Origin of the sequence: uncultured Pseudoalteromonas sp. (assembly GCF_963922945.1) — a bacterium.
Classification (GTDB): domain Bacteria; phylum Pseudomonadota; class Gammaproteobacteria; order Enterobacterales; family Alteromonadaceae; genus Pseudoalteromonas.
Window position 1 is genome coordinate 1 of the sequence record NZ_CAWUKC010000026.1, and the last position, 41,973, is coordinate 41,973.

A 41,973-nucleotide genomic window follows, 5' to 3' on the forward strand; every position below is an offset into this window, starting at 1 on the left:
AGGCTTTAATGCTTTAAGGCGTTTTTCATCAATTAAATGATGTGTTTTGTGCTCACCGGTTTTAATCAGCGGTACATGAAAGGTAACCGCATCTGCGCGCTCAAGTAGTTCGTCAAGCTCTACATGCTCGGCTAGTAAGCCTTGCTCATGTTTAATTGGGTCACATAATAAAACATCAACATTAAGTGCTTTTAGTTTTTGTGCTAAACAGCTGCCAATATTCCCTACCCCAACAATACCTATTGTTTGACCACGTAGAGGGACTGCGTTTTCTTGGCTTAAAGCAAACAAGCTACTTATTACATATTCAGCCACCGCAATTGCATTGCAGCCAGGGGCACTGCTAAAAGCAATGCCTTTCTCATTAAGTAACTGTGTATCGATATGATCAACACCAATAGTGGCGGTGCCTACAAAACTTAATTTATTAGCGTGAGCAAGCAGGTCACTGTTTACTTTAGTAACCGAGCGAGTAAGTAAAACGTCTACATCAATTAACGCATCAGGTGATAAGTTTCGTCCATCAAAGCGCGTTACCTCACCAAAGTCTGCAAAATACTGCTCAACTAAAGGCATGTTTTGATCGGCAAGAATCTTCATTGGGGAGTCCGTTTGGCAAAATGAGGCGCTATTGTAACGAACAACCGAGCCATTACACAAACTAAAAAGCCGAGCAATGCTCGGCTTTTAATCACTATAAAGAGAAAACGAATTAACCTTTATATTTACTCATAACTAATGTGGCGTTTGTACCACCAAAGCCAAAGCTATTAGACATAACCGTATTAAGTTGTGTATCGCGGCGCTCAGTGACAATATTAAGACCTTGTGCTTGCTCATCTAGCTCTTCAACGTTAATAGATGGCGCTACAAAGTCGTTTTCCATCATTAAAATTGAGAAAATAGCTTCGTGAACACCCGCAGCGCCCAGTGCGTGGCCCGTTAATGATTTAGTCGCACTAATAAGTGGCGAGTTACCACCAAACACTTCTTGAATTGCACCAAGCTCTTTAACATCGCCTACTGGCGTAGATGTACCGTGCGTGTTTAAATAATCAATTGGCGCATCAACGCCTTGCATTGCTTGGCGCATACAACGCGCCGCGCCCTCACCTGAAGGTGCTACCATGTCGTAGCCATCAGATGTCGCACCATAGCCTACAATTTCTGCGTAAATATGTGCGCCACGAGCAAGTGCATGCTCAAGCTCTTCTACTACAACAATACCGCCACCCGCAGAAATAACAAAACCATCACGGTTTGCATCGTACGTACGTGATGCCTTCTCTGGTGTTTCGTTATATTTGGTAGACAGTGCGCCCATTGCGTCAAATTCCATTGCAAGGGTCCAGTGTAGCTCTTCACCACCACCGGCAAAAATAACATCTTGCTTGCCTAATTGAATTTGCTCAACCGCGTGACCAATACAATGCGCAGATGTTGCACACGCAGAGCTTATAGAATAGTTAACACCTTTAATTTTAAATGGCGTTGCTAAACAGGCCGATGTGGTGCTCGCCATTGTACGTGGCACCATGTAAGGACCAACACGTTTTACGCCTTTTTCACGTAAAATGTCGGCCGCTTCTACTTGCCATTTTGAAGAGCCGCCACCAGAGCCAACTAATAAACCCGTGCGCTCATTCGATACCTGCTCATCAGATAAGCCCGCATCTTCAATGGCTTGCTTCATAGAAATATAAGAGTAAGCAGCAGCATCTCCCATAAAGCGCATTGCTTTACGGTCTACGTGCTCTTTAACATCAATATCAATTTTGCCAGACACATTACTACGTAAGTTGTAATCAGCAAATTCTTGGTTAAAAGCAATGCCGCTTTTACCCGCTTTTAGTGATTCTAATACTTCTTGTTTGTTATTACCGATGCTTGATACAACACCGATACCCGTAATTACGGCTCTTCTCATGGGTAATTCCCTTAGCTTGATACTAAATTACTGTGTATTTTACGCTGTTTTTAAGTGTTAAGTGGTCAGCTTTCTAGCGTACACCTGTACACTGAATTTAAAAGCTTATAAATAACGCCGGACTATTTCAAAGAAAACCCGTAAAATAATAAAAAAATTCTGTCTAAAAAATTAATAAGTCATGATAAAAAACGCCCAAATACACTTTAATGAAGTAGGCACACCGGTAGCCGATAACTTTGACGATGTTTATTTTTCTAATGACGATGGCCTTGCTGAATCGCATTACGTGTTTTATCAACAAAACAATATACAAGCGCGATTACAAAATCATGACCAAGCGCATTTTGTTATTGCCGAAACCGGTTTTGGTACTGGCTTAAACTTTTTAAATGCATGGCAGCACTTTAATGACCACCTTGCCAATCAACAAGTTCAAAATCAAGTAGGCAAACAGGTTAAGCGGTTGCATTTTATTTCGTTTGAAAAGTACCCGCTTTGTAGCACCGACCTAAAAAAAGCACTGCAAGCGTGGCCTACATTACACAAACTTAGTGAGCAGTTAGTAACACACTACCCTATAAATTTGGCGGGCTGCCATCGCCTAGAATTTAATAACGGCCAAGTTATTCTTGATTTGTATTTTGGCGACGTCCTTGATTCAATAAATGCAATGAGCTACCCGCAGTCGGGGGTGGTCGATGCATGGTTTTTAGATGGCTTTGCACCGAGTAAAAACCCCGACATGTGGCAACAAAGTGTGTTTAACGTCATGGTTGATATATCGCGCAAAGGGGCGACACTTGCCACATTTACCGCTGCGGGTTTTGTGCGCCGAGGCTTAATAGCCGCAGGTTTTAATATGCAAAAAGCAAAAGGATTTGGCCGCAAACGGGAAATGCTAATAGGCCAACTAGCAAACGCGAATAGTGCACAATCATCACCCCCTTACTTTGAACAACCCCCTGCCAAGCTAGAACATGTTGCTGTAATAGGCGGCGGAATTGCAAGTAGCTGTATTTTGCATAGCCTAGCTAAGCGAAGTATTAAAAGTACTTTATTTTGCCAAGATAAAAAACCAGCTATGGGCGCTTCACATAACGTACAAGGCGCGGTTTACCCGCACTTACAAGCTAAAAACTCACCTCACAGTGAATTATTTGCACATAGTTTTTTATACGCAAAACGTACTTACGAGCAGCTAATAAACAGCGGCTTTCATTTTGATCACGATTGGTGTGGTGTACTGCAGCATGCAGTAAAAAAACCACTGGCCGATAAACACCAAAACCTTGAGCAAAAACAACTTTGGCCTGAGCAGTTAATGCGCAATGTAACTGCCGAGCAAGGAGACAAAATAGCCGGAGTAACGACAGGTTATTCTGGTGTATTTTTTGAACAAGGAGGCTGGGTTAATCCACCACAACTAGTAGAGACAATGTTACATGCTGCTCACGCGTTGCATCCATTTAACAGCCACTTTGAAAGCCATGTTGAGCAGCTCAATAAAACACGCGATGGCTGGTTTTTAACCGCTAATAATATTGAGTACGGGCCTTTTAGTGATGTAATAATATGTGCAGGTGAGCATAGCGATGCATTTGAGCAAACAGCCACCTTACCTATTGTAGGAGTACGCGGACAAGTATCGCATATACAAGCCAGTGAACACTCTAAACACCTTAAAACTGTGTTGTGCCACAAGGGTTATTTTACTCCAGCCTATTTAGGTAAACATTGTATGGGCGCTACATTTGAAAAAAACACAAAAAGTCGCGCTGTTACAGAAAAAGACAACCAGCTAAACCATGAGCAACTACTTAGCTTTTACCAGCAAAGCGACTTTGCAACTACATTAGGTGATATAACGTGTGCTAAAGCAGCTGTGCGCTGTACGTTTATAGATCACTTACCAATGGCAGGACAATGGTGTGAGCAAAGCGATTATATTAACGCCTTTGCTAATTTACGCCTAGGTAAACGCTATCAATACTCGCCTTTGCAAAAGCCACACCAAGGCTTGCATATTTTTACCGGATTTGGCGCGCGCGCATTATGCAGTGCACCGCTGTTAAGCGAGCACTTTATTAGCACGTTAAATAATGAGCCACATCCACTCAGCGAGCGTGTAAGCCAAGCTATTCACCCAGCGCGTTTTATAGTGCGTGATTTAATACGCAATAAAATTTAAATGACATCATTCTTTTTTTGCGTAAAATAATACCTATAAAAGGAATTTATATTACCCATGCGCACCTTATTTACGAATGCGAATGGGTATAAATAAAAGGAAAACAATGAAAGCTTTAACCTGTGTTGCAGCATTACTCGCCGCTATATCGTTTAACACATATAGCCAAAACGTAACCGACATCCCCTTGCCTGAAGAATTCATAACCACCATGGATGTAACAGGCGAATACCCCAAGGTACGCACTGGGTATTTGGCAGCCTCTATCAATGATATTGCTAAATTTTATCAACACGCACTTGGTGAGCCTCTCAACATTAAAGGCGATAACAACTACCGCACCCTTTACTATAACTATCAAAGTCATGCCGTACGAATTAGCTTATACCATCATAATTATGTTACCGAAGTCAGCATAATGATCGAATAAACACGGCAAAAAGCGGCTAATTTTCATACTCAGTTCAGACTCAGTTTTTATTTACTCTTAAATTGTCACTTTGTAGAGAAAAAAGGCATTTTTCCCTTTAAAAACGCATGCCAACCCCAAGGTCTATTTATAACAAACACCTTTACACTAAATTGAGAAGGAATTGATTATGAGTAAGACCCTTATTATTGGCGCTAGCGGACAAATTGGTAAAATGGCAACCGAGCTGCTTTTAAAAAACGAGCAAAACGTATCTGCACTAGTACGCGATAAAAGTAAGCTAAGTGATTTAGATAGCCCGTTTTTAACTATTGTGGAGCAAGATCTCGAAGGCGATTTTTCTGCTGCGTTAAAAGATTGCGACCAAGTGATTTTTACAGCAGGTTCTGGTGGAAATACAGGCACAGATAAAACCATGCTAATTGATTTATGGGCAGCCACCAAAGCAGCAACATACGCTAAAGAGCACGGCGTAAAACATTTTATTATGATTAGCTCGATTGGTGCAGATGATCCAGACGCCATAGAAAGCGACTTAAAACCTTATTTAGTTGCCAAACACATGGCCGATGAGCACCTTATAAACAGTGGCTTAAACTACACCATAGTGCGCCCAGGTACTTTAACCAACGAAAGCGCTACTATGCAAGTAACCACCGAGCGCCCAAGCGATCGTTCTAAAGCTAAAATTAGTCGCGAAAACGTTGCCAATGCCTTATTACACATTGCAACCAACGCATTTAATGGCAACCGCGTTTTTGAGTTGTTTGATGGTGAAACGCCTATTAAAGCAGCTGTTAAATAAATTAGGTCTTGTTGCCCTTTGCAACCTCATGCAAAGGGCACTCTACTTAGGTGCAACAGATCCCCCATGCACCGCCTTCCCTTTAAATTTTTAAATGTAAACAACACTTTTAATAATTCAGCCCAATCGTTCCCAATAAAACAACAAACAAAACAATCACTTCCACCAAAACTGCCATAAAACAATGCGTTAAAAATCAAATCGAACAAATTTTATTCAGGCTTTTTTACTAGTTTAAAGGGGCAAAATACTAGAAACCCCTTATTTTATCTGGTAAATTAACAGCGTGTTAAAACAATAATAAAAATTCCTCAATGGAAGTTGCACGAATAAGGACATAGCGTGAGCGCCTCATTTAAAATTATTTTTAATGGTCAGTTACACCAAAATGCTGACATTAGTACCGTACAAGAGCAGCTTTGCCAGTTTTTAAAAATTCCCCATAATGTCGCTGTAAAATTATTCGATGGCCGTGCCTACGCACTCGTCAAAGACCTATCGAGTATTGATGCAGTTAAAACAGAATCTAAACTAAAAAGTTTTGGTTTAATCACCAAAGTAGAGCCACATGCAAGTGTAAGGGCCCCTCAAAGCGCCACAGGTACTAAATTGATTGTTGCAACTAGCGATCCAGCGGTTAAAAACATAGCCAATACAATAACCAGCGTTAAAAAATCCGGCATAAATAGCCCTGCCGCCTTGCCCAAATTAGCGCTGCAAAGCGCATTATTTTTTTGTTATAGCTTATTATTCATCTGTCTTATTGGCTCAGCAGTAATAAGCTTTAACACATTTAAAATGAGTATGATTGACAGCTCATCAGCTTCACACTCAACAACATTAAATTACGTTAATTACAAGCAGTACTTAGCAAATCAAAAAAAGCACCCAGAAGTCACCTTGCCTAACACCCACAGCACAGATGAGCTTAACCAAGTGGCGCAGCAAAAAATTGATAGCTATTTTGCTCGCTTTTCAACGCACATAAACAGTTACGCAAAAATTTTGAAGCAACCAAATATAAACAGCATGGGCGCAGAAAGGTTAAAGCAGCACTTACAGGAAATAGACGCGCTAGGCACTGAACACGTATTTTGGGAGCAATTAATTAACCTTGCTAAATCGCTCAACAACGACGCTCTTGTAATGAGCAAGCTTGCTAATGATAACCCAGATAAAATTCAATGGATCAACGCCGTTGACTGGATAAGCCAAAGCTACATTAGGCAACAACAAAATAAGCCTGACGCTTTGCCGGCCTCCCCTACAAACACACAACTCGCCAAGTCACCCATATTAGATTTAACGCTACTAATTAGCTTAATGTCGTTTTTAACGCTGATTATTATTAGTATTAAAATGAAAGTAAGGTCGTTAAAAATGAAGCTAGCCGCTATAAGCACAGAATAAATTAGACCCATAAAAAAACCGCCAACTTGATTGCTCAAATTGGCGGTTTTTTATGGTTTTTAAATAAACGAATTTAAAAACCGTTATTGGTGGAGCTGGGGGGATTTGAACCCCCGTCCGAAAAGCCTCGACCGTTGGTACTACATGTTTAGTATTGTCATTTAGTTAACCTTTAAATCCCGGACAAACACGGTAGATAAAGGCGAGGCCGCTTAGTTTTAACGCTTCAACCCCGGCCAGGGTTTCCGTCGCGATCAGGTGTTAGGGTGACACTCCAAAATCCAGTCCACAAGAATACATGGAAGGAGCGCTAGCCAGCCTAAGCTGCTAGAGAGTAGTTATCGTCGTTTGCGATTACTTTAAATTGCGGCTTTTTTACGAGGCAAACCGCACCTCGACATGCACCTCAGGCTTCTTGAATTCCGTCGAATCCTAATCAGCCCCTGAAATATGTATTTCTTTCAGTGAGAGCAGTATAACTGAGTAAACGACTGATACTCAAGGGGTGTGACACTTTTATTTTAACTAACTAAGTCAACTGAACAGTAAACAAGCACAAGCTTATAAAAAAGCAAACAATTACTGAACATTTACTTAACATGTCGATTAAGTTGTGCTCAAATAAGGAGTTAATTTTTACACAAAGCCCTGAGCTTTAGTCGTAAAAGTAATAATCATAATAACAGGCATATTACGTAGGGAATTTATAAATGTCGGTTTTTTTATTTAATGAACACAGGGGTGAATTGGCGTTATCTGCACACCCTATTGATAATGGATTTCCTGTAACAAGTGCTCAACTTATAGAGTTACTTGAACAATCGGAATATTGCGAGTTTGAAGTCCTCTCGGGCAATATCGGCAAGCTATTTTCACCAAGTAAAGATTATCAGCAAGAATCATTAGTAGTTGCCAAAGCCACGGACGCAAGCCTTGTTATTAATGTTGATGAAAAAAACATGGTTGCAGAGGCAACGCTTACTACAGCCAGAGGGGGTGCTTTACTTTCAATGGAGGCAGCTCAAGCCGCTTTGGCTGAAGCTGGCGTGAAAAAAGGCATTAGCCCTCGTGCACTTGATACGTTTTTAGGACAGCAGTTTTCCCACCCTGCAGGTACATCATATAGCGCTATTGTGGCCCATGGCCGAAACCCTAAAGAAGGTAGCGATGCGAGGTTTGTTCGCCTTTGCTCTACTGCACAAGACCGCGTACTTAGCCCCCAAGCAAAAGAAGGTGGCAAGGTGGATATGAAAGACCTCGGCGCAATTATTACTGTAAAACCCGGGACCCCTTTAATGCAGCGTGTGGCCGCTACATCAGGCGAAGATGGGTATACGGTTTTTGGCGATTTGATTAAGGCTACGCCTGGTAAAGAGCATCAGTTGCAGCCCTTTGAAGGCACAAAAATAGATCCTGATAATCCAAATATGCTCATCGCCGATTGTAAGGGGGTGCCTGTTGCATTACCCAGAGGTATGCGGGTTGACGACGTTTTATGTTTTCACCATGTAGATGTAAGTACAGGCCACGTTGATTTTGATGGCAGTGTAATTATCTCTGGTGATGTAAAAGATGGTATGCGTGTTAAAGCTAATGGCGATATTACTGTATTAGGCTTTGTTGAATCTGGCACGATTGAAAGCCAAAGCGCGGTCACTATTATGCTGGGCGCTATTGGCCGTAAGCGTGAAAATGACGAGGCATTTACTTGTCAAATATCAGCCAAACGCACTATTTCTATTGGCTATGCCCAATACTGTGATATTAAAAGTACGCAGGACTTATTTATAGAACGCCAAGCATTACATTGTAATTTAAGTGCGAGGCGCTTAATACGAGTAGGTAAAGCAGGCAACCCTCGGGGTAAAATAGTTGGTGGGAGTATTTTAGATGCAATGCGCATTGAAACCGGTGAGCTTGGCGCTCCCGCAGGCACTAAAACGCGTGTGTTTTTAGCTCAAAACTGGCATGAACTGCGCTCAAAACAATCTCAGATCACTGACTTTGAAAAAGTCCTAGCAAGCAAAACGTCGGCGCTTAAACAAGCTAAAGAAAAAGCGATAAAAATTCCTGTTGCAGCTCAGCGCAAACAGCTGCTAAATAAAATTGCTGCTAACGAGCAACATATAAAAACACGCGCTTTGCACGTTCAACGTCAAAAAAGATTGGTGAAGCAAAAAATTTCTCAGCTATTAGCCACTAGCCGCTTAAAAATAAATGAAATTATGCACCCGGGTGTGGAGCTTAAAATAGCAAAAGACACAAAACAGTTTTCGCGTATTTACCCACCCCACTTAGTAAAGCTGTCTGAGGGGAAAATCACTCAGTCGTTTTAGTATCTTCTTGAGTGTTTTCAGTGTCTTGGGCGTCACTTTCAGGGTGTGGCGCTAACGGCCAGCCCCCCAACTCTTGCCAACGATTTACTATTAAACAATACAGTTCGGCGGTACGCTCTGTATCGTAAAGTGCAGAGTGTGCTTGGCTGTTATCAAACTCAATACCCGCGGCTCTACACGCTTTAGCCAATACCGTTTGGCCAAGCGCAAGCCCTGCAAGCGAGGTGGTATCAAAACTTACAAATGGATGAAATGGCGTGCGCTTGATATTGTTACGCTCAATAGCTGCATTTAAAAAGCCATGATCAAACGCGGCATTATGTGCAACTACAACTGTGCGTTGGCACCCTGCGGCTTTTTGCGCTTTGCGTACGACTTTACAAATTTCTTTAATTGCTTCTTCTTCAGGAACTGCACCACGCAACGGACTAAACGGGTCTATGCCGTTAAACTCAATGGCAGCTTGTTCTATATTAGCGCCCTCAAAAGGCTCTACATGAAAATGAACAGTATGATCTATACTAAGTAACCCTTCGTCATCCATTTTTAAAATAGATACGGCAATTTCAAGTAAAGCGTCGGTTTCTTTATTAAAGCCGGCAGTTTCTACATCAATTACAACAGGAAAAAAGCCGCGAAAGCGTTGTGCGAAAAGTGTTTGCTCAGTATTTGCCATAGTCTTCTTGGTTTGTGAGTTTAAGCTCACTATTATGTCAAAATTGGCACCTGCTCGGCTAGGGCTTTGTAAATTATTTAATTAATATATTGTAGGCATGCTATTTGCTTTTACATAATCGCTACCTGTTTTGGCTATAAATTAAGCCGAGTATTAGTAGCGCGCCAAACTATTGGCTTTTTAGATTAACCGGAGCGTTTTATGAAATGTAAGTTGTTTTTTGTTAGCGTAAGCCTTAGCACCGCCTTGATGAGCTTTTCATCACAAGCGGCTATGCGTCAATATAGCGCAAATCAAGATAACTCTAATTGGGAAGTTATAAAAACAACACGCTTGCAGTGTCAATTAAACCACGAAGTGCCCTACTACGGTGAGGCTATATTTAAGGCATCGGCAAGTAAAAACAAAGACCTGACATTTAATCTAGATATGGTTGTGCGCCCTGAAAACTACGATATTGCGGGTTTAAAAGCAGTGCCACCTACTTGGCGGGCTGGGTTACCTGCGCGAGACATTGCCACGATGAAGTTACTCAAAAAGTTTGATGGTGAACTTGGTAACAAAACCGCATGGGAGATGCTTAGCGAACTTGAAAAAGGGTTTCATCCTACCTTTTACTACCAAGACTGGCAAAATAGTGCCGACAAAATTGCCGTAGGTATTTCTAGCGTTAACTTTAAACAAGCTTATTGGGCGTTTTTGCAGTGCCGAGATGAGCTTTTACCTTACAGCTTTGAAGATATTTCATTTACCGTAATGAACTACCAATCAAATAGCAGTAAGCTCACTAAAGAATCACAAAAGCGCCTAGACAAAATTGCTGAGTACTTAAAAAATGATACCAGTATTGAGTCTATCAGTATTGATTCGTATACCGACAGCTACGGTGGGCGCTGGAATAACTTAGATTTATCGCGTAAACGTGCCAAATCCATAAAAGATTATATGGTCAGCCTAGGTGTTGATGAGGGCAAAGTACAAACCACAGGCCTTGGTGAAAAACGCTTTGTTGATACGAACGAAAACATTTTAGGGCGAAATAAAAACCGTCGTTTAATCATCAAAATTGCAAAAATGTAGCCTTGTAGACTGCTAGCTTTCGCTTAACCGTTTTATGAGCTTATCGCCAAACTGAAAAAGCGTTAAGCTCATACATATTATTATGGCTCCTATAATCAGCTCGCGGCTTAATGGTTCATTATTTAGCAGTGCGCCAAGCGCTAGAGCAAAACTTGGTGTGATTAAACTACTTAAAGCAACAGTACTTGCGTTTAACTTTTGTAATACATGAAAATATGCCAAAGCCCCTACTATTGAACCAAAAACCCCTAAATAGGCAATGCTCCATAATGAACGCGCACTCCAATGAATGATGCTTATGTGCCCATCTACTAGCCACCATAACAGCGCAAATAAAGGTGTAACAAAAACCAGCGCACCGAAAGTGGTTGCCATAGGATGGATAGCAATTTTTACTCGTTTGATCATCACCCCACTTAAGCTAAATAACGTTACTGCTAATAACACATATATAAGCCCGATCCCCTGAGTTTGTGAGGTTTGTAGTTGGTTATAGCTTACAAAGTAAAGACCTATTAATGCGCTGCTCAGCGCAATTAATTTAACAAGACTAAATTTAGGCTCATTGAGTAACCTTTGCGCTAAAAAACCAGAGAGAATAGGTGCAAGGCCAAAGACTAGCGAAATAATACCAGAAGGCACGGTTGTAGCAGCCATGTAACTTAACGACATCCCACCAAAAATACCCAAGCTTGAGTATGCGTATAATGTACACGCCTTTTTGCTCCAAGGGATACGAATATTGGCTATGGCAACAATTAGGCCAGCGACAAATAAGCCTATGATCATACGCATTAAAACAGCTAAGGTAGGAGCAACCGTTTCGCTACTCCATACAATACCTAATGGTGTAGTGCACCAAATAACCACAAGCAATAAATAAGATAGTTTAACTGGCACACGCCATTCCTTTGCACTGAGAAAGTAAAAGCCTTATTGAGATAAATTATACGCTCCAAAGTGACATACAGTACATATATAAACACCTAAATACAGCTGTAAATTGATAGTTACATTATTATTTGCCTGCAATTATTACAAAACTATTTATGTTTTAAGTAACTAGTTATATCTTGAGTGCCTCTCACACATTTTAGGAAAGTTAAGTGCTTAAAAATAAAACAATAGGCAGCATGTTAATTGTTGCAGGCACCACCATAGGCGCAGGTATGCTGGCATTGCCAATTGCCTCTGCAGGGCTTGGGTTTAATACTGCTTTAGCGCTCATAATTGCCAGCTGGCTACTGATGACGTACACCGCTTTATTAACGTTAGAGCTGCATCAATACGCCCCTAGAGAGGCAACATTAAACACCTTAGCAAAACGGTGGCTAGGAAAACGCGGCCAGTACATTGCTAACTTTTCGATGGTATTTTTATTTTATGCGCTGTGCGCAGCCTATATTGCCGGTGGTGGTGCGCAATTGCAGTCACGTATTAGTAGTGATTTGAGCATAAACATAGCACCACAAATTGCCTCTATCGTTTTAGCTATTGTAATAGGCAGTGTGGTTACTTTAGGCACCAGTAAGGTAGATAAACTTAACCGCGTGTTATTTACGATTAAAATTTTAGTACTAGGCAGCTTGTTTTATATGCTTACGCCCTACGTACAAGGTAAACACTTACTTGAAATGCCCGTTGAGCAAGGGCTGATTTTATCTGCCTTACCGGTTATTTTTACCTCGTTTGGTTTTCATGGTTCTATTCCGTCAATTGTTAAGTATGTGGGGCTAGAAACAAAAGTATTGCGTAAGGTAATGATTGCAGGGGCTGCTTTACCTTTAGTGATTTATATCTTTTGGCAACTGCTAAGCCAAGGCATTATGCAGCAAAGTGATTTACTTAATAGTAATGGCTTAACAGGCTTTGTAGAAAGTGTGGCAAGTATTGCACATAACCCGCAGGTGACAAGCGCTGTTACACTGTTTGCCGACTTAGCATTGGCCACCTCTTTTTTAGGTGTTAGCTTAGGTTTGTTTGATTTTTTTGCTGATGCATTTAACAAAGGCGATACTAAATCAGAAAGAATAAAAACCGCATTAATTACCTTTACTCCTCCTTTAGGGTTTGCGTTGTTTTACCCGCAAGGGTTTATATTGGCGCTAGGCTATGCAGCCATCGCCCTTGTGGTATTAGCCATATTTTTACCGGTTTCTATGGTGTATAAGCAGCGTAAATCGGGCCCTCAAACGGGATACAAAGTACGAAGTGGTAATGTTGGTTTAGCCCTTGCTGGGCTGTGCGGCGTTGTAATTATTTTAGCCCAATTTATGCAAATGTTAGGACTAGTACCCGCTATTGGTTGATGCAGTTAAGGCTAACCCCTTTAGCTTAAAGGGGTTAGTTAAAATTGTTAAAATACCCGAGACTCACCACGGCCTGTGGCCTGAGACGCCGCTTGTAGTTCACCGTTTTTATTTACAATAACCTGTAAGTCACCAAAGTTTCGTTTATCAAGCGTATAGCCCATTTTTATAAGCTCCGCTTGTGTGTTTTCACTAAGCCCTGCATGCGTTCTGATGACATTTTTAGGCCACAACTGATGATGAAACCGCGTGCTGTTAACAATATCCTCAGCGCTCATATTAAATTCAACCGCATTTAAAATAGACTGATACACCGAGCTAATAATTGTGGTGCCCCCAGGCGAGCCTGTAACCATTTTAACCCTATTGCTTTTAAGCAGTATGGTGGGCGACATGGAGCTTAGCATACGCTTTTTTGGTTGAATCTCGTTCGCTTTACCGCCAAGCGCACCAAATGCGTTCATTACGCCCGGCTTGGCGCTAAAGTCATCCATTTCGTCATTTAATATAAAACCGGCACCTTCAACCACAACGCCGCTCCCAAAGCTTAAGTTAATCGTTGTGGTGTTGGCCACTGCATTGCCCATTTTATCAATAATAGAAAAATGCGTGGTTTGTTCACTTTCTTTAAGGCCTGGTTTAATGTTTTCGGTATTTGAGATGGTAGTTAAAGAAATATCGTTACTGCGCGCTTTTAAGTAATCAATATCAGTAAGCTCAGTAGCAGGTACGTCAAAAAAGTCCGGATCGCCTAAATACTCGGCTCTATCGGCAAACACACGTTTGCCTATTTCAGCAAGTAAATGTATGTATTGAGTTGAATTATGTACCAGTCCCATTTCGCTTTTTTTAAGCTCAAACATTTTTAGCCACTGTAAAATAGCAATCCCACCAGAGCTGGGTGGTGGTGAGGTTAATACCTCGTAACCGTTCCAGTTTGCCTTAATAGGCATACGCGACACAGCAGTGTAACTAGCAAGGTCTTCCTCATTAATTATCCCTGCGTGTTTCTGCATAAATTTGGCGATAATGCGTGCTGTTTCGCCCTTGTAAAATCCATCTTGGCCGTTATCTCTTATGCGCTTTAAAGTAGCGGCCAGCTCCGGCTGTTTAAAAATTTGATTTGCTTTTATATCTTTAAAATAATTTTTGAAATTTACGTTTATATTTTGTTCTTCTAAATGAGTGATATAGTTAGCAACCCCTTGCGCCAATTTGGGCGGCACTTTGAAGCCTTGCTCTGCTAGAGTAACCGCAGGCTGTACTAATGTTTGCCATTTTAAGGTGCCGTGTTTTTGATGAGCCAGCCACATACCGGCCACGCTCCCCGGTACACCACTTGCGTGAATGCCATAAATTGACTTATTTTTAATTACATCGCCCTTGGCATCTAAATACATATCTCTGTGCGCTGCTTGGGGAGCAGTTTCGCGATAGTCTATAAAGTCGCCTTTTCCCTCTTTTTGTATCAGCATAAAGCCTCCGCCACCAATATTTCCAGCTTCTGGAAGCGTTACCGCTAATACAAATTGCGCGGCAATAGCCGCATCAACGGCGTTGCCACCTTGCTCTAAAATAGCCTGTGCTGTATCTGCACTAAACGAGTCTGGCATGGCCACTGCACTTTTAGCTGCTTGCTCTGCCTGCACGCTAAATATACAAAACTGTGCAATCAGCACACTCTTAACAATGAGCCGACTTGGTCGAAAAAATAATCCCATAAAACATCCTTACTTTATTATTCGAATTGCGCTTGGCTCATTTATGCATATCATAGAATGCTAGGTCAATGTTTATACAAGTAATTCTTTGTAGGCTATAACGCCTTTGCGTATAAAACGGCATCCAAATCGCCTTGCTCATCAGTGTGTATATAGTTTTTAACCCAGGTAAATCCCAGCTATTGCATGACGCTAATTGACGCTTTATTATCGGCCAGTGCCATTGCTGATAGCGTTTTTATCTCTGGCTGCATTTTTAATTCGTTACATAATGCACTAGCTGCCTCTGTTGCATAACCTTGTCCCCAACTAGATTGCTTAAAGCGCCACCCTATCTCAATATTTGAAAAATCGGGAGTTGGAGTAAAAAAGTGCATAGGCCTAATAAGTACCCACCCTATAAAAGAGCCCTCTTTTTTGAGAGTTATTTTCCAAAGTCCCCACCCTTTACTTTCATTTGTGTAAGCACGCATCCTAGGTATGCCGACTTCTTTAATTTGTTCTAATGAAGTCGGTAAACCCCGATTTATGTATTTCATTACCGCAGGGTCTTGATCGAGCTCGTACAGAAGCGGCCAATCATGCTCATTCATTAATTTAAAATTTAATCGTGTTGTTACAGGTGCGTTCATTTTCATTGTTTTATTATTTCCAAGAATTAATAACTTATCTCTAAGGAGAGACCACACATGAAAAAATTAGCAGGTTTAGCATTATTAGGCACTTTAATTACTCTTACGGGCTGTGAAGACGCTCAACAAGCTCAAGAAGATGCAAAAGATAAAAGCGCACAAATGCAAGAGCAGCTTGGTGATACATGGAACGATGTAAAAGATAAAGCCAACGAGCTTAAAAACGATGAGTCGTTAAATGAGTTACTTGAGCAAAGTAAAGCGATGGGCTTAGACATGTACGACGATGGCAAAGAAATTGCCGTTGATGCATGGATAAAAAGCAAAGAAGCAGCGGGCGAATTAACCGAAAAAACTAAGCAAAAAGCGCAAGAAATTGCACAAGAAATTGAAGAAGCGCGTGAAGCGCATTCTCAAGAGCAATAAGCTTTAGAAGTTTTACTATCTAAAAATTAGTACCTTACAAAAAAGGCTGCAAAAATAACTATTTGCAGCCTTTTAAGCTTTATATGCAAAGAGGTTTACGCTATACAATTAAATTGCTTCTTCGTCTTCTTCTGCTGTACGTATACGCACTACACGCTCAACATCAGTGACAAATATTTTACCATCACCAATTTTGCCGGTTTGCGCTGTTTTTACTATTACTTCTATTGCGCGCTCAACGTCTTCATCGGTTAGTACAATATCAAGCTTTACCTTAGGCAAAAAATCTACCATGTATTCAGCGCCGCGATAAAGCTCGGTATGCCCTTTTTGACGGCCAAAGCCTTTTACTTCACTTACAGTCATACCCGTAATACCTACATCTGATAAGGCTTCGCGGACGTCGTCTAATTTAAACGGTTTGATGATTGCTTCTATTTTTTTCATGCTCACTACTTATTAAAGCTTTAGTTGCCTCGATTTTAGACAATCATGGAGTTCATAGCAAACAAAGCAATTGAATTCGATGATAAAACAACCAAGCATGGTATAATTACTTACAAGTCCATTGTGTAAATATTCTCAACTGGCTATAACAATAACAAATGTAGTAAATGTAGTAGGTATAAATAATATGAAAAAACTCCAAACCGGTTTAACTTTATTAGAGCTCATGGTTGCAGTGGCGATACTGGGTATAATTGCCTCAATAGCACTTTGGGACAGTAGCGATATGCTTGAGGAAAACCGTGCTGAGAGCTTTCTACTTGAACTAAAGCGTAATATTAGCTTTGCTCGCTCACAAGCTGCTAGTACCGACGAAATAGTTGTTGTATGCCCTACAGGCCAAGGTAGGATTAAAAATAATAAAGATACATTCAACTGCCAAAAAGTATGGGACGAAAATAAAATAATTACTGTGTTTATTGATATAGATAACGATGGCAATTTTAACAAGGCAACAGATACGCTTTTACGTGCAATGGAAGAAATTTCCGATAATGATAAATTAACTTTTACAGGGAATGAACGCCGCTTACGTTTTAATACCAGTGGGCGTATTACCACCAATCCTGGCGACTTTGTTTTTTGCCCTAATGGTGGTACTGAAAATAACAAAGCGCTTACTTTATCTCAATCAGGAACAGCTTTTTATACTGGCGATACAACCAAAAAATGCGGTTAAAAAATACACAATTTATATTGTCATATTTCTATCATTTACTACACTGAGCTAATACATTTTTTGACTCAGGGCTTCAGGGATGAGGTTTTATACACTTAAACATTCCGGCTATACTCTCATAGAATTAATGATATCTATTGCTGTCCTTAGCATTATTAGCCAAATCTCGCTCTCGGTTTTTCCTGACTTTTTAGCGAAAAACCGTGCCGATAATCATGTAAATTTACTACACCGAAACATTAACTATGGGCGCCTTTACGCCATTGAGAATGGAACCTACGTAACTTTGTGTGCTTTAAAAAATAATCAATGCACTAAAGATGAGTGGGATGGGCAAATGTCGCTATTTATTGATAACAATAAATCGACCTCGTTAGATCCCGACGACCTATTAATAAGCACTTTTGAAAAAATCCATGATGCAGATTCTATCCAGTACCCCCGAAGTGCAATTACCTTTAGGCCTGATGGTTCTTTAAATGGTTTTCAAAATGGAACATTTATATATTGCCCCAATAAAGATAAAGCCAACCTTGAGGGGCTGGCTTTATCTGTTAGCCAAACAGGGCGTATACGAATTAAATCAACCGACAAATGTCAGAGCGACTAGTAAACCAGACTAAGTTAACGTCCCCAACAGTACTCAACGTCTGAGTTACCTTTTGTACCTTTTGCGCCTTTGTAACCGGTATCTGTAATTGTAATTTGCTTACAGTCAGTATCCCCTTTTACTGCACCCGCAATAGGTTTTGCAGTAATTGTGAACGTGTTGTCGTCATCATCCACATCAATCGACAGCTTAAAATGACCATTTTCTGTCGTATCTTGTATGCCTAAGTCAGAAAATGTCTCTGTGTACTCACGATTATCTACAAAGTACTGCTCTTGTTTATTTGCAGCATCTAAAAGCGCCGCTGCGGCCTCGGCACGAGAGGAGCGCTTTACGTACTCAGTATAATTAGGCAGTGCTATTGAGGCTAAAATACCCACAATCGCAACGGCTATCATTAGCTCTATTAACGTGAATCCGCGTACTCGTTTGTTCATTTATATTCCTTAATCTTCAATTTCATCATTTTCCTCACGTTTATAAATATAGGTTTGTTGCGTTTTAAAACCAAACCCTACGCTATCGTTGTCATTCACTAATTGTACGGTACCATCTACAACCGTTAAACCTGGACCCATAATTTCTACTGGCTTCATTGGGTTTTGTGCGTTTTCGCCTTTTATTCCTGGTCCAATTAGATAAAACTGACTTTCTTCGGTCACTTCAATGGTTGGGTTATCATCACACTTGCCGTCGCTATTACTATCCGCGCAAGATGGACCTTCACCAAAATACAGCTGTGGAGTATCTGGCACATCATAGCTGGTGGTAAATTTTAAGTCGTCATATACTTTGGTGCCATAATGTAAATGAAACGCATACAATGAGCCGCCACCGCCACTCAACGAACATTGGTTCTCTGTAGATGTTTCTGATGATGGAGTAAAGCTTGTATAATAAGCGACTCCGCCAACCACTGTAGCTGCTGCTAAAGACTTTTCGCCGGTGCCTAGCTCATAACGCCAGCCTTTAAATTTAGCTAAATCAACTTCTAAATCAACAAACTCATCTACATCATCCAGTGCATTACCAAATGGGTCGCTGTTCATTAGCATTAAATCTGCTGGTTTTATCGCTGCGGGGGCACTCGTGAATGACTGAGTTACAGTGTTTTCGTCTCTTATCATAAACAGCTGATCGTCTTCATTGGTACCTGTTGGTTTGGAGCGATTTCCGCTGCCTATTACAATCGCATCATACGGTGTATCTAAGCGTGTAATCACTGTTTCGCCATTAACGGTTGTTTCGCTTACTTTACTATAAAGTGTACGTGCCACCATTGGCTGGTAAAAAAATCTACGGTCTTGGCTTGCTAAACTGCTACCTAGTTCAGCAAGTTTAAAGTGCGTGAAATTATTGGTGCTTGTGCCTGGCATGTCTATACGCCAAATATCGCCCCCGGTATCGGCAGCATAAATTCTGTCAATGTAACCATCGTAATCCGAATCAAGCGTAGATACATTTGCTGCGATTGAGTGTTTACCTTTAAATCCATTTTCGCTTGGTGTTAAAGCCCACACTTTTTTGCCTGTTTCGGCTTCTACAATATAAATACCACGACCAACTGAATCTTCACTTCTTATAACCGCATCTTTGTTGGTGTCGTACCCTGCTCCAAAAACAAGTAATGGTTTATCTCCAAATGCTTTTATATACGCTATTTGGGGCTTTGACCACGTTTGAGCAAGCTCTTTAAAATCGCCTTTACCGCCCTCTATAGGATTATCCCATAATTCTTTTGGCTGATCCGGGTTAGTAATATCAAAGGCATAATAGTTTTTCCCACCACGGCGCATACCTGCAAACGCCCACACGTCATCACCATCACTCGCATCAACAATGCCATCGTTAATGCCTTCGTCATTTAAGCTTTTATCACTAAAGTAAACACTGATCGGGCCGTCCATACCATAGAGTTTACCGGTGTCTTTATTGCGTAAAGGCTGAATAATATCGTAAAGTTCGGAGGGAATGAATGCCCAACTTTCGGTTACTTGATTATTAGTATCATCGTCTTTAAACATATGTAAAAAGCCGGCGTTAGTACCAATTAATATACGTATGTCATCATTACCATAGTCGATTGCTACGGGCTTAGAGTGTAAAGGGTCACCAAAAATATCACTGCGTTGATCGGTATTAGAGCCATCGTTATCTTCATCATCAACATCAATGCCCATAGCCCATTTAATATCAGAGCTGGCTAGGCTAATTGGGTTGTTGGTGACTAAATCTAAGATATCGCTCACAATACTGGTTGTAAACTCAACCATGTCGCCTTGTTTATCGGTATAAAGATTACGCCTGTCTTCAGCAGGTGAGCCTGTTAATGAAGACAAATGATAATTTACTCCCCCTTGTGCGACTAAGTTACCATCGGCAGATTGGCCATCTGGCAACCAAAATGTTTTAGCATCAGTATCGATTAAACCATCAGAGTCAAGCGCGATATTGCCAACTGAGTCGACTATTTCACTGCCAGATACTTTTAATTTTTTTAAATTACCGCCCCAACGAGTATTTGTTTCTGGGTAAAACATAGCGAAGTAAATAGCATCGCGACTGCGTGTTTGGTCTACGTTGTTACTTGCTACCGAAGGCGATGAAAAGCTATCGTTAACTTCACGAATGCGAGAAATTGCACTATTTAATGAGTTAGAGAGCTCATCAGGCGTGCTTGCTGGTAAGTTTTCACCACCACCTAATGAGGCTGCACGTCTTAATAATTCTTGCCCTTCGTCACTCATACCGGAGCCAAAGCCTATAGTGTATAAACGGCCTGTTTCGTGAATATCCGCAGTGGCAGGATATAAATCGACTGTAACATCACTGGTACCATGAATAATTTTAGCCAATTGGTGTAAGTAGTTACTGTAGTAGCTATCGGTGCTCCAGTCTAATGGCTCTCCAAAGTACTTTTTGTGTTCATCACTAATATCACTATCGCTGCCGTTATCATTAGATGGATCACCATCGGTCATGTAAATAATGTTGATTGAATTATCGCAACGAGCCGCTTCCGCTTCACTGTCTGCAAAGGGTGATATATAAGTATACTCGTAATTGTCTCTCACTATATTTTCACACTCGTACTGCCAACCTCGACGGCGATTCCAAACCCAACCACACTCGACATCTGTCCATTGGCTACCTGTACGTAACTCTACATTTGTATCACGCTCTGCAGTAGTAACGCCCTTTCCATATTGAACCTTCTGCCCAGTAATATACAAATATGCTTCCCAAAGTGTCTCCGTGAGTGGCGTCCCCCCATCTGCTGGTAAACCAGCAATAGAGCTACGCACTATGGATGAATCACTACCAACACCATTTACAACATACCCACCAGCTGAATTTCTTTCAAAGCGCATTAGGCCAAAATCAATAGAGTCTTCGTTATCTGATACTACTTTCGTCATGGCATATTGCGCTGCCGCAAGACGACTATCCGCACACAAGTAGTAACCTGTTTGGCTACTATAACCACAACTATTACCATTTGTAGATGAAAACGCCATACTGCCTGAGGTATCAAATATAAGTAAAACCCTTGGTTTTTCTTCCACATCTACATCGTGGTTTACATACAGCTCTATATCTTCGGCAACAACATAACTGCTTAAGGTGATGCCAATTAAAGAGGCGAGAATTTTATTCATTTTCATCTTTAAATCCCCTTACTTATACTGGCCATTTCTTGAGCAACACCGGTTACAATTGTAAGTTCGTGTTTTGCTTTAGAGCCATATTTGATAGTGGTAGAAACTTGCAGCATGTTGCACGATATACCCGCAGTAAAATTAAATCGGCGTGGGCATTCTAAATCAAGCGCCCCCTTATTTAGGTTTACCATTTTGCTTTGCATGTCGCCGTGCGTAGCGATGACCATTCCTTCACTGTCTGCGCCTGCATGGCTTGATACTTCATCTGGTGTTAAAAAAAACTGATTAGCAGCACCTTTACTTGCTTCATCAGAGATCATGCGCTGTACTTCACCAATAAGCTCATTTTCAGCCACTTCACGCTCTTGGGCTGCATTGGTAATTTTTATATCAACGCTACTACTGCTCATTAACGTAACGGCAATCCCCGTTACAGCGATTACCATAATCAGGGCTGTAATAAGCACCACCCCTTGTTGTTTGCTCGCGTGTTTACTTAGATACGCCATAAGTTTGCTCCCACGTTATTTAAACGAATGGTGGTGGTAAATACTGTTCTTCTGTAAGAGTCGTTAAAAGTAAGCTCTCTAGCGTCTTCATCTTCACCTAAGGTATATGTTTGATTTTTTATTTTAAGGCCTGGGTCTGGCTGCAATGCTCTGATTAGTAAAAAAACTTGCACTGTTAAGATGCTTTTGCGGTTCTCCCAATCAGAGTGCTGCATGTCGTCAATACTTCGGTACGAATCAACACGGCTATCACTATCTGTATCTAAACCAAATACAAAGCGCATGTTTTCAACGCCCTCCATAATGGTTTCGGCTTTCATATTGGCGCCATTTAAGCGTTTGCGCATTAATGCTGGTACTTTAAGGCTTTTATTGTTCACTGTATAAGTTTGCTCTGCGAGGTAATAAACATGGTGGCTATAAGGCCACACTGTGGCATTAACATTTAAACTACCTGCACCTACAACGCCTCGAGTAAACTCAGCGTTTTCTTGCTCAGCTATGAAATAGTTTTCACCTGCTTGTGTTTCGTTCGTAGTGCCATTTACAGTGAGCTGCTCACCTTGTAAAAACTTAATTTGTAAAATATCAGTGCCTGCTATTGGCTTACTTATACAGTTAAGCTCGCTTGTTGAACTGGCTTCTTTTGCATAAATTGTTCTGAAATTACTAGCGGATGCTAAATCTGGAAAGCTGCCATTATTAAGTCCTTCAAAGCAATCTGCCCCGGGGTTAGCTAACGTTTGTGTGTTTGCTGCAGTAAATGAATCATCGTAGTATGTGCCCCAAAAGCCCACTTGCTCAATGTCACGCTGCATTATGTTAATGGCTAAGCGGCCAGACTCTTGTATCTCGCCTATGGTCATTGTGTCTTTTGTGGTTACTTTCATACCAATATAGGTAAACATCACCCCACCTAAAATAAGCCCACCAATAAATAACGAAATCATCATTTCTATTAGTGTAAAACCTCTTTCTCTCATGTTAGCTCCTTAGGTATATGTAACTGTTTAATGCAACTAAGCGACGCTTTTTGTCATCAGAACCACATTTAAGTGCCTTAGTCTCATCATTAGCATTAAACTCTTGGCGGCCTTGCCAAGACACTATAACTTCAATATTGAACCCACGCCCCCCCGTACCTGCTGCGACAGTAGGGTTTATACATACAGTGGCATCATCCAAAGAGCCTGTGTTTTCGCGCGCACGAATAGCGCGTTTCCATTGCTGTAAATCAAGGGCGGCTACTTGCGCTGCTGTACATGACCCACTAAAACAAGTCGTAGAGGTAGATGTTGATGTTTTACTTGTAAAAGTTTGCGTATATAAAGTAACAAGCTGCGGGGTATCATTTGCTCTAATGCGCTGAATAATATCATTTCCTAATGCGACTGCGGCAGCGCGCTGCATAGAGTCAAAGCTTGCCTGTTTGGCTTTTGCTTGCAATGCAACAGCACCTAATAAGCCAAAGCTTAAAATAATAAACGCAATAAGTACTTCAATTAAGGTAAAGCCCTTTTGAATTTTTTTGAGGGGTGAATGCATAGTAAAACCAAATAAAATGTATCTGACTATAAGTTTATGCATTAAATATTGTGAAGCAATAACTACTATGACAAGCGGTTAAATTTGTTGATAAACGGTAAACAAGTTTACTGTAGAATATTTTTTACTGCTTTAAGCTCCCGCCGACTCACGTTTAATTGCTCTTTACACCCAGCTACTTCTACACAATGAACACCTGAGCTTGGGGTATGTAAGGCAACAAGCTTTTGTTTGTTTATGAGCGTGTTTCTGTGAATACGTAATAGTTGTGTTGGGTATGTTTGCTCAAGCTGTTTTAAACTTTGCTCAATCAGGGCCTCGCCCCCTTCAAACACCATATTGGTGTATTTTTCTTGGGCATTAAAATAAAACACGCGCTCAAGTTCAATACTTTTTATGGTGCCACCCAGCTGATAACTAATTTTTGTAGGTTGCTGCTTTTGCATATGCACTTTATTTAAACGCCCTACTTGCCCTAACACTTTATTTAATGCCTGTTCAGTAACTGGCTTTACTAAATAGCCAGCAGCACTGAGCTGCAATGCATCAAGTGCATGCTCGGGGTAAGCGGTTACAAAAATTATTGCCGGTGGCACATTCAGCGTATTTAATTGCTGTGCGACCTCTAAACCATTGATGCCAGGCATATCTATATCTAAAAACACCAAATCGGGTTGAACCTGCTTAATAATAGCAAGCCCCTGCGCGCCGTTATCACCTTCGCCTGTAACTAAAATATGCTCATTGTGTTGCAGTAGCCGCTTTATTCTAACGCGAGCTAGCGGTTCATCATCAATAATTACAACATTCATTGGGGGCTCTTAAACTGCTTAGGGATCACCACTTTTACTCTAAATACATCCTCTTTTTGTGTGATCGTTAGTTGTGCTTTTTCTTTGTAATAGATAAATAATCTTTGGCGAATATTTTCGAGAGCCATACCGTTATTTGGTCTTTTTAACGCTTCATTGTGAGTAATTGGGTTAGAAACAATCAAGGTTAAATACCCTGTTGTTACATGTAACTCAACACTAATAACGGCCCCTGTTTCACTGGGCTCTACACCATGGCATACCGCATTTTCTATTAACGGCTGAAGGGTTAAGCACGGAATATCAAGATCGGGTAAATCAGTAGGTACATGCCAGTTAACTTTTAAGCGGTTGCCAAAACGCCATGTTTCAAGCTCAACATATTGTTTTGATAAGGTCAGCTCATCTTTAAGTGAAACGCGCTGCCCCGAGCGCATAGCTGCTTGCGATAACGCTGCAAGCGCAAGAATTGCTTGCTCTGCAGCATCGGCATCGTGGTGTGTTAGCTCGGCAGCAGTATTAAGGCTATTGTATAAAAAGTGGGGGCGAATTCTGGCTTGCAAAGCATCAAGCTCCGCGCGAGAGAGCGCTGTTGTTTGCTGCTCTTTTTCGAAATAAATCAGTAAAAACTGTACAAATAAAGCCGTAATCAAAAAAACAATTAAGCAGTTTCGTAATACAAAATATATATTTGCTTCATTATTTGTAATATCTAAAAAGTAGCGGGCACACAGCACACTAAATAAAGCGGTACTGACTAAAAAGGAAATAAAAAAAGCAAAAAGCTGGGTGGTTTGCGACTTTTTTTGCAAAACACGCCGAAAAGAGTATAAAGCAGAAATACTAACCAAAACGGTCATATGAGAAAATAAACTAATTACGCCAAGGCTTTGCCAGCTGTCCCCTTCAACAAAAGGAGCGAACGCTAAGATGGTAGCAACAACTTGAGTAACAATAAGCGAGGCAAGTACCCCTCGCTCATTAAAAAGAGCCGAAAAAAGCAATGCTTCACCTTGCGGCAACTTGCTCATAACGGCTCTCCTTGTAACCTAAATAATTAATTTATATAGATTAACGCAGCTCAACAGGAACGGCAAATACGATATTCTCTTCTTCACCTGGGTTTTCTACCACCTGCTTGCCACCTAGCTCTTTTAAACGTGCAATAACTTGTTGTACAAGCACTTCTGGCGCAGAAGCACCAGCCGTAACACCAACAGACTTAGACTCACAAACCCATTGCTCTTGCACGTCAGTCGCATCATCAATTAAATAAGCCGTAGTGCCCATTTTATCTGCAAGTTCACGTAAACGGTTAGAGTTAGAGCTGTTTTTTGCCCCCACAACTAATAGCACATCTACTTTATCTGCTAAGTCGCGCACAGCATCCTGACGGTTTTGTGTGGCATAACAAATATCATCTTTACGCGGGCCATCAATAGCTGGGAACTTCTCGCGCAATGCATCAATGACATCTGCAGTGTCATCTACCGAAAGCGTGGTTTGGCTACAATAAAATAGGTTATCAGCATTTTTAACGTTAAGTTTGGCAACATCTTCTGCGGTTTCTACAAGGTAAATACCGCCGTCGTTATTATCGTACTGGCCCATAGTCCCCTCTACTTCTGGGTGACCATGATGACCAATTAAAATACACTCAATACCTTTACGGCTTGCGCGCGTTACTTCCATGTGTACTTTAGTAACAAGTGGGCATGTTGCGTCAAACACTTTTAAGTCACGACGCTTCGCTTCAGAGCGAACTGCTTGCGATACACCATGCGCACTAAAAATAACGATGCTATCGTCAGGCACCTGGTCTAGCTCTTCAACAAATACGGCACCTCGGTTTTTTAAACCATCTACCACATAGCGGTTATGTACAACCTCGTGACGTACGTAAATTGGCTTTTCAAAAATATCTAACGCACGCTCTACAATGCTAATTGCACGATCTACCCCTGCACAAAAACCACGTGGATTCGCTAATAAAATATCCATTAGCCCTGCACCTCAATAATATCAACTTCAAATGTTAAGCGCTGTCCTGCTAGCGGATGGTTAAAATCGATTGTTACCGACTCACCTTGTACTTCGCGTACAAGTCCTGGTAGCTCAGTGCCATCAGGCTGAGTAAAGGCAATAATAGCCCCAACTTTAGCCGGTGTTTCTGCACCAAACTTGCTACGCTCAACATAATAGATGTTATCTGGATTAGGTTGCCCAAACGCATCTTCTGGCTCAAGCTCAAACGTTTTGCTTTCGCCTGCACTTAAACCTAGTAAGCACTTCTCAAAGTTAGCCGTTAGGCTGCCATCACCCATTGTTAACTTTGCAGGTTTGTTATGAACCTTTGTAGAGTCTGCGGCAGAGCCATCTTCTAGTTTAATAGAAAAGTGAAAAATAACTTGTGAATTTTCACCAATTACAGCTTGGCTCATGCTTTATGCTCCTTCGGACTTTCGCCTGTAAAGGCATCAAATAATAATAGTGCTGCCCCAATACAAATTGCACAGTCGGCAATATTAAATACTGGAAAATGCGAGTTTTTATAAAACACGTGCAAAAAGTCAATAACATAACCATAAGTAACACGGTCGTATAAATTACCAATGGCCCCAGCAAGCACGAGTGAATAAGCACTACACAGTATTTTATTTGTTGCTGGTAAACGCTTTAACCACCACACTAGTAGCGCACTAATAGCAATGGCAATAAAACTTAAAAACCACCGCTGCCAGCCGCCTGCCTCACTTAAAAAGCTGTAGGCAGCTCCATAGTTATGTACGTAAGTAATACTAAAAACAGGCAATAAATTAATCGACTCTTGATAAGCCATGGTATTTACAACAAGTGTTTTAGTGGCTAAGTCTATTACAAGTAGTAATAGACTTAGCCAAAGCCACACTAAACCACTTTTTTGGGCTAGTTTGCTCACTGAGTAAAACTCCTAAGCGAATTGACGCTTTTCACCTTCGCCGTCAACATTACTTACACAACGACCACAAATTTCAGGGTGTGCAGGCTCTGAACCTACATCGTCGCTGTAATGCCAACAACGCTCACATTTAGGTGCATCGGTAGCTGTTACGCTAATGTATAAACCTTCAATTTCGGTTGCTTGTGTATCACTTGGCTGACTATCTACTGCAGATACTGTCACTGCTGAAGTTAGTAATACAAAACGTAACTCATCACCTAATGCTGCTAGCTTATCGGCCAGTGCTTTTTCAGCATATAAGTTAACGCTTGCTTGCAATGTTGCGCCAATCACTTCTTCTTTACGGGCTGCTTCTAGTACGCGGTTTACTTCGTCACGTACATTTAGAATCGCTTGCCAGTCATCGTTGCTAAATTGGCTGTTTGTTGGTGCGTGTAAACCGTCGTACCATACCGATGTAAATACGTAATCGCTACGCTCACCCGGTAATGCTTCCCAAATTTCTTGTGCTGTAAAGCTCATAATTGGTGCCATCCAACGCGTCATAGCTTCAGCAATATGATAAAGCGCAGTTTGACAAGAGCGACGCGCATGGCTTTCGCTTTTCGCTGTGTACTGGCGGTCTTTAATTACATCTAAGTAGAACGAACCCAGCTCACCGGTACAGAAGTTCATTAGCTTTTGCGTTACTAATAGCATTTGGTAGCTGTCGTAAGCTGCTAAAATTTCTTCTTGTAATTGGGCTGCACGGCCAACGATCCACTTATCCAGCTCAACCATATCGTCAACAGCAACTTGGTCTGTTTTAGGGTCAAAACCACTTAGGTTAGCTAATAAGTAGCGGCTGGTATTACGAATACGGCGGTAGCGGTCTGCAGAGCGTTTGAATATTTCATCCGATACCGTCATTTCGGCGGTGTAATCGGTAGAGGCTACCCATAAACGTAAAATGTCAGCGCCAAGTTTATTCATCACGTTTTGTGGTGAAATCACGTTGCCTAACGACTTCGACATCTTGCGGCCGTTTTCATCTACGGTAAAGCCATGAGTTAGTACTTGCTTGTAAGGTGCGTGACCATTAATGGCAACTGAAGTCATCATTGATGACATAAACCAACCACGGTGCTGATCAGAACCTTCTAGGTATAAATCGGCTGGGCCAACTAATTCTTCACGTGCATCTACAACACAAGCATGAGTTACGCCCGAGTCAAACCATACATCTAACGTATCTTGTACTTTCATGTATTGCTTGGCGTCTTCCTCGCCTAACAAGGTAGCTGGTTCTAGGTCATACCATGCTTGAATGCCTGATTGTTCAACAAGCTCTGCAGCTTGCTCAATAAGCGCTTGCGTATTTGGGTGTAGAGCACCTGTGTCTTTATCAACAAATAAAGCAATTGGCACACCCCAAGTACGTTGGCGTGAAATACACCAATCTGGACGACCTTCAACCATGTTTGCAATGCGGCTTTCGCCCCACTCTGGCAACCATTGGGTATTTTTAATTTCGCTTAACGAGTCTTGACGTAAGTTAGCCTGATCCATGCTTACAAACCACTGCGGCGTAGCACGGAAAATAATTGGCGTTTTGTGGCGCCAACAATGCGGGTAGCTATGCGAAAGCGCATGGTGATGCATTAGCGCACCGCGCTCTGTTAGTACATCAATTACACTGGCATTTGCTTTAAATACGTGCTGACCTGCAAATAATTCAGTGTCTGGTAAATAAACACCATTAGCACCAACAGGGTTTGCTACTTCAAGGTTGTAATTTAAGCCTGCCGCGAAATCTTCTTGACCATGGCCTGGCGCAGTATGAACAACACCCGTACCTGAGTCAGTAGTAATGTGGTCTGCTACAATAACAGGTACGTCAAAATCGTAAAATGGGTGAGCAACGAGTAAATTCTCTAGTGCTGCGCCTTTAACATAACCTAGTACGTGGTAATGATTAAAGCCATAACGGTCCATTGCATCTTTAACAAGCTCTGAGCCTAAAATTAAACGTTGCTGTGAGCCTTCATCATCGACTTGTACTAAAGCGTACTCTAAATCTGCATGCACCGCTACCGCACGGTTAGCAGGTAAAGTCCACGGTGTAGTAGTCCAGATAACAGTGCCAACACTGCCTTGGCCTTCATGGCCTTCTGCTAAATCAAAAGCCTTAACAACCGCGTCTTGATCTGCAAAAGTAAAGCGCACATCGATTGCTGGAGATTGCTTATCTTGGTACTCAACTTCTGCCTCTGCTAATGCAGAGCCACAATCTGTACACCAATGCACAGGTTTAGCACCTTTATGAAGGTGGCCATTTTTAATAATACGACCAAGCACGCGAATAGCGTTTGCTTCAAAATCATAGTTCATTGTTAGGTAAGGTTTGTCCCAATCGCCAAACACACCTAAACGTTTAAAGTCTACCTTTTGACCTTCAACTTGCTTTTTAGCGTAAGCACGGCATTTTTCACGAAACTCGCTCGCGGTTACTTTAACGCCTGGTTTACCTACTTTTTTCTCAACCATTAACTCAATTGGCAAACCATGGCAGTCCCAACCAGGCACATACGGCGCATCAAAGTCAGATAGCGTTTTAGACTTAATAATAATGTCTTTTAAAATTTTATTTACTGAGTGGCCTAAATGGATATCGCCGTTTGCATACGGAGGACCGTCATGCAAAATAAAGGTTTTTTTACCTTTTTTAGCGCTGCGAATTTGACCGTATAGGTCGTCTTCATACCATGCTTTAAGCATTTTGGGTTCACGTTGTGCCAAATTGCCACGCATTGGAAACTGTGTTTCCGGTAAATTCAAAGTATGTTTGTAGTCGCTCATTAATCCTACTTTCCGTATCTATCGGCTACCTAATTTAAACCAAAACACTGTTTTGCGGCGGCAACATCAGTTGCTATTTGTGCCGTTAACTGTGTTAATGTCTCGAATTTTTTCTCATCGCGAAGTTTTTTAATTAACTCCACGTGCATAAATTGTCCGTATATATCTTGTGCAAAGTCAAAAAGGTGAACCTCTAACAAAGCACGTGTTCCATTAAAAGTGGGCTTATTGCCAATATTGGCTACCCCAAAAACGTGTTCTCCGGCAATATTTGCTTTTACTGCAAATACACCATTAACAGGGCAAACTTGGCGTTTAAGCGCTATATTTGCCGTTCTAAAACCAAGCTCACGCCCTTTTTTCCAACCGTGAATAACACGACCAGAAATAACATAATTGTGTCCCAGCATTAACTTAGCGTTTTCTAAATCGCCTGCTGCTAACGCTTCACGTATTAGTGTGCTGCTTACTCTAGCATTTAATTGGCGAAAACTCGCGGTGCTTTTTACATCCATACCCGCTTGCTTACCCATGCTAAGCAGTAAACTAAAATCCCCTTGACGCTGTTTACCAAACTTAAAATCATCGCCAACAGTGAGTGCTTTAACGCCTAACTTTTTAATTAAAATATCGCTGACAAATTGCTCAGCGTGCATGTTGGCAAATTGTTGATTAAAGCTAATGCATATAACACGCTCAATACCTAAATTGCTCAATAGCCTAAGCTTATCGCGTAACCGAGTAAGCCTTGCTGGTGCGTTATTTTTGGCAAAAAACTCTTGTGGCTGAGGCTCAAATAACATCACTGTACTGGGTAAGTTGTGCGCTTTAGCATCAGCTAGCAACCCTTTTAACACTTCACTGTGGCCTAAATGCACGCCGTCAAAATTACCAATAGTCAATACACAACCATAATGTTGCGCTCGAATATTGTGTATACCTCTAATTAACTCCATGCCACCTAATGCCTTTTTCAGCGAGTATTATTACGACTTTAAATCGTTCAGAACCACAGGGCTGCCGATTATAATCTTTTTTTTAGTTTGATTCAGTAGTTGCTACACTTTTTATCGTATTTAGTCTTACACCTAGCAAAAACAACACAGCAAAGTAACTTAGTGCTGCAATCACTAACAAGGCAATAAGTAACATAACCTGCTCAGAAAAATGCCATGTAGCCCAATAATAACGACTACTGACGTACCAAGTTAGTGCGCCCATTATCAAGCTTGCCACTATACACTTTAAAGTGAAGCGAAGGCTCATTGCAGAAAACTGATACACATTTTCTTTTTTAAGTTGCCTATAAAGTAAAAACGCGTTGCAACTAGCCGACATAGACGTTGCTAAAGCCAGTCCTAAATAACCAATAAAAGGGGCTAACATGATATTAAATACCATATTAAGTACCAGCGTTATAATACCAATGCGCACAGGTGTTTTGGTATCTTGGCGCGAGTAAAAACCCGGCGCTAATACTTTAATAAGCATAAAGCTAACAAGCCCTACAGAGTAAGCAACCACGCCCAAACTAACCGCTTTGACATGATCAGTATCGGCGTCTTTAAATGCACCGTGATCAAATAACACGGTGATGATCAGCGGGCTTATAATCATCAAACCAACCATGGCGGGAATGCCTAAAAAAATAACAAACCGCACCCCCCAATCTAACGTATGTTGAAAATCACTGAGTTTTTTAGTGCTATGTAGTTTAGAAAGCGCGGGTAAAATAACAGTCGCAATTCCAATACCAAACAAACCTAGTGGAAACTCAATTAATCTATCTGAGTAATAAAGCCATGCGATAGAGCCCGTCATTAATAACGATGCAATCATGGTGTCGAGCAAAAGATTAATTTGGCTTATTGAAACACCAAATAATGCCGGTAGCATCAGCTTACGCACCTTTTTGACATTTTCGTCTTGCCAAGCCCAGCGAGGAGGAGCCAACATTCTTGCACGGTACAAAAATGGTAATTGAAACAACAGCTGCACTATACCGCCTACAAACACACCAATGGCTAGCGCATAGGCTCCGACACTAAATTTGTCGTGCAATAAAATAGCACAGCTAATAATAGATATGTTAAGTAAAACAGGTGTAAAGGCAGCCACAGCAAAACGGTTATACACATTCATCACCGCACCGCTAAGTGCAACTAAACTAACAAACAACAAATACGGAAAAGTCAATTTTAACAATGAGCTTGCCAGCACAAACTTACCTGCATTAGGGCCGCCTTGCCACCAATCTATAAACCAGCCCGTACCAAATAAAGCAGCAATGACAGGCGATGCAAGCACCCCAAAAATAGTCACACAAAGTAAAATTGTGCCTAGCGTGCCGGCCGCTTGAGCAACAAAAAGTCTCACTTTATCATCGCCATGATGTTCTTTGATTTCGCTAAGTACCGGCACAAATGCCTGAGCAAAGGCACCTTCAGCAAATAAGCGGCGTAAAAAATTGGGAATACGGTTAGCAAATAAAAAAACATCCGCAGCAGCACTTGCACCTAATAGGTTTGCAACGACAGCATCTCGCACTAACCCTAAAATGCGCGATATCATTGTCATACAGCTTACAATCATACCGGAACGAAATAATCCTTTTGACACCTTAAACCTACTTAAAAACCTTTAGTTAGCGTAATTATGCCACAGACTTTTTTATAAATCGCTTTAAAGCACTAGGCTGGGCGTCTGTGCTTTGTTACAATGGCGCTATTAACTGCTAAAGCGGCAAATTGATGTTCGTTATAAGGAGCAGTTTTTCTTGAGTTGTTAAATTAACATTGACATTCATGATAAAAACAGGCATATTCCACGGCCTTTAATTTAAGCTTTATTTAAGATTGTTAGGAGCAAACCTTGGCTAACATCAAGTCTGCAAAAAAACGCGCTATCACTAGCGAAAAAAACCGTCAGCACAACGCAAGCCGTCGTTCAATGATGCGTACTTACTTCAAAAAAGTAACCGCTGCTATTGAAGCTGGTGATAAAGAAGCTGCACAGCAAGCTTTCTCTGTTGCTACACCTATCCTAGACCGTTACGCAACTAAGGGTCTAATTCATAAAAACAAAGCAGCTCGTCACAAGAGCCGTTTAGCAGCTAAAATTAAAGCGCTATAATTTGTTTTATGATTAAAAAACCGGCTTACGCCGGTTTTTTTATAACTACAGTTTGGTATTTAATAATCCATTACACATTTTCTAAGTCAGGATAAAACTTTTTCAATACTGCTGCTATTTTTTTAGGAGTAAACGGCTTAACCACAAACCCTTTTGCGCCTTTATCTATGGCCTCTTTTACATTCTCTACCGCCGAATGAGCAGACACCATCACCACGTTAGCCTCTGGATTAATATCATTAATCTTTGCAATTAACTCTTTGCCATCACCATCAGGCAGTTCAATATCTAAAAAAATCAGATTGTAGTTGGCAGCTTGGCATTCGCTAATACATTGTTTAGCCGTTGACGCCTCCTTAACGTCCTCTATTCCTAAGTGCATGAGCGTTTGGCTCAAAAAACTACGCACTGTGCTAACATCATCTACTATTAAAATTGATAGCTGCGTATCCATGTATCGTCCTCGTAGGCTAAATGCATTGTATAAGTTATTATATAACTAAGTATTTAATCATTTTATTATAGTGACCTACGCTAAAAAGGCCAGATTTGCTTTATGTCAAACAACACAAAAAAACAGTCATTGCTTGGTAAAACACCGCAAAAAAGAAAAACCCCAGTAAAAAAGCCGCGCAATAGGTCTCAGGCAACGCCTCCCTCTTCAGCTAATACTGCCCCCATTGTTAAAGCGAATGCTAGCAAGTCAAAAAAAGGATTACTTATTTGCTTGGCGGTTATCTTTTTAGTCATCATTATTTTTCCAAAACCAACATTACTTACCTATAAAAAATTAGGGCTAGTAAGTGAAAGTATTTATTGGCCTGGTATTTTTGGTTATGGCCGCACATTACTCGATTCAAACCTGCATCCGCAGCTAGATGAAAAGCGTAATGCGCTTTATTTATGCATGGATAAGAAGGCGCCGCAAAGCTGTCAAAAATATCAGCTAATAAAAAATAATGGCTTTTTTGCAGCAGTGGCTAATTACATTTAGCATAAAAAAAACTAATCTGAAAATTTAAAATTACTTGGTTGAAAGGTGTGCAAAAGATCAACATAATGGCGCTCCTTTTTTCAACAACTGAACTACTGAAACGACCATGTTAAACGAGCTAGATTGGCTTTTAAATACTATACTACTTGCACTAGGTTTAGGTGCATTCTTTATTAACCACATAACTATACTGCGTGTTGCAGCAATTAGTGCGTGTGGGCTGTTATTTTTGTCTTTTAGTTTAGATTTAATGTCGTCTAGTGTTATATCAAATATGAGTTTAGTGCTGATCAACACCTTTTATTTGTTCAAAGTGTATACATTTGGGCAATTTAATGTAACGCAAAGATAATATTTCTCCTTAGAATATTTTATAGCCTGGCTTTGCCGGGCTTTTTTATTTGAAAAATTAAAAGGCTTGGGCATCAGATTGAACTAAGATAAAATTTATCGCGTACTAATCCCCATTTAGGTCTTACTATGTCTTTATCTGATTTCGATTTATTTTTATCTTCTATGGAAGATGTAAAACCTATTAACCACGATACTATCCCCCCTGCGCCAAACAATCCCAATGCAAGCCTTGCTCAGCAAGAAAAGCGAAAAGCAGCCGAGGAAAGTCTCGCAAATGATGAAAATTACTTACAATCTGAGCACGTAGAGCTTATAGATCCACATGCATTATTAAGTTTTAAGAAAGACGGGGTACAAAGCGCTGTATTTAAAAACCTTCGTTTAGCAAAATACCAAGTGGATGCCACATTAGACTTACACGGGCAATTACTCAAACATGCACGCACAACACTATTTAATTTTATAAATGATTGCCACCAGCGAAATATCCGTGTTGTGCTAATACGCCACGGCATTGGCATAAAAAATAAAGCTAGGCCGGGTATTCTAAAAAGCTATGTAAACAAGTGGCTACAAGCACTCCCTGCAGTATTAGCGTATCATAGCGCACTAAAGCACCATGGAGGGAGTGGCGCAACGTATGTATTGCTTAAAAAAAGTGATGAGAAAAAACATGAAAATCGCGAGATCCATGCTAAACGGTATTAACTAGTCTACTTTATAAGGCGACAGTAACCTGCCTAAATAACCCATTAGACAGCGTTACAAAGGCCTAAGCAAGTGCCCTTATACTGCACTTACAAATGTAGCTACTCACTTTGCGATGTTTGTGAGCTTTCACTTTGCGGCACTTGATCTGCGCTCGCCTGGTTAAACCAAGCCGACACCCCTAGCACTATGATAGACACAACGACTAAACTAAGCTTTACTCCACCTTGATTTGATTTCATAAGTTACTCTTATTATTTTTATTTTAGTGACTAAACTTTACATTAATTAAAACTACAAATGTTAACAAGCTGTTTGTTAAACTGTTTTGCTATCTACTAATAACCTTTTGTTCTATTGACTCGATTATTTAACGCAAGACCGCTTTTTAAGCGATTTATATTATCTGCAATTTGCGTTGTAACACTATTTAAGTCTGATATTGCTGCGCAATGTGGGGTAATAGTCACTTTTGGGTGCTGCCAAAATGGGTGAGAGTCTGGTAATGGCTCTTCGGTGAATACATCAAGAGTTGCCGCTCTTAAATTACCTGAATCTAGCGCTGATAATAAATCTGGCTCTATAACATGCTCTCCCCTTGCTACATTTATTACGCAAGCATGCTTAGGGAGCCTTGCCAATAGTTGTGCGTTTATAATCCCCTTTGTTTCTTTAGTAAGTGGCAATAAACACACTAAAAAATCTATTTGAGGCAGCATTTCATCAAGCCCTTGAAACTCAGTGTATAGCTTTACCTGCTCACTTTTTTTAGGCGTTTTAGACCAGGCACTTAGCGTAAAACCATTAATGAGTAACTTTTCCGCGCACGCTTTGCCTAATTCACCAAAACCTAAAATGCCAACATGCTTATACTTATAGGCGCGTTTAGGCTTCCAGTTACTGTGTGATTGTTTAACAAAGTATTCTTGTAAGCGCAGCTTTTGAGCTAACACATGAGTTAACACATATTCTGCCATATCATCAGCTAGTTGCTCATCAACAATACGAACCACATCTACATGCTCGTGCAATAGCGACATATTAATATTGTCTACACCCGCGCCAAATGAAGAAACGGCTTTTAAATTAGGCAATTGTTGCCATAGGTCATTAGGGGCATTCCAAGCTAGTACAAACTCCACTGCACTGGGGTTTTTACACGATGGCCATTGCTCAATAGTGTCATTAGGTAACAACTCAGTTAATCTTGTTATTAATTTTGTATTATCGCGCCCTGAAATGGCAACTAAAACCGACATGTAAACTCCTAATAAACTCTAATGTTTTTACCTTCATCATTGAGTAAATTTACTGCTGATTATTTACTCTTTAAAAAGTCACACAACTGCAAAGTAAATGTCACACCCTTTTTTTACTCTAAACAACATGGCGAATAGGCCAAATTGTAAACGAGGTTAAAATGATAAGCGTTGATAAAGTAATAGCAGCAAACTTACCACAATTAGAGAACTCCCCAAAAGTAAAAGGTTTAGTTAAAAAAGGGCTTGGCTACCTATTACATGAACAAGAATTTGTTGCCTTTGGCGATGCTTACCCTCATTTACAAGGGCTAGAGTTTGTTGAGCAAGTGCTTGATGAACTTGACTTTGATACTCGCTACAAGCCAACACAAATTGAAAATATTCCCAGCGAAGGTAAATTAGTTATTGTAGCTAATCATCCCATTGGCTCGCTCGACGCACTCGCGCTGATAAAAGTACTATCCAGCGTTAGGCAAGATTTAAAAGTGGTTGCCAACCGAATGCTAATGTCGGTTACCCCCATGCATTCATTGCTGTTGCCAGTCGATAATTTATCAGGAACCAGTAAAAAACAAGAATTAAGCAATATTCAAAAACACTTAAAAAATGAAGGTGCTGTGTTAATTTTTCCTGCCGGCGAAGTATCTCGATTAAGCCCTACCGGAATTAAAGATTGCAAGTGGAACAGTGGCTTTTTACGCATGGCTAAAAAAGCAAACAGCCCTATTTTACCTATATATATAAAAGCCAAAAACAGCCCGCTTTTTTATGGTACCTCAATGATTTACAAACCGCTTGCAAGCTTGCTGTTAGTAAAAGAAATGTTCAAGCAGCGACAAAAATCATTAGAGTTTGAAATTGGTGCTTCCATTCCACCTGAGTCATATTTAATCGAAAATTTAAAAGATAAAGAAATCGTTAATCTCATTCGTAAACAACTTTATCGCCTTACCAGCAAAAAACCTCTTCCCCTCAAAACTCAAACACCTATAGCGATACCCGAGTGCCGAAAAGAGCTAAAAAAAGCCATAGAGAGTTGCCAATTATTAGGTAAAACACAAGATGGCATGCACATCCACTTATATCAATACACGGGAAGCTCGCCGGTGTTTAGAGAGCTTGGGCGACTGAGAGAAATAGCCTTTAGAGCGGTAGGTGAAGGCAGCGGAAAACGCCGCGACATCGATAAATATGATATGGATTACCAACACTTAGTACTATGGGACCCCGCACAGTTAGAATTAGTAGGGGCATATCGCCTTGCTTGCGCAAAGGAAATAATAGATAAACATGGCCGAGAAGGCTTATACACCGATAGTTTATTTAGTTATACGCAAGCAATGAAACCCTATTTAGAGCAAGGTATAGAACTTGGCCGCAGCTTTGTGCAACCTAAGTATTGGGGGCGTAAAAGCCTAGACTACTTATGGTACGGTATTGGCGCATTTATTAAAAACTACCCGCAATATCGGTACTTATTCGGCGCAGTGAGTGTCTCTAATGCTTTACCAGAACAAGCTAAAGCCATGCTCGTATATTACTATCAACACTATTACAAATCAGAGCAACACCTTGCCACCCCCAATAACGAATTTAAATTAAGCGAGCAGCAACTCACTCAGTGTAAAGCTGTTTTTAGCGGCAACGATGTAAAAGAAGACTTTGTAGAATTAAAACATGTACTGGCTAATATGGGAGCACACGTACCTACGTTATTTAAGCAATATACTGAGCTGTGCAAGCCTGGCGGCGTCAAGTTTTTAAGCTTTAGCATCGACCCCGACTTTAACAACTGTATTGATGGGTTGGTGCTGGTAGACTTACAAAACGTAAAAGAAAATAAAGCAAAGCGCTATTTAGGTTAGGGCGTGTTGAACTTTACGGATTGAAATTTGTTCAATCTAGGGGCGATTTAATCGCGGCGCGAGGTTTGTAACCTAGTGGGCTAAGTAAAAACCGAGCAACAAAGAGTTTATCGCCCCTAGGCAGAACCCGAAGGGCAGCGCATGTTTGGCATTTATGCTGCGTTATCGCCTATTTATGGGGAATAACCACACTTCATAGGCTCTGCCTTGCCTAAAAACCAAACATACTGCTGCAAACTCAATCATTAAAGATCAACACGCCCTACTCAAATAAAGCAGCGAGGGGAGCCTCGCTGTTTATTTTTATCAGGCGTGACACCTATTTATAGCTAAAAATTCGTGCTAATAAGTCTGTATAAATGGCCTCAATTTTAAGTAAATCATCAATCGGAACATGCTCGTTTACCTGATGAATGGTACTATTTTTAACGCCGCACTCAATAACTTGGGTATGCTGGTTTGCATAAAATCGCCCATCCGAAGTACCGCCACTAGTACTTAACACGGGGTAACTCCCTGTTTGCGCATAAATGGTGTGCTCTAATTGCTGCAATAAACTCCACCCGTTTGTTGGTGCCGTATAATAGGGCTCACACGCTCGTTCCCATTCAACCTCCAAGTGCTGAGCGTATTCACTTAGCGCCGCTGATATACAGTGCTTTATGCTACGGCTTGTATAACCATGGCTATAGCGCACATTAAAGGTAATTTCGCACTCACTAGGGACTAAATTATCAATAACATTATTTATATTAATACCGGTCACTTGTAAGGTGGTTTTAGAGCTAGGTTCATCTTCAGGCCATGTTAAATTACTTAAACAATTTACAATATTACCCGCGATATGCGCCGCATTTATCGTGTTCTGCGGGTAGGCAACATGTCCGGCCTTGCCGTGAACTTTTATACGAGAAGAAATAGCACCTCGGCGACCATTTTTAATTGTATCGCCAACGTTTGTAGAGCTTGTCGGTTCGCCAACAATACAACCATCAAGTTGTATATTGTTTTTTGCTAAACGCGCAGCGATTACCTCTGAGCCATATTCTGCCTCGCCTTCTTCATCTGAGGTAATAAGCCAGTAAAAACGCCCTTTTTTGTTTTCAGTATTGCTTAATAGTGACTTAGTAGCACCAAGCATAGCCGCCACGCCGCCTTTCATATCGGCAGCGCCGCGACCATACACGGCATTATCAATAATATTGCCGGCAAATGGCGGGCTTAGCCAGTTGCCCGACTCTGCAGGTACAACATCAATATGCCCAGAAAACGCAACACATGGTCCTGTTTGATCAAAATTAATATGGGCGATTAAATTAGTAACGCCCTCACACTCAAACTGCTCACAGTCAAACCCAAGTACAGTTAACTCATTACTCAGCCAATCTATTGCACCGCCCTGGCTGGGCGTTACAGACTCAAACCTTATAAGCGTTTGTGTATTTTTTACCACCGCACTTAAAGCCTGACTTACCCTGTTTTGCGATACTTTTGCAAAAGACATAACAACACACTCAATAACCATAAGAAAAATTATTAAAGCGCGACAATATGACTAAATAATGGCAAAGTTAAGACAGTGCGATGATCGTTAAATACACTGCTGTGTCAATTAATTAAAATAGTTTTGGCATGGACTTTAATCTAAATCAATAAAAGCGTTCAAATGCTTCAAACATTTTTGAAACTTTGATCTAGAACAGGTTTTCAACGCTCGGAGGTTGTAATAATAGCGTCAATCAAAAAGTAGTTATTGGAGCACAACATGAAAACCCAAATCAGCATTGCATTACTCACCTCTTTACTTGCTATTACCCCTGCAGCACACGCTAACCTAAGCGTTAATGTTGGCGCTATTAATGTAAATCCAGATAACAGTAGCTCAGCAATTAACGAAGCACCAACACTGGGTCTTAAAGGCGACTCTGACACACAGCTAGGTATTACAGTTGACTATGCATTTAACGATCAGTGGGTGATAGAGCTTATTGCCGCCACGCCGTTTTCGCATGATGTAAATGGCGCAGGTGGGTTAGCTGGCAATAAAATTGCCGATATCAAGCAGCTTCCACCGTCACTGCTTGCACAGTACCATTTTTTAGATACTAGTTATGCATTTCGCCCGTTTATTGGTCTGGGGATAAATTACACCACCTTTTTTGACGAGCAACCATCACAAGCCCTTAAGGCAACCTTAGGCACAGATGATGTGGAAGTAAAACTCGATGATTCATTTGGCTTTATTGCACAAATTGGCGCTAACTATAAAATCGATAAAAACTGGGGCTTACACGCCATGGTATCAATGATTGATATAGACACTGATGCCACAGTGTATGCAAACGGTGCAAAAGCCCTTACATCAACCGTTGAACTTGACCCAGTTGTTGCTATGTTTGGTGTAAGGTACAGCTTTTAATTAAGTTTACAGCGTCTATTTTCTATGTGTTTAAGGCCGAAAGGCCTTATTTTATGAAAATTATTTAGGAAGGTTGTTCACCTTTTTTTGTTCAAGCATTTCTTTCCAGTGCATAATTTCAGCAGGTAAAATAGGCGCTACACCATCAAACTCAGCTACTTCAAGCATTTCTTCAATACTCACAATGCCTTTTTTGTTTTTAAACACACCGCGCACATACGCTATAGCGTGCAGGCCACGGGCTGAATGAAACTTTTGTTCAATGTAAAAATATTTATGATCCCATCCCACCAGCTTGGTACTAATAGTATAACGCTGCATGGGTTTAATATCGCGAATATAAGTAATGGCTGTCGCATTAACAATAGGAAACCAACGGCGCTTCATTACTTGTTTTAATAGGCCAATTCGCTCAATCATCCAAGTCCGCGACAAGTCCATCATAGCCAAATAGCGCGAGTTTGTTAGATGTAGGTTTATATCGCAGTCTGTTGGCAATGCTTTGTAATCAATATCAACCGTATCAAGTAAGTGTTGGTAGTCTCGGTTGCGCTTAATTTTAAAAAATAATAAAAGAAGTCTAATATATAAGTTCACGATAAAGTCTTACCAGTATAAAGTTAACCCAGTGTAACATAGCCGCTTGTTAAGGCGAATGTTCTGTTTTAACCTCACTATAAAATATAAAAAGTATTCTTATGAAATTTAAATTAGCCGCACTACTTTCTGCTTGTTTGCTATCTATTAGTAATAACGCCCTTGCCGACTTTGCTATTAAAGGCCCTGGCACAGTGACGTACCCAACAGGCATAGAAAAAACATTTAATTTTGGGTTTGCATGGCAACAGCAGCTTGGCAAATTTACCATAGGTGATAAAAGCTACAATATGTCGCAATTACCTAACTCTTACTCTGTTGCCATTACACTTTCAAAAGACGATAGCCAAGTGTGGGTACAAGAGTTTAATAATGGCTTTATTGAAGCGTTTGATTGGCAAATAGGTAAGCATACCGTTACTTTAAAAAAGCAGCAATTTAAAGACCCCGTAAAAGGCAATTACGTGATTGAGCTCAATGGTCGCAGCTACTTTTTTACGCGTAATAATGCAAGCATTGTGATCAATTTTGATGAAAATGGCATAGAAACTATCGCCATTGATGGGGTTACAAAAAACATGGGTACTAAAAACTAG

41 protein-coding genes, 1 other RNA gene and 1 pseudogene are annotated in these 41,973 nt (G+C 40.8%); 17 read left to right on the forward strand and 26 right to left on the reverse strand.

Annotated elements, in window-relative coordinates; genetic code table 11:
• Both AABI99_RS07705 and fabB read right to left on the reverse strand, forming a co-directional pair.
• Nucleotides 1-600, reverse strand: a 600-nt coding sequence (locus AABI99_RS07705; RefSeq protein ID WP_338365066.1) for a 4-phosphoerythronate dehydrogenase, incomplete at its 3' end; no start/stop codon positions are given.
• Nucleotides 601-712: 112 nt separating this feature from the next.
• Nucleotides 713-1,927 (reverse strand): beta-ketoacyl-ACP synthase I, encoded by a 1,215-nt coding sequence (gene fabB, locus AABI99_RS07710; protein ID WP_338365067.1) that lies wholly within the window; start codon nt 1,925-1,927, stop codon nt 713-715.
• A 181-nt stretch (nt 1,928-2,108) separates the two neighbouring features.
• On the opposite strand from fabB, the gene mnmC reads away from it, so the two are divergent.
• The 4 genes from mnmC to AABI99_RS07730 all read left to right on the forward strand — a co-directional run bounded on the left by mnmC (nt 2,109) and on the right by AABI99_RS07730 (nt 6,763).
• Nucleotides 2,109-4,118, forward strand: coding sequence for a bifunctional tRNA (5-methylaminomethyl-2-thiouridine)(34)-methyltransferase MnmD/FAD-dependent 5-carboxymethylaminomethyl-2-thiouridine(34) oxidoreductase MnmC (gene mnmC / locus AABI99_RS07715; RefSeq protein ID WP_338365068.1), 2,010 nt, complete (start codon nt 2,109-2,111; stop codon nt 4,116-4,118).
• 106 nt (nt 4,119-4,224) lie between these two features.
• The gene (locus tag AABI99_RS07720; RefSeq protein ID WP_338365069.1) at nt 4,225-4,548 is read left to right on the forward strand and encodes a hypothetical protein; all 324 of its coding nucleotides are present in this window, start codon (nt 4,225-4,227) and stop codon (nt 4,546-4,548) included.
• 169 nt (nt 4,549-4,717) lie between these two features.
• Complete coding sequence (locus tag AABI99_RS07725) at nt 4,718-5,353, forward strand: NAD(P)-binding oxidoreductase (RefSeq protein ID WP_338365070.1); 636 nt, start codon at nt 4,718-4,720, stop codon at nt 5,351-5,353.
• 342 nt (nt 5,354-5,695) lie between these two features.
• On the forward strand, nt 5,696-6,763 hold the full coding sequence (locus AABI99_RS07730) for a hypothetical protein (protein WP_338365071.1): 1,068 nt from the start codon (nt 5,696-5,698) through the stop codon (nt 6,761-6,763).
• A gap of 87 nt (nt 6,764-6,850) precedes the next feature.
• Here AABI99_RS07730 and ssrA read toward each other — a convergent pair.
• Nucleotides 6,851-7,207: a transfer-messenger RNA gene (gene ssrA, locus AABI99_RS07735) on the reverse strand.
• A gap of 266 nt (nt 7,208-7,473) precedes the next feature.
• Between ssrA and AABI99_RS07740 the strand changes: the two genes are divergently transcribed.
• Nucleotides 7,474-9,099 carry a FapA family protein gene (locus tag AABI99_RS07740; RefSeq protein ID WP_338365072.1) on the forward strand — a complete coding sequence of 542 codons (1,626 nt, stop codon included), beginning with the start codon at nt 7,474-7,476 and terminating at the stop codon, nt 9,097-9,099.
• Here the strand turns inward: AABI99_RS07740 and rnt are convergent.
• On the reverse strand, nt 9,083-9,775 hold the full coding sequence (gene rnt, locus AABI99_RS07745) for a ribonuclease T (protein ID WP_338365073.1): 693 nt from the start codon (nt 9,773-9,775) through the stop codon (nt 9,083-9,085). The genes AABI99_RS07740 and rnt overlap by 17 nt on opposite strands.
• A gap of 201 nt (nt 9,776-9,976) precedes the next feature.
• On the opposite strand from rnt, the gene AABI99_RS07750 reads away from it, so the two are divergent.
• Entirely contained in the window at nt 9,977-10,855 is an 879-nt protein-coding gene (locus tag AABI99_RS07750; RefSeq protein WP_338365074.1) for an OmpA family protein, read from the forward strand.
• Between the two features lie 12 nt (nt 10,856-10,867).
• On the opposite strand, the gene AABI99_RS07755 is transcribed toward AABI99_RS07750, so the two are convergent.
• The gene (locus tag AABI99_RS07755) at nt 10,868-11,755 is read right to left on the reverse strand and encodes a DMT family transporter (protein WP_338365075.1); all 888 of its coding nucleotides are present in this window, start codon (nt 11,753-11,755) and stop codon (nt 10,868-10,870) included.
• 206 nt (nt 11,756-11,961) lie between these two features.
• Here AABI99_RS07755 and AABI99_RS07760 point away from each other — a divergent pair, with 206 nt between their 5' ends.
• Nucleotides 11,962-13,164, forward strand: coding sequence for an aromatic amino acid transport family protein (locus AABI99_RS07760; protein ID WP_338365076.1), 1,203 nt, complete (start codon nt 11,962-11,964; stop codon nt 13,162-13,164).
• A 47-nt stretch (nt 13,165-13,211) separates the two neighbouring features.
• Here AABI99_RS07760 and ggt read toward each other — a convergent pair whose 3' ends face one another.
• Nucleotides 13,212-14,885: a gamma-glutamyltransferase gene (ggt, locus tag AABI99_RS07765; protein WP_338365077.1), complete on the reverse strand. Its 1,674-nt coding sequence runs from the start codon at nt 14,883-14,885 to the stop codon at nt 13,212-13,214.
• 95 nt (nt 14,886-14,980) lie between these two features.
• Nucleotides 14,981-15,523: pseudogene (locus AABI99_RS07770) on the reverse strand (GNAT family N-acetyltransferase).
• A 51-nt stretch (nt 15,524-15,574) separates the two neighbouring features.
• On the opposite strand from AABI99_RS07770, the gene AABI99_RS07775 reads away from it, so the two are divergent.
• Entirely contained in the window at nt 15,575-15,943 is a 369-nt protein-coding gene (locus AABI99_RS07775; RefSeq protein WP_338365078.1) for a hypothetical protein, read from the forward strand.
• A gap of 108 nt (nt 15,944-16,051) precedes the next feature.
• On the opposite strand, the gene AABI99_RS07780 is transcribed toward AABI99_RS07775, so the two are convergent.
• On the reverse strand, nt 16,052-16,390 hold the full coding sequence (locus AABI99_RS07780; RefSeq protein WP_004588371.1) for a P-II family nitrogen regulator: 339 nt from the start codon (nt 16,388-16,390) through the stop codon (nt 16,052-16,054).
• Nucleotides 16,391-16,577: 187 nt separating this feature from the next.
• Here AABI99_RS07780 and AABI99_RS07785 point away from each other — a divergent pair, with 187 nt between their 5' ends.
• Entirely contained in the window at nt 16,578-17,129 is a 552-nt protein-coding gene (locus tag AABI99_RS07785; RefSeq protein ID WP_338365079.1) for a GspH/FimT family pseudopilin, read from the forward strand.
• Nucleotides 17,130-17,208: 79 nt separating this feature from the next.
• On the forward strand, nt 17,209-17,739 hold the full coding sequence (locus tag AABI99_RS07790) for a GspH/FimT family pseudopilin (RefSeq protein WP_338365080.1): 531 nt from the start codon (nt 17,209-17,211) through the stop codon (nt 17,737-17,739).
• 14 nt (nt 17,740-17,753) lie between these two features.
• Here AABI99_RS07790 and AABI99_RS07795 read toward each other — a convergent pair whose 3' ends face one another.
• The 13 genes from AABI99_RS07795 to murJ all read right to left on the reverse strand — a co-directional run bounded on the left by AABI99_RS07795 (nt 17,754) and on the right by murJ (nt 32,665).
• A complete protein-coding gene (locus AABI99_RS07795) occupies nt 17,754-18,176 on the reverse strand; it encodes a type IV pilin protein (protein ID WP_338365081.1) in 423 nt (140 codons plus the stop codon).
• Between the two features lie 9 nt (nt 18,177-18,185).
• On the reverse strand, nt 18,186-21,404 hold the full coding sequence (locus tag AABI99_RS07800; RefSeq protein WP_338365082.1) for a PilC/PilY family type IV pilus protein: 3,219 nt from the start codon (nt 21,402-21,404) through the stop codon (nt 18,186-18,188).
• A gap of 2 nt (nt 21,405-21,406) precedes the next feature.
• Complete coding sequence (locus tag AABI99_RS07805; protein WP_338365083.1) at nt 21,407-21,910, reverse strand: pilus assembly protein PilX; 504 nt, start codon at nt 21,908-21,910, stop codon at nt 21,407-21,409.
• Nucleotides 21,898-22,893 (reverse strand): PilW family protein, encoded by a 996-nt coding sequence (locus AABI99_RS07810; protein ID WP_338365084.1) that lies wholly within the window; start codon nt 22,891-22,893, stop codon nt 21,898-21,900. The genes AABI99_RS07805 and AABI99_RS07810 overlap by 13 nt, the downstream gene beginning before the upstream one ends.
• 1 nt (nt 22,894) lies before the next feature.
• Nucleotides 22,895-23,455 (reverse strand): type IV pilus modification protein PilV, encoded by a 561-nt coding sequence (gene pilV, locus AABI99_RS07815; protein WP_338365085.1) that lies wholly within the window; start codon nt 23,453-23,455, stop codon nt 22,895-22,897.
• Nucleotides 23,456-23,562: 107 nt separating this feature from the next.
• A complete protein-coding gene (locus AABI99_RS07820; protein WP_338365086.1) occupies nt 23,563-24,267 on the reverse strand; it encodes a LytTR family DNA-binding domain-containing protein in 705 nt (234 codons plus the stop codon).
• A complete protein-coding gene (locus AABI99_RS07825) occupies nt 24,264-25,298 on the reverse strand; it encodes a histidine kinase (protein ID WP_338365087.1) in 1,035 nt (344 codons plus the stop codon). Before AABI99_RS07825 ends, AABI99_RS07820 begins: the two co-directional genes overlap by 4 nt.
• A gap of 40 nt (nt 25,299-25,338) precedes the next feature.
• Nucleotides 25,339-26,268 carry a 4-hydroxy-3-methylbut-2-enyl diphosphate reductase gene (ispH, locus tag AABI99_RS07830; protein WP_273609770.1) on the reverse strand — a complete coding sequence of 310 codons (930 nt, stop codon included), beginning with the start codon at nt 26,266-26,268 and terminating at the stop codon, nt 25,339-25,341.
• Nucleotides 26,268-26,708, reverse strand: coding sequence for an FKBP-type peptidyl-prolyl cis-trans isomerase (gene fkpB, locus AABI99_RS07835; protein WP_338365088.1), 441 nt, complete (start codon nt 26,706-26,708; stop codon nt 26,268-26,270). The genes ispH and fkpB overlap by 1 nt, the downstream gene beginning before the upstream one ends.
• The gene (lspA, locus tag AABI99_RS07840; protein WP_338365089.1) at nt 26,705-27,205 is read right to left on the reverse strand and encodes a signal peptidase II; all 501 of its coding nucleotides are present in this window, start codon (nt 27,203-27,205) and stop codon (nt 26,705-26,707) included. Before lspA ends, fkpB begins: the two co-directional genes overlap by 4 nt.
• Nucleotides 27,206-27,217: 12 nt before the next feature.
• On the reverse strand, nt 27,218-30,046 hold the full coding sequence (gene ileS / locus AABI99_RS07845) for an isoleucine--tRNA ligase (RefSeq protein ID WP_338365090.1): 2,829 nt from the start codon (nt 30,044-30,046) through the stop codon (nt 27,218-27,220).
• 29 nt (nt 30,047-30,075) lie between these two features.
• Nucleotides 30,076-31,002, reverse strand: a complete 927-nt coding sequence (ribF, locus tag AABI99_RS07850) for a bifunctional riboflavin kinase/FAD synthetase (protein WP_338365091.1) — start codon at nt 31,000-31,002, stop codon at nt 30,076-30,078.
• An 82-nt stretch (nt 31,003-31,084) separates the two neighbouring features.
• Nucleotides 31,085-32,665 (reverse strand): murein biosynthesis integral membrane protein MurJ, encoded by a 1,581-nt coding sequence (murJ, locus tag AABI99_RS07855; protein ID WP_338365092.1) that lies wholly within the window; start codon nt 32,663-32,665, stop codon nt 31,085-31,087.
• 252 nt (nt 32,666-32,917) lie between these two features.
• On the opposite strand from murJ, the gene rpsT reads away from it, so the two are divergent.
• Nucleotides 32,918-33,178, forward strand: a complete 261-nt coding sequence (rpsT, locus tag AABI99_RS07860) for a 30S ribosomal protein S20 (RefSeq protein WP_004588355.1) — start codon at nt 32,918-32,920, stop codon at nt 33,176-33,178.
• Nucleotides 33,179-33,248: 70 nt separating this feature from the next.
• Here the strand turns inward: rpsT and AABI99_RS07865 are convergent, their stop codons facing one another.
• Entirely contained in the window at nt 33,249-33,632 is a 384-nt protein-coding gene (locus AABI99_RS07865; RefSeq protein ID WP_338365093.1) for a response regulator, read from the reverse strand.
• Nucleotides 33,633-33,734: 102 nt separating this feature from the next.
• On the opposite strand from AABI99_RS07865, the gene AABI99_RS07870 reads away from it, so the two are divergent.
• The 3 genes from AABI99_RS07870 (at nt 33,735) to smrA (ending at nt 35,234) form a co-directional block, all read left to right on the forward strand.
• Nucleotides 33,735-34,172: a hypothetical protein gene (locus AABI99_RS07870; RefSeq protein WP_338365094.1), complete on the forward strand. Its 438-nt coding sequence runs from the start codon at nt 33,735-33,737 to the stop codon at nt 34,170-34,172.
• Between the two features lie 106 nt (nt 34,173-34,278).
• A complete protein-coding gene (locus tag AABI99_RS07875) occupies nt 34,279-34,524 on the forward strand; it encodes a hypothetical protein (RefSeq protein ID WP_338365095.1) in 246 nt (81 codons plus the stop codon).
• 128 nt (nt 34,525-34,652) lie between these two features.
• Nucleotides 34,653-35,234: a DNA endonuclease SmrA gene (gene smrA / locus AABI99_RS07880; protein ID WP_338365096.1), complete on the forward strand. Its 582-nt coding sequence runs from the start codon at nt 34,653-34,655 to the stop codon at nt 35,232-35,234.
• Nucleotides 35,235-35,335: 101 nt separating this feature from the next.
• On the opposite strand, the gene AABI99_RS07885 is transcribed toward smrA, so the two are convergent.
• Entirely contained in the window at nt 35,336-35,476 is a 141-nt protein-coding gene (locus tag AABI99_RS07885; protein ID WP_338365097.1) for a hypothetical protein, read from the reverse strand.
• Between the two features lie 96 nt (nt 35,477-35,572).
• Entirely contained in the window at nt 35,573-36,493 is a 921-nt protein-coding gene (locus AABI99_RS07890; RefSeq protein WP_338365098.1) for a glyoxylate/hydroxypyruvate reductase A, read from the reverse strand.
• Nucleotides 36,494-36,654: 161 nt separating this feature from the next.
• Between AABI99_RS07890 and AABI99_RS07895 the strand changes: the two genes are divergently transcribed.
• Complete coding sequence (locus AABI99_RS07895; protein ID WP_338365099.1) at nt 36,655-38,361, forward strand: lysophospholipid acyltransferase family protein; 1,707 nt, start codon at nt 36,655-36,657, stop codon at nt 38,359-38,361.
• Between the two features lie 319 nt (nt 38,362-38,680).
• Here the strand turns inward: AABI99_RS07895 and dapE are convergent, their stop codons facing one another.
• Complete coding sequence (gene dapE, locus AABI99_RS07900; protein WP_338365100.1) at nt 38,681-39,865, reverse strand: succinyl-diaminopimelate desuccinylase; 1,185 nt, start codon at nt 39,863-39,865, stop codon at nt 38,681-38,683.
• A gap of 261 nt (nt 39,866-40,126) precedes the next feature.
• On the opposite strand from dapE, the gene AABI99_RS07905 reads away from it, so the two are divergent.
• Complete coding sequence (locus tag AABI99_RS07905; protein ID WP_338365101.1) at nt 40,127-40,780, forward strand: OmpW family outer membrane protein; 654 nt, start codon at nt 40,127-40,129, stop codon at nt 40,778-40,780.
• Nucleotides 40,781-40,840: 60 nt separating this feature from the next.
• On the opposite strand, the gene AABI99_RS07910 is transcribed toward AABI99_RS07905, so the two are convergent.
• A complete protein-coding gene (locus AABI99_RS07910) occupies nt 40,841-41,377 on the reverse strand; it encodes a thioesterase family protein (protein WP_338365102.1) in 537 nt (178 codons plus the stop codon).
• 101 nt (nt 41,378-41,478) lie between these two features.
• Between AABI99_RS07910 and AABI99_RS07915 the strand changes: the two genes are divergently transcribed.
• Nucleotides 41,479-41,973: a hypothetical protein gene (locus AABI99_RS07915; protein WP_338365103.1), complete on the forward strand. Its 495-nt coding sequence runs from the start codon at nt 41,479-41,481 to the stop codon at nt 41,971-41,973.

Bases quoted from the DNA above. Each gene is read 5' to 3' on its own strand.
- AABI99_RS07905 (WP_338365101.1), top strand. From the start codon at position 40,127: ATGAAAACCCAAATCAGCATTGCATTACTCACCTCTTTACTTGCTATT.
- ileS (WP_338365090.1), bottom strand. From the start codon at position 30,046: ATGAGCGACTACAAACATACTTTGAATTTACCGGAAACACAGTTTCCA.
- mnmC (WP_338365068.1), top strand. From the start codon at position 2,109: ATGATAAAAAACGCCCAAATACACTTTAATGAAGTAGGCACACCGGTA.
- AABI99_RS07870 (WP_338365094.1), top strand. From the start codon at position 33,735: ATGTCAAACAACACAAAAAAACAGTCATTGCTTGGTAAAACACCGCAA.
- AABI99_RS07865 (WP_338365093.1), bottom strand. From the start codon at position 33,632: ATGGATACGCAGCTATCAATTTTAATAGTAGATGATGTTAGCACAGTG.
- pilV (WP_338365085.1), bottom strand. From the start codon at position 23,455: ATGCATTCACCCCTCAAAAAAATTCAAAAGGGCTTTACCTTAATTGAA.
- AABI99_RS07805 (WP_338365083.1), bottom strand. From the start codon at position 21,910: ATGGCGTATCTAAGTAAACACGCGAGCAAACAACAAGGGGTGGTGCTT.
- ribF (WP_338365091.1), bottom strand. From the start codon at position 31,002: ATGGAGTTAATTAGAGGTATACACAATATTCGAGCGCAACATTATGGT.
- fabB (WP_338365067.1), bottom strand. From the start codon at position 1,927: ATGAGAAGAGCCGTAATTACGGGTATCGGTGTTGTATCAAGCATCGGT.
- smrA (WP_338365096.1), top strand. From the start codon at position 34,653: ATGTCTTTATCTGATTTCGATTTATTTTTATCTTCTATGGAAGATGTA.
- AABI99_RS07875 (WP_338365095.1), top strand. From the start codon at position 34,279: ATGTTAAACGAGCTAGATTGGCTTTTAAATACTATACTACTTGCACTA.
- AABI99_RS07915 (WP_338365103.1), top strand. From the start codon at position 41,479: ATGAAATTTAAATTAGCCGCACTACTTTCTGCTTGTTTGCTATCTATT.
- AABI99_RS07885 (WP_338365097.1), bottom strand. From the start codon at position 35,476: ATGAAATCAAATCAAGGTGGAGTAAAGCTTAGTTTAGTCGTTGTGTCT.
- AABI99_RS07785 (WP_338365079.1), top strand. From the start codon at position 16,578: ATGAAAAAACTCCAAACCGGTTTAACTTTATTAGAGCTCATGGTTGCA.
- dapE (WP_338365100.1), bottom strand. From the start codon at position 39,865: ATGTCTTTTGCAAAAGTATCGCAAAACAGGGTAAGTCAGGCTTTAAGT.
- AABI99_RS07780 (WP_004588371.1), bottom strand. From the start codon at position 16,390: ATGAAAAAAATAGAAGCAATCATCAAACCGTTTAAATTAGACGACGTC.
- AABI99_RS07720 (WP_338365069.1), top strand. From the start codon at position 4,225: ATGAAAGCTTTAACCTGTGTTGCAGCATTACTCGCCGCTATATCGTTT.
- AABI99_RS07810 (WP_338365084.1), bottom strand. From the start codon at position 22,893: ATGAGAGAAAGAGGTTTTACACTAATAGAAATGATGATTTCGTTATTT.
- AABI99_RS07825 (WP_338365087.1), bottom strand. From the start codon at position 25,298: ATGAGCAAGTTGCCGCAAGGTGAAGCATTGCTTTTTTCGGCTCTTTTT.
- rnt (WP_338365073.1), bottom strand. From the start codon at position 9,775: ATGGCAAATACTGAGCAAACACTTTTCGCACAACGCTTTCGCGGCTTT.
- AABI99_RS07795 (WP_338365081.1), bottom strand. From the start codon at position 18,176: ATGAACAAACGAGTACGCGGATTCACGTTAATAGAGCTAATGATAGCC.
- AABI99_RS07775 (WP_338365078.1), top strand. From the start codon at position 15,575: ATGAAAAAATTAGCAGGTTTAGCATTATTAGGCACTTTAATTACTCTT.
- AABI99_RS07725 (WP_338365070.1), top strand. From the start codon at position 4,718: ATGAGTAAGACCCTTATTATTGGCGCTAGCGGACAAATTGGTAAAATG.
- AABI99_RS07890 (WP_338365098.1), bottom strand. From the start codon at position 36,493: ATGTCGGTTTTAGTTGCCATTTCAGGGCGCGATAATACAAAATTAATA.
- AABI99_RS07895 (WP_338365099.1), top strand. From the start codon at position 36,655: ATGATAAGCGTTGATAAAGTAATAGCAGCAAACTTACCACAATTAGAG.
- AABI99_RS07750 (WP_338365074.1), top strand. From the start codon at position 9,977: ATGAAATGTAAGTTGTTTTTTGTTAGCGTAAGCCTTAGCACCGCCTTG.
- AABI99_RS07740 (WP_338365072.1), top strand. From the start codon at position 7,474: ATGTCGGTTTTTTTATTTAATGAACACAGGGGTGAATTGGCGTTATCT.
- ggt (WP_338365077.1), bottom strand. From the start codon at position 14,885: ATGGGATTATTTTTTCGACCAAGTCGGCTCATTGTTAAGAGTGTGCTG.
- AABI99_RS07820 (WP_338365086.1), bottom strand. From the start codon at position 24,267: ATGAATGTTGTAATTATTGATGATGAACCGCTAGCTCGCGTTAGAATA.
- AABI99_RS07800 (WP_338365082.1), bottom strand. From the start codon at position 21,404: ATGAAAATGAATAAAATTCTCGCCTCTTTAATTGGCATCACCTTAAGC.
- AABI99_RS07790 (WP_338365080.1), top strand. From the start codon at position 17,209: ATGAGGTTTTATACACTTAAACATTCCGGCTATACTCTCATAGAATTA.
- fkpB (WP_338365088.1), bottom strand. From the start codon at position 26,708: ATGAGCCAAGCTGTAATTGGTGAAAATTCACAAGTTATTTTTCACTTT.
- ispH (WP_273609770.1), bottom strand. From the start codon at position 26,268: ATGGATATTTTATTAGCGAATCCACGTGGTTTTTGTGCAGGGGTAGAT.